This window comes from Vibrio sp. 10N.247.311.12 (assembly GCF_041467515.1).
Classification (GTDB): Bacteria; Pseudomonadota; Gammaproteobacteria; order Enterobacterales; family Vibrionaceae; genus Vibrio; species Vibrio crassostreae_C.
Window position 1 is genome coordinate 57,672 of sequence record NZ_JBFSUV010000003.1, and the last position, 57,151, is coordinate 114,822.

Consider the following 57,151-nt stretch of genomic DNA (forward strand, 5'->3'; position numbering starts at 1 on the left):
GAGATAGACCAAGGCGCGATTGAAGTTGAAAACCTTGGCCAGCAGATTGTGATTCGAATTCGTGAGAAGGGTGCATTCCCATCGGGTTCTGCTTTCCTACAGCCTAAGTTCCGACCTTTGGTGAGACAGGTTGCTGAGTTGGTGAAAGATGTTCCGGGTATCGTTCGAATCTCAGGGCACACCGATAATCAACGTCTTGATTCCGAGCTTTATCGATCTAATTGGGACTTGTCATCACAGCGAGCAGTGTCTGTTGCTCAAGAGATGGAAAAGGTGCGTGGTTTCTCTCATCAACGCTTGAGAGTACGCGGCATGGCGGATACCGAGCCAGTCGAGTCGAACGATACTGAATGGCAACGTAGCCTCAACCGCCGCGTTGAAATCAGCATCATGCAGGGCGAGCCGCTTTACAGTGACGAAGTGCCTGTTATTAATGAATAGCCGATACGTGTACACACGGTAGCATGCAGATAGCATCGAAAGCCCAACCTTATAATGAGGTTGGGCTTTTTGTTTGCTGGTCTTCAATGGTTCTCTCTGCGGCATTTATGTCGTTTCGAAACCTGCTACTGTTAATAACAAGCGGTTTAATGATGGTGTTACAGCAAGCACTCTTTTCCTTGCTTCACTTTCTCATGTATAATTCGCGCCCTTAGATTTAGATATGATCTATTCTTGCTTCAAGTGCTGTGTAAATTCTCTAATTTACTTGGCGATGAGCGTTTTCAAAATTTTGAACATTAATGTTGTGAAAGTACTATGAAATTTATTGTTAAGCCCCATCCGGAAATTTTTGTAAAAAGTGAATCGGTGCGTAAGCGCTTCACAAGGATTCTAGAGTGCAACATTCGTAACGTTATTCAACGTCGCTGTGAAAGTGTTGCGGTATTCAACCGTCGCGATCATATCGAAGTGACGTCTGAGAGTGACCAGTACTACGCAGAAGTGTTAGAGGCTCTGACTCACACTCCAGGTATTCACCACTCTCTTGAAGTTCAACAGTCTGAGTTTAAAGACTTGCACGATATTTACGAGCAAGTACTAGAACGCAGCCGTGCTGACATTGAAGGCAAGACTTTCTCTGTTCGAGCTAAGCGTCGTGGTAAGCATGACTTTACCTCTATTGAACTTGAACGCTACGTAGGCGGCGGCCTAAACCAAGCAGTTGAGTCAGCTAAAGTTCGACTTAAGAACCCTGAGGTAACCGTTAAAGTTGAAGTGGCTAACGATAAGTTAAACCAAGTTCTAGCTCGTCACAAAGGCCTAGGTGGTTTCCCTCTTGGTACCCAAGAAGATCTACTAAGCTTGATCTCTGGCGGCTTTGATTCTGGTGTTTCAAGCTACCTGCACATCAAACGTGGCTCTAAGGTTCACTACTGTTTCTTTAACCTTGGTGGCCCAGCGCACGAGATTGGCGTTAAGCAAGTGGCTCACTACCTATGGAATAAATACGGCTCATCTGCAAAGGTGAAGTTCATTTCTGTAGACTTTGAACCAGTGGTTGCTGAAATTCTTGAGAACGTAGAAGACGGCCAAATGGGCGTTGTTCTTAAGCGTATGTTCATGCGTGCTGGTGGTATGGTTGCAGAGCGCTTCGGTATTGAAGCTCTAGTAACGGGTGAAGCACTTGGTCAGGTTTCTAGCCAAACGCTAACTAACCTTCGCCACATCGACAACGTGACAGATACTTTGATTCTTCGTCCGCTTATCAACTGGGATAAAGAAGACATCATTGACCTTTCTCGTATCATCGGTACTGAAGACTTCGCTAAAGTAATGCCTGAGTACTGTGGTGTTATCTCTAAGAAGCCAACAGTGAAAGCGAAGAAAGGCAAACTGGAAGCAGAAGAAGCTAAGTTTAACTTTGAAGTGCTGGATCAAGTGATCGAGAACGCTCGTGTTATGGATATCCGTGACATCGAGAAAGAGAGCCAAGAGCAAGCGCCTGAAGTTGAACAAGTTCAAGCTGTTGCTGAGCACGCTATCGTTCTTGATATCCGTAGCCCAGAAGAAGAAGACGAAAGCCCATTAGAGATCGAGGGTGTTGAAATTAAACACATCCCATTCTTCAAGCTTTCGACTCAGTTTGGCGACCTAGACCAAGCGAAAGAGTACTTGCTGTACTGTGACCGTGGTGTAATGAGCCGTCTACAGGCACTTTACCTACAAGAGCAAGGCTTCCATAACGTTAAGGTTTACCGCCCATAGTGGTGTGTTGACCAAGCGTTAATCATTTTGCAAAGCCGTTTACTGAAAAGTAAGCGGCTTTTTTATTTTCTATTGTGAATGATTTACAGTAGTCAGACAGAGGCGTGAGTTTGGGCGTGCTATCGTCATGCTCAGCTTTGAAATTTTTGATTGATAGAAAGAGTGTGTTCTAAACGGGTTTATAAGTACCGAAGAAGTGTGAGTATCTTGAAGTATTCTGTTACTTTTTAGTGCAACTCAATGGTGCTATTTGTATGTGTTCAGTTGATTATTTGAGTGGGTGTCTGATTCTGTGATTGGCGATGAAAAATAATAAAGATTAATTAGCACAGCTATTGATAAACTTGTTGTTACATTTCTTTGCACATAAAAAAACACCGCCCATAAGGCGGTGTAAACAAATTTGACAGACAGGTCAAAATAAATACAGGAAGTACATGCCTCGTTTCAGTATAAACTGCAACAAAACATTTGGTAGAACTCTACCCAACTCGAAAAGAACGAGTTTGCAAACACAACATCGCAGGAGCTAAGCCAATTGATTCTAGAGAGAATCAAGCCGTTCAGGCTAGCTGCTGCGGGATGAAATATAGAATTTCTCTGGCTGCTAGGCAATGGACAAATTATAATGTTTCAGATAAAAAAAACTAATGCTTATTTAGAGAGTAACTATGTCTCGTCGATTACCCCCATTAAACTCGCTAAGAGTGTTTGAAGCTGCAGCTCGACACTTGAGTTTTACGCGTGCTGCAGAAGAGTTGTTTGTTACTCAAGCGGCAGTCAGTCATCAGATCAAAGCGCTTGAAGAATTCTTATCTTTGAAGCTGTTTCGCCGAAGAAACCGCTCTTTGCTGCTAACTGAAGAAGGTCAAAGCTACTTCTTAGATATCAAAGATATTTTCACATCACTAGCAGAAGCGACAGACAAAGTGCTGGAGCGAAGTGAGAAGGGCGCATTGACCATCAGTTTACCGCCGAGTTTTGCTATTCAATGGTTGGTACCAAGGCTCGCTGACTTTAATCAGCAAGAGCCTGATATTGATGTAAGAATCAAAGCCGTTGATATGGATGAAGGCTCGCTAACCGATGATGTAGACGTCGCTATCTATTATGGCCGAGGTAATTGGTCGGGGCTTAGAGCCGATAAGCTTTACCAAGAATACTTGATCCCTCTTTGCTCACCTTCCGTGCTGCTAGGAGTAAAACCATTAGAATCTCTCAGTGATTTAGCATGTCATACGCTATTGCATGATACTTCTCGAAAGGATTGGAAACAGTTCGCTAAGCAAAATGGCATCGATGGGGTAAACGTTAATCACGGCCCTATCTTCAGTCACTCAACCATGGTGCTGCAGGCAGCGGCTCACGGCCAGGGCATTGCTCTGGGTAACAACGTGTTGGCGCAGCCTGAAATCGAAGCGGGTCGTTTGATTGCGCCTTTTGATGAAGTGTTGGTGAGTAAGAACGCCTTCTATGTGGTTTGTCATGAGAAACAAGCCGACATGGGTCGTATTGCTACCTTCCGCGACTGGATGCTAGCGAAAGCGCAAAGTGAACAAGAGGACTTACTCGATGAATAACGTCATCATTGATGGTGAAGACAATCCCATCACCTTTATCTTTGCCCATGGTGCTGGCGCAGGCATGGAGCATGAGTTCATGCAGTCGGTAGCCAAAGGGTTAGCCTTTAAAGGGATACGAGTGATTCGTTTCAACTTCCCTTACATGATTAAACGTGCTGAAGATGGTAAGCGTCGTCCACCTGACAGAGCGCCTAAGCTACTTGAAGCCTATCAAGAGATTATTGAGCAGGTTGATGCCGATAAGCTTGTGATTGGTGGTAAGTCGATGGGAGGGCGTATGGCGAGCCATTTGTCTGAACTTGATAAGGTGGCTGCAATGGCCTGTTTAGGCTTTCCTTTCCACCCACCAGGTAAACCCGAGAAATACAAAGGTGAGCATCTGGCTGAGTTAGCAAAGCCATGCCTCATTTTACAAGGTGAGCGCGATACCTTTGGTAAGCGTGAAGAGTTTGCTGATTTTGATCTGTCTGATTCTATTCGTGTTGAATTTATTCCCGATGGCGACCACAGCTTTAAGCCTCGTAAGAGCTCTGGCTACACCGAACAGCAGAACATAGCGTTAACCGTTGAGAAACTATCGGCGTTTATCAAAGAGGTGCTTAATGAGAAGTAAGTATTTACTCACTTTTGCAGGTATCTCTGGCGCAATAGCCGTAATGCTAGGTGCCTTCGCCGCTCACGGGTTAAAAGCTGTCTTGCCAGAGTATCTGCTAGGCGTGTTTGAGACAGGTGTTCAGTACCAGTTTATCCATACACTAGCAATATTGGCGTGTGGTGCTCTGCTACAGATGAAACTTGGTGCTAAATCACAAAAATATTTTTTCATTGCGGCAATTTGCTTTATCATCGGCATCCTTTGTTTTAGTGGCAGCCTTTATGGCTTAGCACTGACAGGAATAAAATGGTTTGGCCCTATAACACCGTTTGGTGGTCTACTATTTATCATTGGTTGGGGAGTCTTCTCCTTCGCTGCTTTGAATATAAAAGAGGTAACTCAGTGAAACACGTACTACTTTATTGTCGCTCTGGTTTTGAAAAAGAATGTGCTGGCGAAATTCAAGACAAGGCAACACAACTGGAAGTGTTTGGTTTTCCTCGCTTAAAGAACAATACAGGCTTTGTATTGTTTGAATGTTATCAAGCAGGCGAAGCCGATAAACTGGTAAAAGAGATCGACTTCCAATCGTTGATCTTTGCTCGTCAAATGATCGCGGTAGCGGTTGAAATCAAAGATCTGCCGACTGATGATCGTATTTCTCCAATTCTTGAGGCGCTTTCTGAGAAAGAAGGTTTCCCTCGTTGTGGTGATATCCGTATTGAAACGCCAGATACTAACGAAGCAAAAGAGCTTTTGAAGTTCTGCCGTAAATTTACCGTGCCGATGCGTCAAGCGATGCGTGGTAAAGGCCTGATGACAGCGAAAGATAACGCTAAGAAGCCTGTGCTTCATTTATGCTTCATCGCTCCGGGCCACTGTTTTGTTGGTTACTCTTACCCAACGAACAACTCCCAGTTCTTTATGGGTATCCCTCGTCTGAAGTTCCCATCAGATGCGCCAAGCCGTTCTACATTGAAGCTAGAAGAAGCATTCCACGTATTCATCCCTCGTGATGAGTGGGACGAGCGTTTGGCTCCAGGTATGTGGGGTGTTGACTTAGGTGCGTGTCCAGGTGGTTGGACTTACCAATTGGTTAAGCGTTCGATGTTCGTTCACTGTGTTGATAACGGCATGATGGCAGACAGCCTAATGGAAACGGGTCAAATTAAGCACCACATGGTAGATGGCTTTAAGTTTGAACCAGATCGTAAGAACGTAACTTGGATTATCTGTGACATGGTTGAGAAACCAGCTCGTGTTGCACACCTTATGGGTGAGTGGATCATCAAAGGTTGGGCGAAAGAAGCATTATTCAACCTTAAACTGCCAATGAAAGGCCGTTACGATGAAGTACTGCAAGATATCGAGAACCTAAAAGTGTTCCTTATTGAGAACAAAGTGAAGTTCAAGATGCAGGCTAAGCACCTTTACCACGATCGCGAAGAGATCACGGTCCACATTCAGGCGCTTTCAAACATCTCACCGCACTAATATTTACGTTAGTGTGTCAGTGATAAAAAATGCTCCTTTAAGGGGCATTTTTTGTATCAATATTATCGAGTCACAGCGACTTAAGCGTTTGCTTCGTAACGAATATCTTGCAGGTTGAACCCTAAATCAATATCGGTTTTGAGTGCCGATACTTGCTTACATACACGAGCGGATTCGATGTGTTCGTCGAACTTCTTACGATATTTTTTCGGCAGATCTTCTGCTTGATAGGCCGCTTCGATATCTGGGTAAGTGGTCAATATCTCTTTGGCTGCTTTTGGCCCGATACCTGGGATGCCCGGTACTTGGCTTGAGCTTACGCCCGTTAATCCCCAGTAATCTGCCAGTTGTTCAGGTTTAACGCCAAACTCAGCTTCGATAAAGGGTTTATCTAACCAGCGGTGCTGGAAGTAATCGCGGATCTGTAGTGTAGGTGATAACAGTTGGCAGTAACCTTTATCGGTAGAGATTATCGTAACTTTTTCACCATGGTCAGCCACTTTTTTTGCGAGTGTTGCTACTAAGTCATCAGCTTCATCGCCATCAGATAACAGCGAATCAATACCTAATTCCCACCAAGCTTGTTGGATAGCATCGAGGCCTTTCAGTAATGGCTCAGGCATTGGCTTTCGGTTTTGTTTATAGGCAGGAAGGACTTCTGCACGCCAGCCCCGATCTTGTAAGTGGTGATCGAATACCGCGATGATGTGAGTTGGTTTAGACTCCGCAAGAATCTTATTAAGAGTACGAGTCGTGGTAGTGATGGTTCTTGCTATATCGGTTGGATCCGGCTGAACTGAGTGAACGCGTCGGATTAGGTTCAAGGCATCGATAATAACAAGATGGATAGACATAAGTTTCCACTAAATAGGCAATAAATAAGGGGCTGCTAGCCCCTTATAGTAACGTATCACTTGGTGAGTTGAAACGCTGGTGACGTAAACGTCATGACTTGTTTAGCTTTATGCTTACGGCTTTGTTATCAGTCAGATATTATCATCAGCTGCTTGGCGCAATTTTATAACAAGGAACGTAGTCGGTACCACCCGGCAGTTTCATTCGATCTTGTTCAACAAAATCATTTAGCAGTTGATCCATCTTAGTCATCAACTCTTTGTCGCCATCAATGAGGAATGGCCCATGCTTCTCAATCTCCAGAATACCCTCTGCTTTGACGTTACCTGCCACAATACCTGAGAACGCTTTACGTAAATTCGCAGCAAGGCTCTCTGTTTTCTGATCCATGTGCAGATCGAGTGCCGCCATAGATTCGTGAGTAGGGTCGAAGGGGAGTTGGAACTCAGGCTCAATATGCAGTGACCAGTTGTAGCTGTAAGCATCGCCTGTTTCTTTACGGTGAGAGCGTACATCTGGCATTGCTTGCTTCATAATTTTCGCAGCACGTGCTGGATCATCAATGACAATTTCATAGTGCTTTTGCGCTTCTTCACCCAATGTTTCACCAATGAACTTATCAATTGAACGGAAGTAAGCCTCGCTCTCTTTAGAGCCAGTTAGAACGATAGGCATCGGTTGGTCTGCGTTGTTTGGGTGCATCATGATACCTAGGATGTACAGCAGTTCTTCGGCGGTTCCTGGGCCTCCAGGGAAGATTATGATGCCATGTGCCATACGAACAAACGCTTCAAGACGTTTCTCGATATCGGGCATGATCACCAGTTCGTTCACTATCGGGTTTGGCGGCTCAGCCGCAATGATTGAAGGCTCGGTAAGCCCAAGATAACGATGATCAGTATAACGTTGCTTAGCGTGACCAATAGCCGCGCCTTTCATTGGCCCTTCCATCGCACCCGGTCCACAACCGGTACAGATGTTCAGCTCACGTAGGCCCAGTTCATTACCCACTTCGCGAGTGTACTGGTATTCAGTGGCATTAATTGAGTGACCACCCCAACACACGATCAGGTTAGGCTCGATGCCCGGCGTAAGTGCGCCTGCATTCCTCAGAATACCAAATACGAGGTTGGTAATGTGAGTGGCATTAGTCAGGTTGAGCCTTTGGTTATCTGCGAGGTGCATGTTGACGTAAACAATGTCACGCAGCACTGAAAATAGGTGTTCTTGGATACCCTTGATGATCTCACCATCGACAAAGGCATGCTCTGGTGGGTTGCTCAGCTCGAGTTTGATACCACGCTCACGTCGCACTACCTCAACATCAAACGATTGATACTTGTCGAGTAGCTCTTTGGAGTTGTCGGTGTGGCTACCTGAGTTGAGTACCGCTAACGTACAGTTACGATACAGTTGGTATAGATCACTAGACGCGGTTTTCTTAAGACGCTCAACCTCAAGTTGAGAGAGTAAATCCATGCTACCGGCAGGGCTGATATGAGTGATCATAGTGCCTCCTTGTTGAAAAGAGCAGAGGACGTTGAAGTGACCCTCTGGCTCGAGAGTGAGAAGCAAACGTTGAAAGTGTTTGGTTAAAGGTGGGGGAGAGTTAACCAGACGAAACGGATACGACAGCGTTGCTTGCCAAGAATGCTTGTTAAGCGAATGTTAATCATTAGCTTAGCAAACATTGAGGGAAATGGTATGTGATAAGTATTTGAAAAAATGAAATAAATTAAATCTAGGGCTGGCCTAGTGCCAAACAAGTTGGTTATTACCGCGTTGTTTTGCTTTATTTAGTGTTGTATTGAGTCGCTCTAACACTTCTTCAGGTGTATCTGACTCTTTAAACTGAGTACTTGCCGCGCATAAAGTAATCGTGATTTGTTGGTCACGGAACTTAAAGGGTAAGCGGCTTACTTGAGTTTGAATGTTTTGAATCACTTGGTGACAATATTCATCGGTTTGCTCTGGCAATAGTAAGACAAATTCTTCACCTGAAAAACGCGCCACAGTATCGGTCGTGCCTGCTTCTTTGGTGATGGTTCTTGCGATGATCTTAAGCGCTTTATCGCCGGCGGTATAACCAAAGCTATCGTTAATGGCTTTGAAGTTGTCGATGTCGAGCAGTACTACGCGTAGCGAGTGTTGCGCGCGGATCCAGCGGCGATACTCAAGCTCTAAGCGATCAGTAAAGGCAGTGCGATTGTAAACCTTGGTTAGAGGATCAAGCAGCATACGCTGAGCCTGATCTTCCAAGCGCTTACGGTAATCTTGCGTCACTTCATAGAGTGAATCTAACTGAGTCTTTCCGTAACTCATTCTCTCTATCAGAGCTTGTTCTTTTTGCTCTGCGTGGTTCAGCCTTTCCGAAAGAGAGGCGATTTCACTGAGTAGCGGATTAATCGACAGCTTTAAACTATCAATATCTTTCGCTTTATCTACCGAGCTTTGGCTTCTAGTGACTAGTTCATTTAACTCAGAGTTTAGACCTTGTCGGTGCTCAAAGTAGCTCTGGCTCTGGTCGGCATTTTGGTCTGCCGTTTTGATGCTGGACGCTAAAGAAGAATTAAGCTGATCGATGAATTGTTCAGACTTCTTACGTTCTAGGTTGGTGCCTTCAATAACCAGTTTGAGGATCTGAAGTGTTAGCTCAAGTAGGTTTTGTGTGGAAACACCAAGCAGCAGCTTCGCTCGAATATCGGTAAGCAGATCACCCGATTCACCCTCGAAGTCGAGTTCAGTGATCAGATGTTGTAGTTCGTTTGATAGGTCGGAAAGGAGCTCTTGTTCCGGAGAGTGCGCAGCATCGGCAAAATGAGTGCGTGAGTTGTTCGCCATAATCTTAATGGCACGCTCATAAATACCGAGTAGTTTCATGGCATGGTCAACTTTCTGACTGCCATTGCATTCGGAGAAGCTAAGTAAGTTTCGTAGGTCGCGTTTTAGCTGTGCTGGAAGGCCAGTTATGCGTTGCAGCGTTTCCCCACTGTGCTTAATGCTATCGTCCAGATATCCGTTCTGTTTATCCATAGCCAACGTTTTCTGCTTAAGCATCCTTTCTAATACTGCCAGCTTTGGGATCATCGAGCTAATGTCTTTTTGCTTTTCTAGCTCTTCCCTAAGGGCAATGAGGTTTTCATCTAAATGGCTGTTACTACCAACACATGCATCACTTAAAGACGTGACGATACGCTTTAGAACTTTCTGTTCTCTAATAAACTTGAACGAGGTGTCTCTTTGCGTCAAACGGACCTGCTCCAACTGAGATTTCAGCTGGTGGAGTTGCGCCTGAATGTCTTTTTCAAGAATGCCCATAGATGTATTTATTAGCGCCGCGTAGACCGATCTCGATCATTTTGATGAAATTCCGTTACATCGATAATAACAAAACTAAAAATAAGGTCACGACTTGCTGCTCTTAACCGCTCGCAAATCAGTCATCTTTTAGCATTTTTTTGATGTTGTCCTCATTCTGGTACGAGGATTGTATTTTTATTAACCCTTGATTAATCGCATGTTTACACGCTTCTCTTATGTTACCAGTTGCAAGGCTCGCTGCTGGTGCATTATCGATAGCTTTTAGATAGACCCATTGGCTACTGCGCTCTTTGAGACTGATCTCACGGGCGAGATTGGTCGACATCAACAATACGTCGAGCAGCTCTTGATCGTTAATTGCGGTGTAAGCGCGTGGCAAGAATGGGTAGTCAGCGATGCCCATACGGACCGTTCGGTTGATGTTTCGCTCTGTTTCGAAGTCATTCACCCAAGACTGAATCTTTCTGAACATGTCCTCAGGCGACAAATCACGGTCCGCGTTTGGCTCGATATAAAGCAGGTTCGCATCCGAGAAGTGGTAGACACGAGCTGGGCCTTCAAGCTTAGATTTTAGGAATTCACCGAAAGCGTCTTCCAGTTCTAGACCGGCTTTGTAACCGTTCTGCGTGTACATATTGCGTAAGAACGGTAAATCAATCATCACGAAGCGTAAGCGGTCGTTGAGTGGCTCATGAATCAATTCGCCAAGTTGCCACTGTTCGAAGGTCTGGCTGGTTTGTTCTAGCGAATTGGACAGCTTGGCATTGAGCATTCTGAGGTTCGGGAGCTTAGATCGTGAGTGCGTAAACAGGTCTGTTCGTAGTGAGTCGACTTCTTTGGCTAAGGTTTGAATGAGGTAGCCACGGCGAAGCACAAAGAAGAACAAGATAATACTGAACAAGAATAGGGCGAACGATATTTTCTGGAACTTGCGATGCTCTAGTTTGTACTTTTCTAGCTCTTGCGCTTGGCCTGCGTAGTGCAGGGTTTGTTCGGCAAATTCTTTCTGTTGACGGAACGCGTCTTCGCCAACACGGTTGAGTTTTTGCTGCTCTAGAGAGACAAGGCTGTTGTATTGCTTGAGGTTTGCCAATGCTTGCTGTGGACGACCTGCCTGTTCATAACCCAAAGAAAGTAAGTAGTACGAGCGTTGTGAAAGGCGCATGTTCTCTATCTGGCGTGAGATCTCAAGTGCACGTGTCGCATGCTTTATCACGTCTTCGCTTTCTTGTAGGTGATACGCTAACCCTGCAGATAACAGTGCAGCACGGCCTTCCAGCTTTGGAATGTCGGTATATTCCAGCAGCTCAAGGGCACGGGTTAGGTACTGTTCTGCTAGAGGGTAGTTATAAAGGCGTAAGTAGGTCGCCGATAGACTTAGTCGGATATCAATGACTTGGTGGATATCTCGGTCAGTGCTTTCGTGATCAAGAACGTTGAAGAAGTGTACCAAGGCAAGGTTATATTTCCCTTGATAGAAGTACACATCCCCCATTTTCTTAAGCACTTGTGCTAAGACAGGCGAGTTTTCAAAGTTGTCATAGAAATCAGCGGCTTGAGATAGGTGTTCTAACGCTTTATCCAACACTTGGCGCTCAAAGAAAAGCTGCGCAAGTAGGCGGTTGACCTTGGCCAAACGTGAACTTAGATTGCCCTCTACTGATTTCCAGTAGCCATACAACAACTCGGATAACGCGTGGTTGTACTCTTTGTGAGTCAGATAAAACTCGCCGACGGAGATATGGTAGTCGATGGTGACTTTTTCAGAGTAACGTTGATCGAGATAGGTTTTGGCTTCTTGATAGAACTTTTCGGCTTCATCGATCTTGTTGTCGTAAGAGGCGATGTCGGCTTTCAACATGATCAAGCGATAGGTAATGCCTTCCGTTAAGCGTAAGGTTTTATTCACCGACTCTAGATTTGTTTCAATGTTAGTGAGCTCTGATTTTGCTTTGGCTGATTTTCTATCACTCAGCCAAAGTAAGCGAACTTTTAGGATCTGAAGATCTATTTTTAGGTAATCAAGCTTATAGGTTTGCGCTAGCTCGGAGGCTTTGTCGATGTGCTGAATCGCAATACGCATATTGCCAAGGTTGTATTCCGCTTTGGCTAAGATCTTATACGCATCGATACTGCTGTTTGGTGTTCGAATCGAGGAGTCTGTCTCTTCGCGAGAAATAGCTGAAGGGCTTTTCTCGCGTTGATCAGAAAGGACACGCAGCGTTAGGTAGCTGTTGGCCATTTGTTTTGCTTGGCTCGGATCTATCTCAACCAAATTATTGGCTTCATTGAGTAGCGCCGACGAATAAACCGACGCATTGACCGATGTGCTTAAGCTTAAAATAAATAGACTAACAACGTATAACCAACGCATTTCAATGTCCCTTTAAAGATTTGGTAGGTTCAAATAAGTGTGGGTGGTTCTCGCCTGATTATTGGCGAGCCATACGCTTATTGTGGCTTGGTCTATCTTGCTCTGTTGAACGGTATGGGTTGATATCCAGACCACCACGACGTGTGTAACGTGCGAACACAGTTAGCTTCGAAGGTGCACAGTATTTCATGATGTCAGTGAAGATACGCTCAACACATTGTTCGTGGAATTCATTGTGCTCACGGAAAGAAACTAAATAGCGTAGCAGAGCTTCACGGTCAATTTGCTTACCAGAATATGCGATCTCAACGCTGCCCCAATCCGGTTGATTGGTGATCAAACAGTTCGACTTCAATAGGTGGCTGTGCAGTGTTTCTTCAACGTCTTGTTCGCCAGCAGCGCCTTCAAGCAGCGACGCTTCAAAGTCGTAGCTAGTGATTTGGATGTCTTGGTTGTCGATACAGTCACCTTCCATCGTCACGATAGGTTGGTTAGTGTAGTCGGTTACTGAGTTTACATTCACAATCACCGTTTCGCCTGCACATGCCGACAAATCTTGGGTCAGGCGCTCGGTTACTTGATCCCAGTTTTCAAATTGAGTCTGGTTGTAGCTGTTCAGGTACAGCTTGAAAGATTTTGATTCAATTAAATTTGGGCTGGTTGCTGGGATGAAAACTTCACCGACAGCCACTTGTGGTAGACCATTGGTGTTTAGCCACGAAAGCTCGTACATCGTCCAAATATCATGACCAACAAAAGGCAGCTCGCCGTTTAGCGCAAGATCATCGCGATTAAGGCTACGAGGCACTGGTTGCAATAAACTTGCATCGTATTGGTTAGAGTACTCAGTTTTTTGGCCAAGGGTTAAACCCGCTAGCTCTTTTGCGTCAGAATATTTGCTCATACTTTCGTTTCAAATTCGATTAGAATGGGGTCGATTTTACTGAATCCCCCTTACCCTGTCATTAAGTCATCGCTTAATCGGCGCGGAAAGGGCTCGGATTCTATTTATTATTTTGTGTTTAGGAGATTTTCATGACTCAACGTGCTCAAGACGCACTACTTTCTTTTAGTCAGCGATACGTTGACGCGTGGCAGCAGAAACACCAAAGCTTACCTCGTAATGAGGAGTTGGTGGACATCGTATCGCCATGCGTAGAAGAAAAGAGTGGCGATGCCGTGTTGTGGAAGCACTATCCACGTGAGCAATTCGCGGATTTCACCAACGTTGAAACCGGTATTGAGTTGACTCTGCATGAAGACATCAAAACTTTCTACGGCGCACAATTCAGCGCAGATATGAACGCAACTTTCGATGGTAACGAATTGACTCTGTTACAGATTTGGAGTGATGAAGACTTCGAATGCCTACAAGAAAACATTTTGGGTCACCTAGTAACTCAGCGTCGCTTGAAGCTAAAACCAACGGTTTTCATTGCCGCGACCGATGCTGAGCTGGATGTTATCTCTATCTGTAACCTAACGGGTAACGTGATTTTGGAGCGCTTAGGTACCAAAAATCGTGATGTGCTCGCCGAGACATTGGCAGAATTTTTAGAAAAGCTACAACCAGCGGTATAAATAGATGTACGTACTAGAACTTCAATTTGAGTGTTTTGATAACACAACGGTAAGCGCTGTCGACAAGGCGGTTAATGGCTTAATGGATGCACTTCGTTATAACGGACAAGTGTTAGGTCGTGAGTTCCCAATCGTGATGGGCGATGGGGAATTCTATGTTCGCGTTGTGTGCCCGGAGCAAGATAGCTTGCACCCGCGGAATCACTCAGACTTTGTGAAAGTGTGTTTTGATCGCTTGTCTAACGCGAGCCTACTAGCGCCTAAAATGCGTTTGCTCGGTCGAGATCTGAACTCAGAAGAAGTGGCAGAAGATGAAACACCAAGCTGGCAGGTGTTATACACGACATTCGTGCACACCTGTTCACCGCTGCGTAGTGGCGATAGCTTGCTACCAATCCCTTTGTATCGCAATCCACCTACCTTCAATGGCGACCATAAAGCCGTGTTGAAATGGCAGACCGAATGGCAAGCCTGTGATGAAGTACAAATGGGTGGTGGTTGTCGCGCGGAACATGCAACGCTAACCGAGATCAGTGACACGAAGAGTGTGCTGTTTAAACGCGGTTGGGGTCTAAGAGGGCGCATTGAGTATCTGACTAAGGTTCCAACCTACTACTACTTATACCGTGTCGGTGGGATCAGCCTGAAAGATGAAAAAGAGCGCAAATGCCCGCAATGTGGTGGTGAATGGCTGCTAGATGCGCCTATCCACGATATTTTCTATTTCAAGTGTGATGACTGCCGATTGGTGTCAAACATCTCTTGGGATCACCTGAAGTAATCGACTTTGTTTCGCTTAAATCTGAGATGCTTTACTTTCTAGCAAATCTTTATCATTAAAAAAGGGGCTGACGTTATGTCAGCCCCTTCGGGTATCTATACAGTGCTGTTATTTAGTTGATTACCAACCTTTAACGACGCCACCTTGGAAGATGTCAGAAGCTGCGTTGTACACTTCTTCAGTTTGGTAAGCTTTAACGAAGTTTTGTACGTTTTCAGCGTTTAGGTTGTCTTCACGAGAAACGATTAGGTTTACGTAAGGAGAATCTTTGTCTTCAACGAATACGCCATCTTTTTGTGGAGTCAGGTTGATAGAGCTCGCGTAAGTTGTGTTGATGATAGATAGAGCAACATCATCAAGAGAACGTGGCAGTTGAGCTGCGTCTAGTTCAACAATCGTTAGGTTCTTAGGGTTACCCACGATGTCGCGAACTGTAGCTAGAAGACCTGCGCCTTCACGAAGTTCAAGAAGACCTTGTTGCTCAAGAAGAAGTAGAGAGCGACCTAGGTTTGTAGGGTCGTTTGGTACAGCAATACGAGCACCGTCTTGGATTTCGTCTACCGATTTCACTTCTTTAGAGTAACCCGCAATTGGGTAAACAAACGTGTTACCAGCGATAGTTAGCTTGTAGCCACGGTCAGCCACTTGCTGATCTAGGTACGGTGCGTGTTGGAATGCGTTGATGTCGATAGAACCATCATCTAGAGCTGCGTTTGGTGTTACGTAATCCGTGAAAGTAACCAGTTCAACGTCTAGGCCGTATTTCTCTTTCGCTACTTTAGCTGCCACTTCAGCAACTTGCGCTTCTGCACCTGCCATTACGCCAACTTTTACTTTAGAAGTATCCACTTCTTTATCACCACAACCTGCTAGAACTAGCGCTGAAGCTGCTGCTGCGATAGTTAGTAAACCTTTAAGGTTAAATTTCATAATAATCTCCTTTTAATAAATCTATTTAATTAGGTTCAGACGACTCTAATCTTTATGTGTGAGTCTTTATCTGTGGTCAACGCGGCGAACTAATGAATCACCGATTGATTGAATAATTTGTACCAGCACAATCAACATCACTACTGTCACAGCCATGATGGTCACATCGTAGCGGTGGAATCCGTAACGAATCGCGACATCACCTAGGCCACCACCGCCTACAGTACCGGCCATTGCTGAGTAGCTCACCAGAGTCACTAGCGTAATCGTTACTGAGTTGATGATAGTCGGTAGTGCTTCTGGAAGCAGAACCTTATTGATGATTTGTGTTGGTGTTGCGCCCATTGATTGGGCCGCTTCCACTAGACCTGTTGGTACTTCAAGTAGTGCACTTTCGATAAGTCGAGCCACGAATGGGATAGCGCCAATCGTCAGTGGAACAATCGCTGCTGTTGTACCGATGAAGGTACCAATCAGCATCTTAGTCAGTGGAATAATCGCAACCATCAAAACTAAGAAAGGTACTGAACGACCCACGTTCACAATCGCACCTAGAATCTTGTTTACTTTGGTGTTCTCTAACAGGCCACCTTTTTTAGTCGTATGCAGAATCACGCCTAGTGGAATACCGACCGCGAAGCCAACAATGCCTGCAACAGCAACCATGTAAAGCGTTTCGCCTGTTGCGCCTAATAGAAGATTACCGTTAAGGCTGATCCAGTCAGCAATCTCGTTGAAACTAAAGGACATAACCAAGCACCTCTACTTTTACATTGTTGTCGCGTAGGAATTGGATAGCAGCATTATCATCTGCTTCATTACCGAACAGTTCAGCAACCATCATGCCGAACTTCACGCCGCCGGCGTAATCAAGGTCAGAGCTTAGGATGCTGACATCGATATTGAATTTGCGTGCAATCTGAGTCATCAGCGGAGCATCAACCGTTGCGCCCGTAAACTCAAGACGTACCAACGGGTAGCTGCTGTTTACGCGAGTCTCTTGCAGGCGTGCTTGGTAATCTTCAGGGATCGTCAGATCCAACGTTGAACGAATGAATTGATGCGCTAGTTCAGTTTTAGGGTGAGCAAAGATGTCACCAACTGTGCCTTTCTCTACCAATTCACCACCGCCAATGATCGCCACTTCGTGACAAATGCTTTTCACTACATCCATCTCGTGCGTAATAAGCAGGATAGTGATGTTCAGCTTGCGGTTGATTTCACGCAGTAGCTCAAGAATCGATTGAGTGGTCGCAGGGTCCAATGCGCTGGTCGCTTCGTCACACAGCAGTACTTTCGGATCAGAGGCCAGTGCACGAGCAATCGCAACACGCTGCTTTTGACCGCCACTTAGGTTTGCCGGGTAGGTGTCTCGCTTATCCGCTAAGCCAACGAGTTCAAGTAACTCACTCACTTTTGCTTCAATAATCGCTTTATCTTTACCAGCAAGTTCTAAAGGCAGTGCTACATTGTTAAATACAGTACGAGAAGACAGCAGGTTGAAGTGCTGGAATATCATGCCGATGTTACGGCGCGCTTCGCTAAGCTCTGATTTGCTGAGTTTTGTTAGGTCGATACCATCAACAATCACTTCACCCGAAGTCGGGGCTTCCAACATATTTACACAGCGGATTAGGGTACTTTTGCCTGCACCTGAAGAGCCGATGACTCCAAAGATTTGACCTTGAGGAATGTGGAGGTTGATATCAATTAAGGCATTGATTTCTTTAGTGCCTTGATAAAAAACCTTATTGACTTGATTCACTTTAATCATAGAGAAACCCGTGCAGGTAGAACAGAATAATATGTCGATAGCTCGCTCGATTTACAGACGATGCTATGGTGTTCTATGATCTAAGTCAATAGATATTTTTACGTCTAGACGGCTAAACGTCGATTGTATGGTTAAGCTAGAAACAAATCGTTAACGAACGCAAAACTAAATAGATAGTGATGAAGCAAATAAAGCGTGTAATAATTAATGATTAATAGAGAGTTGATAGAGAACAAAATTTTGTCTAAACCTGCTGTTTTTTTAGATCGTGATGGAGTGATTAACGTTGATCACGGCTACGTACATGATGAGCATGACTTTGAATACATCGATGGTGTGTTTGAAGCGGCGAAAGCGTTTAAAGATATGGGTTATTTATTGGTGCTAGTGACCAACCAATCTGGTATTGCTCGCGGCATGTTTAGTGAAGACCGTTTTCTTTCTTTAACGCAGTGGATGGATTGGAACTTTGTTGATAATGGTGTCGAGCTCGATGGCATTTATTACTGTCCTCACCACGCTGAGCACGGTATTGGTGACTACAAGCAAGATTGTGAATGTCGTAAGCCAAAGCCAGGCATGTTCATTTCTGCTCGTGACTTTCTGAAGATTGATATGGCTAACTCGGTCATGATCGGCGATAAAGCGGAAGACATGATGGCTGCAGAAGCAGCAGGTGTTGGTACTAAAGTCTTGGTAAGAACGGGTAAACCCATCACTGAAAAAGGTGAAGCGTTGGCTAGCGTGGTACTTGATAGCATTAAAGACGTACCCGCTTTCTTAAAAGGCTAAACGTTTTATTTATCACTAAGGTATGGACCTATCATTAGGCACTTACATTAGGTTTGTTCGAACCTGTGAATAGGCTAAGTGTCGTTGACTATATAAAGATGAGGAACGAAGTATGAAAGCTATGTTGGTAGCATCTCTATGTACAGTAGCATTGGTTGGGTGCTCTAAATCAGCAGCCCCTGAGACTGATAGCGCAACATCGAATGATCAATTCGCGACTTATCAATGTGAGTCTGACGTCTCGTTTGATGTGTCTTACCTTGATAATGAAAAAGCGGTACTACGCTTGCCTGATAATGAATACCGCCTGACTCAAGTTCCAGCGGGCTCAGGAACCAAATACATCTTAGATGATGGCACTTCAGAGATGATTAACAGCATCACTTTGCGCACGAAAGGTGACAATGCGCGTCTAGAACTTGGTCGCGTAGTCTATCGAAATTGCCAAAAGTAAGTCATAGTAAGAACTGCTAGTATTTACAAACAGTTAAGTGAGGGAATCTACCCTCACTTTTTCTTCTCTTCCCTTTAACGTTAGACTTTTTATGAGCAAAAAACTCACTATTCTTGATATTGCAAAGCTGTCCGGTGTTGGTAAGTCAACCGTATCACGCGTTCTGACCAATGATCCAAAAGTGAAACCTGAAACCCGTGAAAGGGTGGAAAGAGTAATTCAAGAATCTGGGTACACGCCTTCAAAATCTGCGCAATCGATGCGCGGTGGCAGTCAAAAAGTCATCGGCGTAATCATTTCTCGTCTGGACTCTCCTTCTGAAAACAAAGCGGTAAGTACGATGCTGGCCGAGTTGTATCGAGCGGATTACGATGTCGTGATCATGGAAAGCCAACTTGATAGAGATAAAGCCAATGAGCACCTGCAAGTTCTAAAGCGTCGTAACGTTGATGGCATTATTGTATTTGGTTTTACTGACTGCGATATTCCGGCAATCGAAGCTTGGGAACACAAAGCGGTGGTGATTGCTCTGGATACCGAGAACGTGACGTCGATTAACTATGATAACCAACAGGTGATCAATAGTGCGTTGGTGCATTTATCGGATCAAGGGATCTCTGACGTTGGCTTTATCGGGGTTGATCCTAGTGATAAATCAACCGGTGAGCTGCGTCTTAAGGCTTATCTCGATTGGTGTGAAAACACAGGTTCAGTGGCAAACTATCGTACTGGTCAACTTCATCACGAAAGTGCTTATCAGCTGGTGGATGAGGTGTTAACTCCCGCGACTCAAGCGATCGTTTGTGCCAGTGATACGCTGGCTCTTGGTGTAATCAAGCGTCTGCAAGAACTACAACGTGAAGATGTGGTCGTCACTGGCGTTGGTGGTAATGATCTTCTCTCTTTCTTATTCCCACGAGTATTTAGCATTGATCCTGGTTACCAATCTGCAGGTAAGTTGGCTGCTAATCTATTGATCTCTCAGCTTTTAGGCAATTCAGAGATCTCTCATCATACGCAATCTCCTATTCTATAATCCACTCAATTAAGCGAAATTGAACGGCTTAGATTAAAATTAGAGTGTGATCTCTTTCAATTAATGGGATTGTTCCCATTTTAATTTATCATTCATACGGGCATTATAATAACCGTAATTGGGAATGTTCCCATAAATCTAAGTCTGAGTGATTATAGCTTGCATGGTTTAGATGAGTAATTGAATGAAACCAGGGTGGGGTAGTATGAGTAAGATAGCGAAGCAAGACGTTGCGCGTCTTATCGAGTTAGTCGGTGGTAAAGAAAACATTGCGAGTGTCAGCCACTGTCTGACTCGACTGCGTTTTGTATTGAACGATACAGAGCAGGCCAACAAAGCTGAACTCGAAAAACTGAAGCTAGTAAAAGGCTGTTTTACTAATGCAGGCCAATTCCAAGTTGTGATTGGCACTGAAGTTGATGAAGTGTACGCACTTCTGATTGAACAGACAGGTAAAGAGGCATCATCAAAAGATGAGGCGAAGCTGGCTGCTCGTCAAAACATGAACTTCCTTGAGCGTGGTATCTCCCATTTAGCCGAAATTTTCGTACCACTGCTGCCTGCCATCATTACAGGTGGTTTGATTCTTGGTTTCCGTAATGTGATTGGCGACATTCGCATGTTCGACGGCAAAACCTTAGTTGAAATCAGTCAATTCTGGGCAACCGTTCACTCTTTCTTATGGTTGATCGGCGAAGCTATTTTCTTCTTCCTACCGGTTGGTGTGTGTTGGGCTACGGTTAAGAAGCTTGGCGGAACCCCAATTTTGGGTATCACGCTCGGTGTGACCTTAGTTTCACCACAACTCATGAACGCATACATGATAGGTAAATCGGTACCTGAGGTATGGGATTTTGGACTGTTTGTGATTGAGAAGGTCGGTTATCAGGCTCAGGTGATCCCAGCAATGTTAGCGGGTGTGGCTTTGGCGTTCATTGAAACCAATCTTAAGCGCATCGTCCCTGCTTACTTGTACCTAGTTGTGGTGCCATTTGTATCGATTATTTTGTCTGTGATTCTAGCGCACGCTTTCATTGGCCCATTCGGTCGTATGTTAGGCGATGGTGTGGCATTCGCAGCTAAAGCGGCAATGACAGGTGATTTTGCGATTCTTGGTTCAGTGGTTTTTGGTTTCCTATACGCACCTTTGGTTATCACGGGTATTCACCACACCACCAACGCGGTGGATCTGCAACTGATGCAAGACTTAGGCGGGACACCAATTTGGCCTTTGATTGCACTATCAAACATTGCACAAGCATCGGCAGTAGTCGGCATCATTATCTTGAGTAAGCGTGAAGGTGAACGAGATATCTCGGTTCCTGCGGCAATCTCAGCCTACTTAGGTGTAACAGAGCCTGCGATGTACGGTATTAACCTTAAATACAAATTCCCAATGCTGAGCGCAATGATTGGTAGTGCTGTTGCAGCCGCAATCTGTGGTAGCGCGGGTGTGATGGCGAATGGTATCGGTGTCGGCGGCTTGCCGGGCATCCTATCGATTCAACCTCAATATTGGTCGATTTACCTAGTCGCGATGCTGGTGGCGATAGTACTGCCTATCACGCTAACCCTGTTTTTCTACAAGCGAGCCCAATCCAAGGGTGAGTTAGAAACCGCGAACGCGTAATGCATTGAATAAGCGATGACTCCAAAATGAGTTATCGCTTTTTCTCTTAGTTATAGCTTTTTCTTTTAGTTATAACGGCTATTCGACCATGATTCACATGGTGATTTTTATTTTATATTTTCTGGTAAGTGAGTGTTAGAGATGGCGATGACTGAACATGATGAAAGCTGGTGGAAAACCGCAACCATCTATCAAATCTACCCAAAGAGCTTTTGTGACAGTGGCAGTAAAGGTACTGGCGACATCAAAGGGATCATTTCGAAACTGGATTACCTCAAACATTTGAGTGTCGATGCGATTTGGCTAACCCCGGTTTACGCATCTCCTATGATCGATAATGGTTACGATATCTCAGACTACTACGCGATTAATCCTCAATTCGGCACCATGGAAGATTTCGACCTATTGCTGGCTGAAGCGCACCAACGTGGTATTCGTATCGTGATGGATATCGTGGTAAACCACACCTCAACAGAACATGCGTGGTTTCAGTCAGCATTGGGTGATAAAAACAGCCCATACCGCGACTACTACATATGGAAAGATCCCGTAGATGGTCAAGCACCAACTAACTGGCAGTCTAAGTTCGGTGGTAATGCGTGGGAACTAGATGAGGCGACTGGGCAATACTTCCTACACTTATTCGCCAAAGAACAGGCTGACCTCAACTGGGAGAACCCGGTTGTACGTGAAGAAGTGAAAGACGTTATCAGCTTTTGGGCAGAAAAGGGCGTTGATGGTTTCCGCTTGGATGTGATCAACCTGATTTCGAAGCAGCAAGACTTTCCTAATGATGATATCGGTGATGGCCGTCGTTTCTATACCGATGGTCCACGTGTACACGAATACCTGAAAGAGATCAGCGAAGCGGTATTCCAGAAGTACGGCAGCGTGACCGTAGGCGAGATGTCTTCAACCACGTTGGAACACTGCCAGCAATACTCAAACGTTGATAACAGTGAGCTATCGATGGTGTTTAACTTCCACCACCTTAAGGTCGATTACACCAATGGTGAGAAGTGGACCAATGCGCCGTTTGATTTCTTACAGCTCAAATCGATCTTTAACCACTGGCAAACGGGATTGAATGGCAAAGGGTGGGGCGCACTATTCTGGTGTAACCACGACCAACCAAGAGTGGTGAGCCGCTTAGGTAACGATCAGCAATATCGCGTTGAATCAGCCAAGATGCTTGCCGCTTCTGTTCACATGATGCAAGGCACGCCGTATATCTATCAAGGTGAAGAGATTGGTATGACCAACCCAGGTTACACCGAGATCAGCCAGTATCGTGATGTAGAGAGTACCAATATGTACGACATCATGGTGAATCGTGATGGTGTGGCTCATGAAGATATGATGGCGATTTTGGCGCAGAAGTCTCGTGATAACTCTCGTACACCAATGCAATGGAACAGTGAGCCTTACGCAGGGTTCTCACAAGCTCAGCCATGGCTTGATGTAGCGAATAATTACCCTGGGATTAACGCTGAGCAAGCACTGGAAGACAAAGACTCTGTTTTCTATTTCTATAAGAGTTTGATTGAGTTACGTAAACAAGTGCCAGTGATTACAGATGGCAGCTATCAAGATCTATTGCCTGATCACTCATCCATTTTTGCATATGCACGTGAGAACGAAGGGCAAACCTTGCTGTGTATTAACAACTATTATGGTGAAGAGGCGGAGTGCGTTTTACCGGAACGTTTTGATATGACTAAGGCGAAGAGTCTGTTGTCTAACTATCAACAAGCGAACACTTCAGTTGCATTACATCATCAAGTGTTACGTCCTTACGAGACTCGTATTCTCTTGATTGAAGGGTAACTTTGTTTCATTTCAATGAGCCTAATTTTGATTCCCCTTAAAAGATTAGGCTTCTACAAAGGCTTTGGAGTGCTTCCCAAAGCCTTTTTTGTTTTAGTGATGGCTGGAATATCGTGCCTCGAGTCTACTTGCTAGAAGTTTGAGCATCGAGTGCCAGCAACGACAGAGCAGGTAATGAACTTTAAGACGCGTAATTCACCGAGTAGCGAGTTGGTTTGTGGTTCATTGCCAATACGATGTTCAATACTGCGGTGCCTAATACAGATACGGCAATCACCCAAGGTGACACGAAGAAGAACGATGCAAACAGAATACACGCATCAATACCCATTTGTGTTTTGCCTACCGAGATACCGTAGCGGTCTTGGATAAACAAGCACAGTACGTTGAAGCCACCCAGACTTGAGCGGTGACGGAATAGGATTAGCATACCTAAGCCCATTAGTAAGCCGCCGGCAACAGCACAATAGATCTCGTTATGAACTTCTAGCGAGATAACTAAGTATAAATGATCGGCAAACACAGATACTAAAGCCCCTGAGATGGCACTGCTTATTGCGAAGTGACGGCCAAATCGTTTCCATGCTAATAAGTAGAATGGGCAATTAGCAATAAAGTACAAAATACCAAAGGTTACCGGCATAAATTGACTCAAAAGCAGAGCCAAGCCAGTAGTGCCACCAGTAAGCAGGTTCGCTGACTGTAAAAAGAAGACGCCTAACGCCACTAAAAACGTGCCAGTGAGGATTGCTACCCAATCTTCTTTACGTGAGTGTTTTTCCATCGTTTTTATAATTACCTAACCAATAAAGGCGTGCATAGTAGAGAAAAACCTTAGCTTTCGGTAGCTAGAGGGGCAAAATTAAGGTAAACCTATGTAATCTGCGTTTTACAGGGTGTAAATCGTAAAATTGACAGTAAGCGTCATCTTTGGTTGGATAAGCTTAATAACCATGATGAATCTTATTTGTGATTATGAAAAAACTGCATGATAAAATTGCAATTAGCTCTTTATGACCTAGATCAAATTATGTAGAATGCGTCACATCAAAACGGTGACGGAAACGTTTGCTTTCGGTCGTTGTGTGGTTTTTTTGAAACTTTCAGTACAATCTGAGTCAGGAGATACAGATGCTTAAGCGTGACATGAACATTGCTGATTACGATGCGGATCTATTCGCAGCTATCCAAGAAGAAACTCTTCGTCAGGAAGAGCATATCGAACTTATCGCTTCAGAAAACTACACAAGCCCACGTGTAATGGAAGCTCAAGGTTCTCAGCTAACAAACAAATACGCTGAAGGCTACCCAGGCAAGCGTTACTACGGTGGTTGTGAGTACGTAGACAAAGTTGAAACTCTAGCAATTGAACGTGCATGTGAACTATTTGGTGCAGAGTACGCAAACGTACAGCCTCACTCAGGTTCTCAAGCAAATAACGCTGTATACATGGCACTACTAAATGCAGGCGATACGGTTCTAGGTATGAGCCTAGCACACGGTGGTCACCTAACTCACGGTTCTCCAGTAAACTTCTCTGGTAAGCTTTACAACATCATCCCTTACGGTATCGATGAAGCGGGTCAAATCGATTACGAAGAGATGGAAAAGCTGGCTATCGAGAACAAGCCTAAGATGATCATCGGTGGTTTCTCTGCTTACTCTCAAATCTGTGATTGGAAGCGCATGCGTGAAATCGCTGACAAAGTAGGTGCTTACCTGTTCGTAGATATGGCTCACGTAGCAGGTCTAATCGCTGCAGGCGTTTACCCGAACCCAGTGCCACACGCTCACGTAGTAACTACAACGACGCACAAAACGCTTGCGGGTCCTCGTGGTGGTCTAATCCTTTCTAACGAAGGCGAAGATCTTTACAAGAAGCTGAACTCAGCAGTATTCCCAGGCGGCCAAGGTGGTCCTCTAATGCACGTTATCGCTGGTAAAGCAGTAGCGTTCAAAGAAGCTCTAGAGCCAGAGTTCAAAGAATACCAAGCACGCGTTGTTGCTAACGCAAAAGCAATGGTTGCTGAATTCCTAGCTCGTGGTTACAACATCGTTTCAGGTTCTACAGAGAACCACCTGTTCCTAGTTGACCTAATCAACAAAGACATCACAGGTAAAGAAGCAGATGCAGCACTAGGTGCAGCAAACATCACTGTAAACAAGAACTCAGTACCAAACGACCCACGTAGCCCATTCGTTACTTCAGGTATCCGTATCGGTTCTCCTTCTATCACTCGTCGCGGTTTCTCAGAAGCAGACGCGAAAGAGCTAGCAGGTTGGATCTGTGACATCCTAGATAACATGGGTGATGAGTCTGTTATCGAAGCGACTAAAGCAAAAGTACTAGAGATCTGTAAGCGTCTACCTGTTTACGCTTAATTTTTCTGGCTCAAATAGCTTAATTTCTGTGTCAAAGGTGCTCATTTACATTCGTAAACTCCGCGCCTTTTCCTTGAACTAAAGCTATTTGATTGAAAAATACGATTTGAAAGGCTCCTGTTGGGAGCTTTTTTTGTTTTTTTGGGTATTACGTTGTCGAGCATGCTCACTTACATTCGTAAGCTCCGCGTGCTCTCCTAGAATTTCAAACAACTACTTTGAAAAATATTGATACTAGAGGCTCCTTAATAGGGGCCTTTTTTGTACTTGGAAGTTTTAAAATTGTTGTCGAGCATGCTCACTTACACCCGTAATCTCTGCGTGCTCTCTTATAATTTCAAACAACTACTTTGAAAAGCAATGATACTAGAGGCTTCTTTAAAGGAGCTATTTTTTGTATCTGGTGGCTGGTGGATTTGGGATTAAGAGTAAAGAAAAGCGGGTATTAAAAAGGGTTAATGCTTTCACATTAACCCTTTGGTATTTGGTAGTGTCGATTCTACTTTTTGATGCTAAGCAGGGTGCCAGATTTACACTTGAATGAGTAGTAGTGGCGGCTTTCACTGAACTTACCTAGGCCTTCGCCATCACAGTAGTCGATGTTGATATCACGCATCACTTCTAATGTGTCTTCGCTGTTCAAAGCGAATTTAGAGCCATCAGAACAGACGATACGAACTCGTTCATCATGGCTTACAGAGTAAATATCGACTTCAGTATTACACAGCTCAAAAGAGGCTTCGCGAAAGTTGTCTTGCTGAGTATTTGAAGCGCAACCTGCGGTGAGTGCGGCTGCGATAACGGCTAAAAGTCCGAGTCTTTTCATTGTTAATCCTTCACTATCATCAAGTTGAGTGATGAGTTTTATATGCTAGTTTAGGTAGCCTATACAACAATACGCTTTGGTTCAAGGCGAGTTCGTTGACTCTAAGATATAAAAGTATAGGTGCATACAGATAATTTATAATGGGTTTGCTGCGTGTTTCCTTATTACGTATCACCAACAAAAAAAGACCAACACAGAGGTTGGTCTTTAAATAGGAAGATTTTTTAAACGACTATCGAAACTGTTTAGCTTCTGGAAGATACTCAAAACCAGCAGACGCGAGCTTAGCGATTAAGGCTGCTTTGTCGATTTCGTAGAAGTTGACCACTCGATCTAAATCACCGCCGAAGTCGTCACGAAGCTTCATGTTGACGATGCTCATCAACATCACTGGATCCATTTTTTCAAAGTTAGCGAGGTTCATATTAGTCCTCGAAATCTGAAATCAGTAAGTTAGCAGCGGCAAAGGCTGCACGTTCACGAGCTTCTTTAGGAAGAGACTCATCGGCAGCAAGGTCATTCAATGTTTTTACTGCGCAGGTGATCGCTTTAGGGATATAGCCTTGGTCGCCACTGCCAATTTGAGAATACAGTTCACGAACCAAATCACAACAATCGTATACTTTCATTTTTATACCTAACCAAATGATAACTGATCTCAATATACACATAGAGATAAGCAAAAACAAAGTGGATCTGATTAAGTTCAGAGTTAGTTTGTCCTTGCTCAATATCTCACTTGGTTAGCTCGCTGCTTAGGCCGTTCTTTACGGCTTCGTTTGGTACTTGCCGATTAGCCAGAGACTTGTTGTTCAAGTTGATAGGTGACTTCATCAGCAAGATTGAGCTGTTTCGCGAGCTCTTTCAGGTACGCCTTTTCCATGAAATTCTGTTCGTCGGCCACAATCAAAGAGGCTAAGTAGATCTCACTCGCCTGTTGAGGTGACGTTGCCAGTTGAGCGATTTCGCTTGGGTCGAGTGGCTTATGCAGTTCTTCAGAGACCAATTTAGTCAGTTGATAATCAGCGCCCATATTCTCGACGGCTTCCTCTATCTTAGCCATCTCTTCTTCATCAACATGGCCATCAGCTTTAGACGCGGCAATCATCGATCGTAGAATCAGCACGCTGTGGTTTGCATCATTTTCATCAAACTGAGCCTGTTCGACGTTAGGTGTCTGGCCTTGTTTGGACTGGTAGTCGTTGTAGACTTTATAAGCCAAAGCGCCCAGTGCTGCTGCGCCGCCAATCCCAGCCGCTTTCTTACCCATTTTCTTAGTCTTCTTAGAGCCCATTAACGCACCTAACAGTCCTCCGCCAACTGCGCCTGCACCGAAGGCTCCGAGTGTACTTTTACTGCTACTCTTGCTATTGCTGCCTTGAGAAAGGCCACTTAAACTTGAAGACCCTTGTGAAAGTTTCTGAGTACCTTGTTTTACGAGATCTGATTTAAGTGCTTGGTTCAGTAAGCTTTTGATATCCATCGATACCTCCAATGGTGAGCATGTCCAAAAAGTTGATGACACCAATATACGGATTTAAAGATGAACAGGGGATTAACTTACGTTATTTACTCTACTGATAAATAGAAGGGAGTTTGAAGCGAAATGACAGGCACAAAAAAGGCCACCTAACGGCAGCCTTTCAATGTTTATCTAGTCAGTAATCGGATTACTAAGCTAGTTGAGCCTTAAGGTGCTCGATAACCGTGTCCATTGCGATAGCTTCTTTATCACCAGTACGACGGTTTTTGTATTCGAAGTTACCTTCGTCCATGCTGCGATCGCCGATAACGATAGTGTGAGGGATACCCACAAGCTCGATATCTTTAAACATAACACCAGGGCGCTCTTTACGGTCATCGAATAAAACTTCGATACCCATAGCTGTTAATTCAGCGTATAGCTTCTCAGCTGCTTCTTTAACGCGCTCAGATTTGTGCATGTTCATTGGTACGATAGCAACTTGGAACGGCGCTAGTGCGTCTGGCCAAGTGATACCGAATTTATCGTGGTTTTGCTCGATAGCAGATGCAACAACACGTGAAACACCGATACCGTAACAACCCATCTCTAGGATTACGCTCTTACCATCAGGACCAAGCACGTTACAGTTCATTGCTTTAGAGTAAGTATTACCCAGTTGGAAGATGTGACCCACTTCGATACCACGCTTAAGCTGGATAGTACCTTTACCACATGGGCTAAGGTCACCTTCAACTACGTTACGTAGGTCTTCAACTTGAGCAAGCTCAACGTCACGACCCCAGTTGATGCCGAAGTAGTGCTTACCATCTACGTTTGCACCAGCGCCAAAGTCGCTCATTACAGCAACAGAGCGGTCAACGATGAATGGTAGCTCTAGGCCAACAGGTCCAAGTGAACCAGGACCTGCACCAACAAGTGCGCGGATTTCTTCTTCAGAAGCCATCTCTAGCGGAGAAGCAACCTGTGGAAGGTTCTCTGCTTTCACTTCGTTCAGTTCGTGGTCACCACGGATGATTAGCGCGATGATATCAGCGTCTACTTCATCAGAAGCTTTAACGAATAGAGTCTTAACAGTCTTCTCGATTGCTAGACCGTGTTGCTCTACCAATTCTGCGATAGTTTTCGCATTTGGTGTATCAACCAGTTCCATCTCTTGAGTTGGTGCTGCTGCATCTTCAGTAGGAGCAAGTGCTTCTGCTTTTTCGATGTTTGCTGCGTAATCTGACTCAGTTGAGAATGCGATTAGGTCTTCGCCGCTTTCAGCAAGAACGTGGAACTCTTGAGAGCCGCTGCCGCCGATTGCGCCAGAGTCTGCCAATACTGGACGGTATTCAAGGCCCATACGGTCGAATGCTTTACAGTAAGCATCGTGCATCGCTTGGTAAGACTTTTCTAAGCCTTCTTTGTCGATATCAAAGCTGTACGCATCCATCATAGAGAATTCACGTGCACGCATTACGCCAAAACGAGGGCGGCGCTCATCACGGAATTTAGTCTGGATTTGGTACAGATTTAGAGGTAGCTGTTTGTAAGAGCTGATCTCGTTACGTACTAGACTCGTTACCACTTCTTCAGCTGTTGGGCTAAGAACAAATGGACGAGAGTGACGGTCTGTGAAACGAAGTAGCTCAGGCCCCATCTTTTCAGAACGGCCAGTCTCTTCCCAAAGCTCAAACGGTTGAACTACGGGCATCAAGATTTCAACGGCACCTGCATTATCGATCTCTTGGCGAACGATATTTTCGACTTTACGCAGTACACGTAGACCAGTAGGTAGCCAAGTATATAAACCTGAAGCTAGCTTACGGATCATACCTGCACGTAGCATCAGCTGGTGGCTGATAACTTCTGCGTCGTTTGGAGTCTCTTTCAGAGTAGAAAGAAGGTAGTTACTGGTACGCATTCTATGGTATCCGTTTCATCATTGATAAAAGAAAACTTGCTGTCGTTCGTAACCACAGCAAATCTGATATAGCCGCATATAATATCAGCCTATTTGGTATCTCAAAAGCGTTCAATGTCAGTTACATTGATGAAAAGCGTTTCAACCACGAATTTCACGTTAAGATTGAACAAATTTACCGCATATTCCTTGTTGTCAGGCTTGCCTTTTTTATAGGCAGGTCGCGGATCTTGGCCTAATACTTCTTTGATCACCTGAATGATATGGCGCGCTTGTGGATGGCTTGCGAGCTTACTTTGAGCTTGCTGCAAAAAGTTAACGTCGAGCACTTCTGGTTCATCGGCGGCAAACCCTCCCAATGCATCCGGAATCGAATCTGAATAGGGGATATAAGGCTTGATGTCGATGATCGGTGTACCGTCTACTAAGTCGACGCTGCCGAGATCCAACCAAGTCTGTCCTTTCTCTTGAGACACACCTTTTAGTTTAACCGCAGACATGCCAATTCCATTTGGTCTGAATGTGGCACGTGACGCGAATACACCAATACGTTCATTCCCGCCAAGGCGAGGTGGCCTCACAGTTGGTTTCCAGCCTGCTTCAAGGTTCTTGTCGAACAGAAATAGTAACCAAACATGGCTAAATTGCTCTATATCACGAACAGACTCAAGGCAGTTTGCTGCATCAACCAATCTGACTCTTGAGGTGGATGTGGGTACCAACCTGGGCTGCCTTGGCACAGCGAACTTCTCTTTATAAGGAGACTCAATAAAGCCAACAGGTTCAATTGTGTACATAGTTGGGTGTTCTCTGATTACGATTAAGACGGAAAAATATCATAAAATCGCTTGTTTTTCTTTTGATAACAATTGTCACTTGTAGTGTTATAACATATCAAGTTGGTTATTTAAGGGGAATACAATGAAACCGAATATCCATCCAGATTACCGTCCCGTGGTTTTTCATGACACCAGTGTCGATGAGTACTTCTTAATCGGCTCAACGCTAAAAACAGACCGTACTATCGAATGGGAAGTCGGCAATACTTGCCCTTACTTCACGATTGAGGTGTCGCCAAAGTCGCATCCTTTCTATACGGGCAAACAACGAGTGCTACATAAAGAGGGACGCGTTGCGAACTTCACTCGTCGTTTTGGTCAATTAGGTAAGGGAGCTAAATAATGAAAGTTGTTAAATCACTTAAAAGTGCGAAAAGCCGTCACCCTGATTGCCAGATAGTTAAGCGTAGAGGGCGTCACTATGTGATCTGTAAATCCAATCCAAGATTTAAAGCGGTTCAAAAATAACCGTCAATATGATGTGACATGTGTGTAAAAACGAGGGGAAAGTCAAACTTCATTCATTTGTCTGTTTTTCTTTTCCTTCGAGAGGAACTTAACCGGATATCGAGTGTGTATTTAACGTACGATGTGTTTTATTTTCAAGTGAATCAATGGGTTATATTGTGAGTTATATTTCTAGTGAATGCGTTGTTGTAAATTATAAATCTAGTTTTTGTGTTTAATATAGATTTATTTGCTAATTAATTGTTCAAATAGAGTTAAAAGTCGTCGTTTGTTACACACTTTGTAACATTTTGAATTTCTAATTGATATTTTTGTCGCGTACCCTTCGCTGGCAATTTGAACATCTTTGTCACAATTGCACAGGAATAACTACACAAGGAGGGAACAGATGAGTTCATCTGCTTCAATAAAAAACAACGCACCAAAAAAACCTATTTTCACACGCTTTTTAGACAGCGTTGAATATTTGGGGAACCTTTTACCCCACCCAATCACTCTTTTTGCTATCTTCTGTGTCGCAATCCTAGTTTCTTCAGGTATTGCTGGTTACTTTGAAGTGTCTGTCATGGACCCTCGCCCTGAAGGTGCTAGTGGTCGTGCTGCTGATGGTATGATCCACGTTGTAAGCTTACTTAATGCTGAAGGCTTACAACTCATCGTAACGAATCTAGTTTCGAACTTTGTTGGCTTTGCGCCACTTGGTACTGTACTTGTTGCAATGCTAGGTGTTGCGATTGCTGAGCACTCAGGTCTATTATCTGCGGCAATGCGCGGCATGGTAATGGGCGCATCTCAGCGCATGGTTACTGTAACCGTGGTATTTGCCGGTATTATCTCTAACACGGCTTCAGAGCTGGGTTACGTAGTACTTATCCCTCTTGCAGCAATGCTTTTCCACTCATTGGGTCGTCACCCATTAGCAGGTCTAGCGGCAGCATTTGCTGGTGTATCTGGTGGTTATTCTGCAAATCTACTTATCGGTACGGTTGATCCACTGCTTTCTGGTATCACAGAAACAGCAGCACAAATGCTTGATCCATCTTACTCTGTTGGCCCTGAATCAAACTGGTACTTCATGTTTATTTCGACCTTCTTTATCTCGATTGCCGGCGCATTGGTAACAGAGAAGATTGTTGAACCTAAACTGGGTAAATACAATGTCGAAGACGCGTCTGAAGATCTTTCAAATGACTCAATGGGTAAGCTTACTGCTATTGAGAAGAAAGGCCTTAGATTGGCGGGTGTCGCTGTATTAATCGTGAGTGCGCTTTTAGCTTGGACTGTTGTTCCTGCTGACGGTGTTCTACGTTCAGAGGCGGGCACGATTTCAGGCTCTCCATTCCTGAAAAGTATCGTCGCGTTTATCTTTGTATTCTTTGCTATTCCTGGTTTTGTTTACGGCAAAATTACCGGTTCAATGAAGAATGACCGTGATGTGATTAATGCAATGGCAACGTCGATGTCTTCAATGGGCATGTACATCGTTCTTGTATTCTTTGCTGCACAGTTTGTTGCTTTCTTTAAGTGGACGAACTTTGGTCAAGTGGTTGCTGTAGGCGGCGCAACATTCCTTCAGGATATCGGCCTAACGGGTCCAATGTTGTTCTTCGCATTCATCCTAATGTGTGGTTTCATTAACCTGATGATCGGTTCAGCTTCTGCACAGTGGGCAGTAACAGCGCCAATCTTCGTTCCAATGCTAATGCTAGTAGGCTACGCACCTGAAACGATTCAAGCGGCTTACCGTATCGGTGATTCAACAACCAACATCATTACACCAATGATGAGCTACTTCGGTCTTATCCTTGCCGTAGCAACTCGCTACATGAAGAACCTAGGTATCGGTACACTGATCGCGACAATGTTGCCTTACTCAATGGTATTCATGTTTGGTTGGAGCATCTTGTTCTACCTATGGGTATTCGTATTCGGTCTACCAGTAGGTCCAGGCGCTGCAACGTACTACACGCCTTAGTTGTAGAGTAGGGGAAACCTTCTTCTAATTGATATTAAAAAAACCTGCATTGTTTGCAGGTTTTTTGATTTTTTATGGAGAGATAGAACTAGGTTAAGCTCGGATGAGCCAGCTAGCGTTTGGCTAGAATTCTATCTAAGTGGTTGGCAAACTCACGACGGTCGGTTTGAGAAAGGGCACTTGGTCCACCCGTTTGGATGCCACTTGAGCGCATGGTATCCATAAAGTCACGAATGTTCAGACGCGCTTTAATGGTCTCTTTGGTGTAAAGCTCACCACGAGAGCTGAGTGCTTGCCCACCTTTAGTGATCACTTCGTCAGCCAGAGGGATATCGGATGTAATCACAAGATCGCCGGGTTCAGTGCGCTTTACGATTTCATCATCAGCAATATCAAACCCGCTTGGCACTTGAATTGAGTGAATGTTATTGCGTTTAGGAACGGGAACCAGATGGTTTGCCACAAAGGTACATTCAACCCCTGTGCGCTCAGCTGCGCGTACGATTGTTTCTCGGATAACCTTTGGACAAGCGTCCGCATCAACCCATATCTTCATAGTGTTCTATTTCTCTGTTAGCTTATTTATCGGTCAACTTATTGCTCAGTTGCCTTATTGGCCAGTTAACTTATTGTTCAGTTAACTTATTGTTCAGTTAACTTATTACTCAGTTAATTTGGCTTCAAGCGTGGCAACGCGAGCGGTAAGTTCAAGGATTTGCTTTTCCAGTTGGCTAACACGATCAAGTGCCGGCTCTTCTTGTGTCGCGACTTCCACTTTAGGGACGCGATTGGCGCTTTTCCAGCTTTTGATAGTCATGATTAAAGCTGGCATCGGAACGGATGTGCTCATACGAGCTTTAACTAAAGCAACTGTCGGCTCTTTCCCTTGTGCTTGCAGTCCTTCAAGCACTGATTTCAACTCTTCAGACACATCTTTTGTCAGCATGTTGACCTCCATTTTTAGTCTTTGGTCATTTTACTCGCTCCGGTGAATGATAGCGAATCATAAAACCGTCCATAGCTTGTGAGAGATCTCTTACAAAGGCTGTGAGATAACACGAATACATCACTAGAGAGATTTAAGTGCACATGGTTAAGTTGTTGAATTTTAATTGTTTTATATAATTAACAACTTTATTGAATTGAAAGTGTGATGCAAATCTATTGTCCAAAATCCTAAATCGCGTAAATTAAACCTTGTCGGAAGGATTCTGACACGGAACAGGAAAGCACCAAGGATTTGGTTATCTTCAGGATGAAGATTTGGTTACTTAGGATTGAGTAGTCAAGCATGGAGCGTAAGGACATTGTAGGGATACAGCCAGTTAACAGGAAGTTAGCTGCAACGGAATGACAATGGACACCTTTAGGATTTAAAGGGTTGGATTAGCATCAGGACGATGTAAAGGACACCGCTCACGGAACAAGTGATGTGCGCTAACTAGGATTGTTAGCTTTCAGGATGATTGGACACCGCTAGGACGGCGAAGTAAAGGAAAGAGCTGAAGGATTACAGCCACTATTATGGATGATGCATGGAGCATTTATTAGTAGCCGGACTGCTGCGAGTAAGACCCTAGCCCTGACACTTCGGTGTCGGGGCTTTTCTTTATCTGAGGCTTTTCTCTACCTAGGGGCTCTCTTTAATTCAGGAGCTTTTATCTAAGAGCGCGACATCTGCTTTTCTGCTAATAGTCAACACAAGGAGTGTTTTATGACGATAGCAACCTCAAGAACGCTGTTGGTACCTTATACCGAACAGCTACAACACGACTTTATCAAGTTGAATTGCTGCCCCATTAATCGTGCTGAAATGAATGGGCCGCACTCTATTGCCTCTGCGAAGCTCTTATTTCAAGAGATACTGCAAGACAACGCCGGCTTCTGCCGCGCGATTATCCATAACCAAACCCGTGAATATCTTGGACATGTCTTTGTTTCATCAGAAGAGGGTCAGCATGAGCTTGGCTTTATTTTGGATAAAGAATTTTGGAATCAAGGTCTTGCTAGCGAAGTGCTAAAACCTTTCTTCAGTTTGGTGTGTTTTGAAGAGCACCTAACGAATGTGGTTGCGACCGTTAATGTCGGTCATAACCCATCGATTAAGTTACTCGAAAAGTTAGGCTTTGCATTTAAAGAGACCAAACAAGATCAGTTTGGCCCTTATCATGAATATCGTTATACCGAGTTTTGCGACGTTACATTCTATGAGGCTGTAGCTCAAACCGCATAGAGCGGAAGCCGACCATAGTCAGTTTTCCTTGGTACAGATCATCACCCAATGCTGAAAACTCAAATTGGTACACAGTGTGCCAGCGCCAAATGGTGGTTAGCTCATGGCGCATCTTAAATTTATGACCACTGAAGGCAACGCTTAGTAGCTGCAAGTCGAGCTCTTTACATTTTCTCGCAATGGCAGTTTTCGCAAGCTCTGATTGCCTGCGCTGCTGCCAAAAGAAAAAGCAAAAGAAGCACAGCATCAAAATAGCCAATAAGTTATCTATCATTTAATCCATACTTCCTTTTATCTCTCTATTCCGTTCGTGATTTGAGCTTTTTGTTATGAGCTACTGAGCTGTTCTGTCTGGTATCTATTGCGACTTAGCCGCTTGTTGTAATTCTACAAGTGCATTGGCGAGTTCTGGTGATGGGTTCGAGTTCAATAATGGTAAAAATACCATTCTCAGTGTCGGAATCATCACTAAATCTGCAAATAACTGATTGAACAAGTTTTGGTTGCCCGTTTGTGCGAGACGCAGCAAGAACTGCTCAGCAATCGCAGGATCTTGCAGTGCGTGCCAGCTGCGACCAGCCAAACCAATCAATACTTCTTGGTGGCTTAAGCGCGGGCTAGCCAGAACTTGGTTAATTACGGCGTTGGTTGTGCTTTGCTCTGCGCCAGAAAGGGCACGTACCAGTGCTGACAGTAAGAACAGATCTGGCTCTTGACTGTTAATCTCATTCTCTGCCATTTCTTGTAAGCGTTGAGCGAGCTTGTCATTGATTTGCGTATGCTCAAGCGCCCCGAGAGTCGCGTATAGAGGTTCTGAAGGCAGCTTATTCAATGCTTTGCGAATCGCGACACCATTTTGTTGGCTGCCTAAACGAGCACACATATCAGTGATGCCTTGTAGGCCAACGGTTTTCCAGTTGTCCCAGCCTAGATCGCCTGTGAAGTAGTGTTGAGCGTGTTCGTAGTATTGGCTCGTTGCAAGGTCTAAACCTGCTCTTACTTGGCTATGGAACACGGCCATTTTGTCTTCTGAAGGCTTGAAGGTATATGGGTTGTTTGACAGCTTTTGTTGTTGCTCTTCGCTGATCTCACCGTTCAAACGTGTGCCCATCGCTTCGATAACAAACTTAAGGAAATTGCCGACATCACCTTGATGTAATAGGCCTCTTTCGTCCAGTTTGAATTTTAGGAACCAGATCCAAGGTTGCTTGTGTTCGTTCCAGTAACTAATCGCTAAGTGAGCTTGTTTCTGAAGTGGAAATGGGTACGGCTGTTTCCCTTGCTCAACATCAGAGAATAAGGTGTTGTCGATCTTCTGAATACGGCGACCTAGGTCGTAGATATCGTACTGGCAACCGCTATTCTTTAGTAACTGAGTGAGCGTGTGAATCGTTTCCATAGTAATAAAGCTCCTAACTTTCTTTCCTAAATAGATGGTACTCTATGCCCCAATTTCAAGGTCACTAGATAAATAACTTGGTGAAAAATGACAGCAGCCACAAAGTTACCTCTTTTACTTCAACAATTAGAAGAACAAATGCGCCAATGTTCGCTATGGAGCACGCTTCCGCCTTCGGATGAAGCTCTGGCGAGCGTTGAACCTTTCGGGATTGATTCGTTACAACCGGAAGAGTGGTTGCAGTGGATCTTTATCGTTAAGATCAACGCAATGATGGATGCCCAAATGAGCCTACCGAAAGGCTTTGCTATCCATCCTTATTTTGGTGAAGTGTGGAAAAATGAGGCAGACAAAGTCGAACTGCTAGTGACAATTCAGAGCATTGATGAGGTATGTGCGTAATGTTAGAGATCATTTATCAAGATGAGTACTTTGTCGCGGTGAATAAGCCCGCTGGCATGCTAGTGCATCGTTCATGGTTGGATAAACACGAAACGCAATTTGTTATGCAGACATTGCGCGATCAAATTGGTCAGCATGTATTTCCATTACACCGCTTAGACAGACCGACATCGGGTGTGTTGGTGTTTGCGTTGTCGAGTGAGGTTGCTTCACAGGTGATGCCAATGTTCGCTAATCATGAGATGCAAAAAACCTATCATGCGATTGTCCGTGGTTGGATAGAAGAGGGCGATACGCTCGATTATGCACTTAAGGTTGAGCTGGATAAGATCGCAGATAAGTTCGCGAAAGAAGACAAAGAAGCGCAAGAGGCAGTGACAGTCTATGAACCGCTAGCAAAAGTAGAAGTGCCATATTCAACAGGACGCTTTCCTACGAGCCGCTACTGCTTGGTTGAGATGATGCCAAAGACAGGTCGCAAACATCAGCTGCGTCGTCACATGGCTCATCTAAGACATCCGATTGTCGGTGATACTTCACATGGTGATGGTAAGCACAATCGACTGTTCCGTGATGATTTAGATTCGCATCGTTTGTTGTTGCACGCTTCTGAGCTTCGCTTTATCCATCCTTTCACAAAAGAAGAGTTGGTGATGAAGGCCAACCTTGATGAAACTTGGCTAAGGTTGTTTGAAACCTTTGAGTGGGATACTAACTTAATCGATGCTCAAACTTGCTTGTCTAAGTAAGTCTCGCGTGTTTAGGCAATCTCCAGTCTAAGTGAATAGAGAAAATAGAATAAAAAACAAAGGGCTGATAGTGATATCAGCCCTTTTTGTATCTGTATAACCTTAACGGCATAACTAATGTTGGTTAGTTAACAGTAATAGTTAGTCGCGGGATCATTTTAGCTTTTCTAGATCAGCTTCGATCTCAGCGATCTTGCTTGATACCACTTTCTCTAGATGGCGTAAGTCGGTAAGGATCTTCTGCTTCACATCCACCTCAGCCGTTGGCGTCGGTTTGGTGATTTTGTTGAGTTCATCAATCACAAGAGTGAGGTTGCGGTTAATCTCTGTCACTTCTTTGTATTGATTATTGCCACCGCTAACAAGCACACTTTTTACTTGTCGTGGGTACTTAAATTTAACGCTTTTCGCGAACAGTTCCCCTTTCTGCTTACGAAAGTAAATCTTCAGGATATCTTTGTGCGCTTCTTGGCGAAGGGAGTAACGTTCAATCTGTTTAGGTTCGTGGATACCTAAGCCAGTGAGGTTTGGATACATAAGCGACCTCTAGGTTATGAATGTAATACTTTTATGTAATTGACTTGATCAATGTAGCAGCCTAACGACGAGCTAGATAGTTGATATCTGTGAATTGATTGTAAGTTGTGGGCAAGATCGCTCTCTATCTTTGCCCACACTTATTTGGTTATTAAACCTGTTTTTAGACTGAATTCGCTTTCTAAGGTGCGAGTTCTGAAACATGCTCAGTTAACCTTTCTCTTAGCGCTTGTTCCTGTTCTTCAGACAGTCTGCCTCCCGCATCACTGGTCAGAATAAACAAATCTTCAGCTCTCTCACCTATCGTGGTGATTTTCGCACCGTGCAAGTTGATGTCTAGCTCCGCAAAGGTTGCACCGACTTGAGCCAATAACCCCGGCGTATCAAGAGCTCTTAACTCCATCAAGGTACGTTTCTTGCTCTTGGTTGGTAGGAACTCAACTAAGGTTTTGACCTTAAAGTGTTGCAAGTTACGTGGCGTGCGACGCGTCTTAATCTTAGTCGGGCGGCCATCAGTCAATACATGAGTCAGATGTTTAGCAACGGCTTTGTGTCTTGCTTCATCAATCGCTTCGCCGTGCTGGTCTAGTACGATAAAGGTATCCAAAACATGACCATCTTTGCTAACCATGACCTGCGCGTCATGAACGTTAAAGTTACGTCTGTCGAGTTCGGCAACCACGGTCGCAAACAGTGCTGCTTGGTCTTTACAATAAACGAACACTTCTGTGCCACCGCGCGTCGCTTTCTTACTGATCAGCACTAACGGTTGGCTTGGGTCTTCTAGGCGAAGTAAGTGCTCACAGTGCCAAGCGATTTGTTTATGTGTGTGACGCAAGAAATAATCGGCCTTAAAGCGTTGCCACAACACTTCAATCTCACGAGCGGTGAAGCCTTCTTTACGCAGCAGTGCTGATGCCATTTGTTGGTTGTGACGAATACGGTCTCTGACATCGACAGGGTTTTCCAAGCCGCGGCGCAGTGCTCGCTGCGTTGAGTGGAACAGCTCAGCTAACAGGGTTCGTTTCCAACTGTTCCATAGCTCAGGGTTAGTCGCACAGATATCGGCAACGGTTAAACAAACCAGTAGCTCGAGTGATTCTTCATCACGCACTTTTTTGGCGAATTCGGTGATCACATCTGGGTCGTAGATATCACGACGTTGAGCCGTTACTGACATCAATAGGTGATTTTGTACCAACCACGCGACTTGTTTGGCTTCAGGCTTCGATAGCCCGTGTTCAATACAGAAAGAGTAAGCCTCAACCGCACCTATCTCAGAGTGGTCTCCGCCGCGGCCTTTGCCGATGTCATGGAAGATAGCGGCAAGGATAAGCAACTCTTTCTTCTGTACTCGAGGATAGACTTCACAGCAGATAGGGTGCTTATCGTGGTTTTCGACTTGACCAAAGCGGTTGATGTGCTTGAGCAGGCGGATACTGTGCTCATCCACGGTGTAAACATGGAATAGGTCAAACTGCATCTGACCAACGATCTGGCTCCACTGCGGTAAGTACGCAGAGAGCACGCCCAATTTGTGCATTAAGCTAAAGGCTTTGTGCAGGGCATTAGGGTGGCGAACTAGATCCATGAACTTGTCACGAGCTTCAGGAATGGTATGCAGGAATCGGTTCAATCGACGGCGTGCCGTACGCAGTTGTCGCAATGTTGGTGGACTTACCCCTTCGATAGTCGAGTCATTGGCGATATGGATGAACATATCGAGAATGGTTTCTGGTCTTGCTTGGAATAGGGCAGGCTTGCGCGCTTCGATCAACGAACCTCGACGTTGGAAATCACTATCGAGAATTTCAGCATCTTGGGTTTGACCGCCATTGATGATCGCTTGATCGAACAGCTTAAGCAGCATCTTATTCAGTTCAGCAACACGACGAAGAGTTCGGTAGAACTCTTTCATCATCATCTCAACACCACGGTTTCCTTCACCCGTATAACCCAGATGTTCAGCGACTTGAGCTTGATGCGCGAACGTTAAACGGTTGTCGTAACGGCGCAGTTCAATATGCAATGCAAAGCGAACACGCCATAAAAAATCTTGGCACTCAACGAGCTCACGATATTCAGCATCGGTCAGAAAGCCGTATTTGCTCATCTCTAACAAAGAGGTCGCGCCGAAGTGGCGACGCGCAACCCAGCTCAGGGTATGGATGTCTCTGAGCCCTCCCGGAGTCGATTTGATGTCCGGTTCTAAATTATAGGTGGTGTCGTGGTAGCGAGCATGACGCTCTCTCTGTTCTTGAATCTTGGCTTTGTAAAACGTCTCACTTGGCCAAAATGAATCGGAATGAATCTTCAGTTTTAGTTCTTGGAAAGTGTCTTCACTACCACATAACAATCGCGACTCTTGTAGGTTGGTCGCGACGGTTAAATCATCGGTGCCGATATCGAGACACTCAGTAATAGTTCGCACAGCATGGCCAACTTCGAGCTTTAAATCCCAAAGTAGAGTAATGAATTGACTGACCTTTTCACCAAGAGCTGGTGGTAGTGTTTTTTGCGAGACAATGAGAATATCAATGTCAGACAAAGGATGCAGTTCGCCACGACCATAACCACCCACTGCGACAAGTGAAATATGAGGCAGTTTGTTGAATCCGAAATTTTCCCACAAACGATTGAGAAGTAAATCCATGTATTCGGAGCGGAGTAGAACCAAATCGGTGACGGGATGGTGGTTCAGAAATTCATTTTTTTGATACTGCGTGAAGATCTCGAGCTGATTTTTTAATTCGCAGATTTCAATTTGTTCGTCATTGAACGTAAGAGGGCATTGATAAGGCATAGTCTGCTATCCGTGCAAGCAAATGAGAATAGTAAACAATTTAACAGAAGCTGATGGAAAATCGAAATTGAGTGGATAAAAAATATCCTCGACAATGCGAGGATATTTTTAAAAGGCTGATGCGCTCAGTTCGGTGAACTAAGCGTTCTTCATGATACGTGGGATTGTATCATCGCTGCGCAGTGTTAGTACTTCACAACCAGTATCAGTTACAACCAGAGTGTGCTCCCATTGAGCCGAGTTCTTGCTGTCTGCTGTGTATACTGTCCAGCTATCTTCGTCATCAAGACGACAGCCAAACTTACCCGCGTTGATCATTGGCTCGATAGTGAAGCACATGCCTGCTTTTAGCACGGTGCGATCGCTGTTCTTGTAGTGAACTACTTGTGGATCTTCGTGGAATTCAGAACCAATGCCGTGACCACAGTAATCTTTAACAATAGAGAACTTAGCGCGTGGGTTGTTCTTGTTGTTTGTTTTGATGTACTTCTCGATAGCAGTACCGATTTGACCAAGTTGAACACCTGGCTTAACTTGGCGCATGCCTTCGTAAAGTGCTTCTTGAGCAACCATGCACAGACGCTTGTTTGCAGGTGAAACCTCACCCACTAGGAACATCTTAGAGGTGTCACCGTGGTAGCCTTGAGGGCGAGTACTAAGATCGGCATTTGCGTCATCAGGGATGATAACTGTGATATCAACGTTCAGAATGTCGCCATCTTTGAGTACCGCAGGTTTGAATTGACCTGTGCTACCCGTCTCGTCTTGTGACGCGGGAATGCCGTGACACACAATATGATTGATAGACGTACAGATAGACTTAGGGAAACCGTGGTAATCGAGTGGCGCAGAGTATGCACCTCTTTCTAGAGCGTACTCATGACAAAGCGTATTGAGCTCTTCCGTCGTGGTACCCACTTGGATGTGAGGTTCGATCATCTCAATAATGTCAGCGGCCAGCTTGCCGGCGACGCGCATTTTTTCAATTTCTTCAGCAGTTTTAATTTTTACAGCCATTGCATATCTCTTAATTTGGTAGCACCTAAGTGTGCATATTGGGGCTATTCTATCAGTGCAGCAATTTAGCGCAACATTACCATGTCCGTACAATACTGGAGGATACTGTTAACGTGATTAAATAATGTTCGGTTAACAGATGCAGAACCTGCTTGATATAGACACTATTTTATAGAGAAAATTTACCTTTAGAGATCAGTATAGCAGTCGCCATTTTTAGAATTTTTTCTAGCCATAGATAGACAAAATATGGTATAAAGCGCGCCGGACATCAGGACTGTTTTCTCCAATTGGCGAAACAAGCTTTATGTCCACTAACTTATTTCTTTAAATCACACACATTCCGACACATGTTCCGGGGTGCCTCAACAACACAGATAACGGCTGAAAAGTGGTTAGTTGTTAGGGGTCGGATTCATGGGGGATGTGGAGGCCTAACCCCATAGAGGATTTTAAAATGGCAACTGTATCAATGCGCGATATGCTTAAAGCTGGTGTTCACTTCGGTCACCAAACTCGTTACTGGAACCCAAAAATGAAGCCATTCATCTTTGGTGCTCGTAACAAAGTACATATCATCAACCTAGAAAAAACTGTACCAATGTTCAACGAAGCTCTAGCAGAAATCGCTAAAGTTGGTGAGAAGAAAGGTAAAGTTCTTTTCGTTGGTACTAAGCGCGCTGCATCTGAAGCTGTTAAAGAAGCTGCTGTAAACAGCAACCAGTTCTACGTTAACAACCGCTGGTTAGGCGGTATGCTAACGAACTACAAAACTGTTCGTCAGTCTATCAAGCGTCTGAAAGAACTTGAAGCGCAAGCTCAAGACGGTACTTTCGACAAGCTAACTAAGAAAGAAGCTCTAATGCGTACTCGTGAAATGGAGAAGCTAGAGAAGTCTCTTGGTGGTATCAAGAACATGGGCGGCCTACCAGACGCTCTATTCGTAATCGATGCTGATCACGAACACATCGCAGTTAAAGAAGCAAACAACCTAGGTATCCCAGTTTACGCTGTAGTTGATACTAACTCTAACCCAGACGGCGTTGACTTCGTTATCCCAGGTAACGACGATGCAATCCGTGCAGTACAGCTTTACCTAAACGCTGCTGCAGACGCGGTTAAAGAAGGTCGTAACAAAGACGTTGCTGCTGTAGCTGCTGAAAAAGATGGTTTTGTAGAAGCTGAATAATAGCGGCTCTGAATCACGCTTGGCTTAGCTAATATAGATTTTGAAATCTTTATTAAATGTAAGCTAAGTTATAGTTAGATCGGGGGCCTCGTTTTGGCCCCTGATTTTTACCTTATTTTCGAATCAACCGAGGAATAGAGAATGGCAACTGTAACTGCTGCTCTAGTTAAAGAACTTCGCGAGCGCACTGGCGCTGGCATGATGGAATGTAAGAAAGCGCTTGTAGAAGCAAACGCTGACATCGAACTAGCAATTGAAAACATGCGTAAATCTGGCGCAGCGAAAGCAGCTAAGAAAGCTGGTAACGTTGCTGCTGAAGGCGCAATCATCATCAAAGAAGAGAACGGTGTAGCTGTTCTTCTTGAAGTTAACTGCCAAACTGACTTCGTAGCAAAAGATGCTAGCTTCACTGCGTTTGCAGAAGAAGTTGCAGCTGCAGCAGTAGCTTCTAAAGCTTCTGTAGAAGAGCTACAAGCACAGTTCGAAGAAACTCGCGTTGCTCTAGTTGCTAAAATCGGCGAAAACATCAACATCCGTCGCGTAGCTTACGTTGAAGGTGCTGCACTAGCTTCTTACCGTCACGGTGAGAAAATCGGTGTTGTTGTAGCTGGTGAAGGCGAAGCTGAAACTCTTAAGCACGTTGCTATGCACGTTGCTGCTTCTCGTCCTGAGTTTGTTAACCCAGAAGACGTACCAGCAGACGTAGTTGCTAAAGAGAAAGAAGTTCAAGTTGAAATCGCTATGAACGAAGGCAAGCCTCAAGAGATCGCTGAGAAAATGGTTATCGGCCGTATGAAGAAATTCACGGGCGAAATCTCTCTAACTGGTCAAGCTTTCATCATGGAACCTAAGAAAACTGTTGGCGAAATCCTTAAAGAAAAAGGCGCTGCAGTATCTAACTTCGTACGTCTAGAAGTTGGTGAAGGTATCGAGAAAGCTGCTGAAATGAGCTTCGCTGACGAAGTTGCAGCGGTACAAAAAGGTTAATCCTTAGCGTATTGTTTGAAAAAAGACCGTGGCAAATGCTGCGGTCTTTTTATGAATAGTGAACTATTTTTGAAGGCAACGTTAGTGGTTATGAATGCAAACTGACTTACTCAGTTTTTATCCATGACTGTTAATCATCAACTCTTTGGAAGGTAAACTCCATGACTACGAACCCTAAACCAGTGTATCAACGTATTCTGTTAAAACTTAGCGGTGAAGCGCTACAAGGCGAAGAAGGTTTTGGTATTGACCCAACGATCCTTGATCGTATGGCTCAAGAAGTAAAAGAATTGGTTGAACTAGGCGTTCAAGTTGGTGTTGTTATCGGTGGCGGTAACTTGTTCCGTGGTGCTGGTCTTGCTGAAGCTGGCATGAACCGCGTTGTTGGTGACCACATGGGTATGCTTGCAACGGTAATGAACGGCCTTGCAATGCGTGACGCTCTTCACCGTGCTTACGTAAACGCACGTGTAATGTCTGCAATCCCTCTTAAAGGTGTGTGTGACGACTACAACTGGGCAGATGCAATCAGCCAACTACGTCAAGGTCGCGTTGTGATCTTCTCTGCTGGTACGGGTAACCCATTCTTCACTACGGATTCTGCTGCATGTCTACGTGGTATCGAAATCGAAGCTGACGTAGTTCTAAAAGCGACAAAAGTAGATGGTGTATTTACTTCTGACCCTGTAGCAAACCCAGACGCAGAGTTGTATGATACGTTGTCTTACAACACGGTTCTTGATAAAGAACTTAAAGTAATGGACTTGGCTGCATTTACGCTAGCACGTGATCACAAAATGCCAATCCGTGTATTTAACATGAATAAACCAGGCGCACTACGTCGCGTGGTTATGGGTGAAACTGAAGGTACATTAATCAGCGACGCTGACTAATTTTTCGGGCTTACTGAGGTGTTGTACCTTGGTAAGCTTATCCTTATCACTCCAAATAAAAAGCTTTCTTGAAGAAAGAACATAATCAAGGTGAAATTGTGATTAACGAAATCAAAAAAGACGCTCAAGAGCGCATGGTAAAAAGTGTTGATGCACTAAAAAACAGCCTGCAAAAGATTCGTACAGGCCGTGCGCACCCGAGCCTACTTTCTGGTCTTACTGTTGAGTACTACGGTGCTCCAACGCCTTTGACTCAAGTAGCTAACGTTATCGCTGAAGATGCACGTACACTAGCTATTACAGTGTTTGATAAAACACTGACTCCTCTAGTTGAAAAAGCAATCCTGACATCTGACCTAGGCCTAAACCCTATGTCTGCTGGTACGGTTATCCGTGTTCCACTTCCACCGCTAACGGAAGAGCGTCGTAAAGACCTAGTTAAAATCGTTCGTGGCGAAGCTGAAGGTGGCCGTGTTGCTATCCGTAACATCCGTCGTGACGCGAATGGCGATCTAAAAGCACTTCTTAAAGATAAAGAAATCTCTGAAGATGAAGATCGTAAAGCACAAGACGAAATTCAAAAGCTAACTGACGCTGCGGTTAAGAACGTAGACGAAGTTCTAGCTGTTAAAGAAAAAGAGTTGATGGAAGTTTAATTTTCCATATTCTTTTCTTTCCGGAAAAACGCTGTACTCACGGTGCAGCGTTTTTTTATGCTACTCTGTTCGACTATTAGAATTTGATTCACTCTTTTATGCATAATTCTCAAGCGTTCACAGACTCTCTTCCTAAACACATTGCTATCATTATGGATGGTAATGGTCGCTGGGCAAAAGCTCAGGGCAAGCCTCGCGTCTTTGGCCATAAAAACGGTGTTCAAGCCGTTCGTAAAACTATCTCTTCTGCAGCCAGACTTGGCATTAAAGCCGTTACTCTTTTTGCATTTAGTAGCGAAAACTGGCGTCGTCCTGAAGAAGAAGTCGGTATCTTGATGGAACTGTTTATTTCAGTGCTGTCGAGTGAAGTTAAAAAGCTTCATAAAAATAATCTACAACTTCGTGTTATTGGTGATAAAAGTCGTTTCAATGATCGACTACAAAAGAAGATAGAAGAAGCGGAAGCTTTGACTAGCACCAATACGGGTATGGTTATTAATATTGCAGCTAACTACGGCGGTAAGTGGGATATTCAGCAAGCAATGACCTCTATTGCTCAACAGGTAAAGTCTGGTGATATTAATGTAGATGACATTGATGAAGCTATGATTACACAGCACCTGACAATGGCAGATATTCCTGAAGTCGATCTACTTATCCGTACCAGTGGCGAATGCCGCATTAGTAATTTTATGCTTTGGCAGTTGGCTTACGCCGAAATGTATTTCACTGAACAATTCTGGCCAGACTTTAATGAAGACAGCTTAGTAGAAGCTGTGACTTGGTTTGTTAACCGTGAGCGTCGTTTTGGATGCACCGGTGAGCAAATTAAAGCTCTGATGGACAGTTAATAAGGATTTTTTGGTTTGAAACAACGAATTATTACGGCGTTGATTTTAGCTCCCCTAGTTATTCTAGGTATTTTCGAGTTATCACTTCCTACATTTATTCTTTCACTAGCGGTAATCTCGCTATTGGGTTTTTGGGAGTGGACTCAGTTTGTTGAAAGCAAATCACGTTATGTAGCGTTGATTCCAACGGTTGTGGTAAGTGCTGCAAGTTTTGCTTTTATCCCTTTTGATGCATTTAGCCTTAATAACTCGTCTACTGCTCACTACGCCATTCTAACGATTGGCTCGATTTGGTGGGTAATCGCGAGTGGCATGGCGGTGACTTATCCTAAGTCTATGCCTGCATGGAAAGACTCTTCTCTTCTTCGTCACGCCTTTGGTGTGCTGACTCTGCTGCCATTCTTCTGGAGTGTGGTTATCCTGCGTGCTAACGGTATCGATGCTGATCCTTACCACGGTGCTAAACTGGTGATGTTTGTTTGCTTGCTTGTTTGGGCTGCAGATAGCGGCGCATACTTTTCAGGAAAGAGTTTTGGTAAGCGTAAAATGGCACCAGCGGTAAGCCCTAATAAGACGATTGAAGGTCTTATCGGTGGCATTATTACTGCGGTGATCGTGGCTTGGATCTTTGCTGACTTGTTTGACATCCAATTCACAAGCCCACTTCACATGATTGTTATTACCCTTGTGACCGTTGTTATTTCTGTTCTAGGTGACCTTGTTGAAAGCATGTTTAAGCGTGTTTCTGGGGTGAAAGACAGCAGTAATCTGATTCCTGGTCATGGTGGTATACTAGATAGAATAGATAGCTTAACGGCTGCATTCCCTGTCTTTGCTCTGCTTTATTTAGCATTCTAATAAAAAAGGGCAGTGATTCTGCCCTTTATTACATTTCTACGGTCATATGTGATGCGAAATCTAACTATCCTTGGCGCTACCGGCTCAATTGGTGCAAGTACACTAAAAGTCGTTGAGCAAAACCCAGATCTCTATTCAGTGGTTGCACTGGCTGCAGGCTCGAATGTTGAAAAGATGCTGGCGTTAGTTGAAAAGTGGCAACCAAGCTATGTTGCTATGGCTTGCTCTGATGCAGCGTCTCAACTGACTGAAGTGTTGTCCGTGAGTTACCCTAACGTAAAAGTACTTTCAGGCACTGAAGGCATGTGTCAGGTTGCTTCTCTAGAGGAAGTGGACACGGTAATGGCCGCGATTGTTGGTGCCGCTGGTTTACTTCCTACTATGTCTGCGGTTAAAGCGGGCAAGCGTATCTTGCTTGCAAACAAAGAAGCTTTGGTGATGTCTGGGCAGTTGTTTATCGACGCCGTGGAAAAATACGGTGCAGAGCTGCTTCCTGTCGATAGCGAGCATAATGCTATTTTCCAATGCCTTCCGCAGAACGTACAAACTAACCTAGGCCGCTGTAACCTTGAAGAAAACGGCATTAACCATATTCTTCTGACTGGTTCTGGTGGTCCTTTCCGTTATACCGATGTGGCTGAACTCGAATCAGTGACTCCTGAACGCGCAATTGCACACCCTAACTGGTCTATGGGGCCTAAGATCTCTGTCGATTCTGCGACTATGATGAATAAAGGGCTAGAGTACATTGAAGCGAAATGGCTATTTAATGCTTCTCAGGAGCAGTTAAAGGTCATCATTCACCCGCAGTCTGTGATTCACTCGATGGTTCAGTACAAGGATGGCTCTGTGCTTGCTCAAATGGGCGAACCAGATATGGCAACGCCAATCGCTTTGACGATGTCTTACCCTAATCGTACCGAGGCGGGTGTTAAGCCTTTAGACTTTACTAAAGTGGGTGAGCTTACCTTCTTAGAACCAGATTTCAGTCGTTACCCGTGTTTGAGGTTAGCGATTGAAGCGTGCTACTTAGGTCAGCATGCGACAACAGCCATTAATGCAGCAAACGAGATCGCGGTCGATGCTTTCTTGAACAATCAGGTGAAGTTTACCGATATTGCTGTCATTAACGAACACGTTATGAGCAAAGTATGTGAACAACATAACTCTGAGGGTTTAGATAGCTTGGAAAGCCTTCTCGAGCTCGATAATATGTCTCGTCAAATAGCCATTCAATTTATTAAAGAGCAGCTAGCATGAGTGGAATTCTGTGGAACTTCGCATCTTTTATCGTAGCGCTTGGCATTCTGGTTGCTGTTCATGAGTTTGGACACTTCTGGGTCGCTCGTCGTTGTGGTGTGAAAGTTGAAAAATTCTCGATTGGTTTTGGTAAATCAATCTGGAGTAAAGTGGGCCGTGATGGTACTGAATACAGCTTGTCAGTGATTCCACTGGGCGGCTACGTTAAGATGCTCGATGGTCGTGTTGACGATCTTTCTGAAGATCAACAGCAATACGCTTTCGACAAGAAGCCGCTTTGGAAACGAACGGCGATTGTGGGTGCAGGCCCTGCATTCAACTTTATCTTTGCGGTGTTCGCGTATTGGTTAGTATTTTTGATTGGCGTACCCGCGGTTAAGCCCGTGATTGGTGAAGTCACTCCACAATCTATTGCTGCACAAGCCGGAATTGAAACTGGAATGGAACTTAAATCTATTTCAGGAATCAAAACCGCAGATTGGGAATCAGTCAATATGGGGTTGATATCGCACATTGGTGATCAATCCATGACAGTGACGGTTGCTTCTCAAGACGACATCGGCTTTGAGCAACAAATGACATTGGATATTTCAGACTGGTCGTTCAACCCAGAAACTGAATCTGCAATGACAACGCTGGGCTTTAGACCGTATTCTCCAGAGATATCGACCGTACTGGCTCAAATCATTGATGATGGCGCTGCATACGATGCAGGTCTTGAAGCTGGCGATAAAATTGTTGAGATTAACGGGCAACCTATTGAACAGTGGCAGTCGGTTGTTGAGTTAATTCGTGCTAATCCAATGACATCATTGGACTTGGTCGTATTGCGAAATGGTGCCGAGCAGTCATTGGTTATGACACCAAAAAGTCGAGAGCTTTCTGATGGTTCGACAATCGGCTATGCAGGTATTGCTCCGGAAGTCGCAGAATGGCCAGAAGATTATCGCTTTGAGTTACAATTTGGTGTAATTGAGTCTGTAGGAAAAGCATTTGATAAAACAGGTCAAATCATTGGATTGACACTGACAATGCTTAAGAAGCTCATCGTTGGTGATGTTGGCTTAAACAACTTGAGTGGCCCTATTTCAATCGCTAAAGGTGCAGGTACAACCGCCGATTATGGTCTGGTTTACTTCTTGGGCTTTTTGGCTCTGATTAGTGTTAACTTAGGGATTATTAATTTGGTTCCGCTGCCTATGCTTGATGGCGGACATTTGCTGTTTTTCGCTATTGAGGCCGTTACTCGTAAACCGGTACCTGAGAAAGTTCAGGAAATGGGATACAGAGTGGGAGGGGCAATCCTCTTCTCATTGATGGCTCTGGCAATATTTAACGATTTTACTCGTCTGTGAATGGTTTCTCACAGGCATTGGTAGTAGCAAGGAATAATTAGAATAAGTATGGCGATTAAGCAAATTCTGTTCGCAAGTCTATTGGCCACTAGTGTGGCTGCGAACGGAGCACAAAACTTTGTAGTTCAAGATATCAAGATCGAAGGTTTACAGCGTGTTGCACTTGGTGCAGCTCTACTGAAAATGCCAGTACGTATTGGCGATGAAGTGGATGAAAGCGATGTGTCTGAGATCATTCGTGCATTGTATGCTTCAGGTAACTTCGAGGACGTTAAAGTTCTTCGCGATGAAGGTGTTTTAGTTGTTCAAGTAAAAGAACGACCGACCATCGCGAGCATTTCATTCTCGGGTAACAAAGCGATCAAAGAAGAGCAACTTCAGCAGAACCTAGATGCGTCTGGTGTTCGTGAAGGTGAGGCTCTTGACCGTACTACGCTGAGTAACATTGAAAAAGGCCTTGAAGATTTTTACTACAGTGTTGGTAAGTACAACGCGACAGTAAAAGCGGTTGTGACACCTCTGCCACGTAACCGTTCTGACCTTAAGTTTGTGTTTACTGAGGGCGTATCCGCTAAGATTCAGCAAATCAACTTTATCGGTAATGAAGTCTTCTCTGACTCTGAACTGCTTAGTCGTTTCAATCTGAATGTTGATGTTGCATGGTGGAATTTCCTTGCGGATGAAAAATACCAAAAGCAAGTATTAGCCGGTGATATCGAAGCGCTGAAATCTTACTACCTTGACCGTGGTTACCTTAAGTTTAAGGTTGACTCTACGCAGGTGGCGATCTCTCCAGACAAAAAAGGTGTTTACATCACGCTTGGCCTCGATGAAGGCGAAGCCTACACCGTTAAAGATGTCTCTTTCCGTGGTGAATTAATCGGTCGTGAGGCTGACTTCGAAGCGTTAGTGCCATTCGAAGACGGCGATACGTACAACGGTTCTTCGGTAACGTCTTTGGAAGAGAACGTAAAACGAATTCTTGGTGAATCTGGCTACGCGTACCCACAAGTTCGCACGATTCCTGAATTTGACGATGAGACCAAAGAAGTGTCGTTGGTTATCAATGTAGAAGCGGGCAGCCGTATCTATGTTCGTGATATTCGATTCACGGGTAACAACTCAACGAAAGACGAAGTACTGCGTCGTGAAATGCGTCAAATGGAAGGCAGCTGGCTTAACTCTAAGTCCATTGATACCGGTAAGAGCCGTCTTAACCGTTTAGGTTTCTTTGAAACGGTTGATGTACAAACAGTGCGTGTTCCTGGCAGTGAAGACCAAGTTGATTTGGTTTACAACGTTAAGGAAGCGAACTCAGGCAGTATCAACTTTGGTGTCGGCTACGGTACTGAATCTGGTGTGAGTTTCCAAGTTGGCCTGCAACAAGACAACTTTGCGGGCTCTGGTAACCGTGTTGGCGTAAGTGCCATGATGAACGATTACCAAAAAAACGTGAGCTTAGACTACCGTGACCCATACTGGAACCTGGATGGTGTGAGCTTAGGCGGTAAGATCTTCTACAACGAATTTGAAGCCTCTGAAGCGGGCATCGTCGACTATACCAACCAAAGTTATGGTACGAGCTTAACCTGGGGTTTCCCTATGGATGAGCTGAACCGCATTGAGTTCGGTGTTGGCTATACGCACAACAAGATCGGTAACGTACCGACTTATATCCAGGTTGAACAGTTTGCGAGAAGTATCGACCAATACGGTGATGAGCACATCTTAACTGATGACTTCGATATCAATATCTCTTGGACGCGTAACAACTTGAACCGTGGTTTCTTCCCAACAGAGGGTAACCACCAACGTGCTTTCGCTAAAATGACGGTACCAGGCTCTGATGCTCAGTACTTCAAAATGCAGTACGATGTAAAACATTACATCCCGCTGACCAAAAAGCATGAGTTCACACTATTGATGCGCGGCCGATTAGGCTATGGTAATGGTTATGGTCAAACAGATGGTAACGATAACTTGTTCCCATTCTACGAGAACTACTACGCAGGTGGTTTTACAACCCTACGTGGTTTTGGCTCTAACTCAGCTGGCCCGAAAGCCGTTTACGGCAGCAGCACAGGTAATAACCCAACCTATGATACCGCTACTGATGATTCAGTGGGTGGTAACGCGGTTGCCTTAGCAAGCTTAGAGTTAATTGTACCAACGCCGTTTGCTTCTGATGAAGCGCGCAGCCAAATTCGTACCAGTGTCTTCTTCGATATGGCAAGTGTATGGGATACCGAGTTCGTAGACCGTGGCGCACCTAACAGTGGCGGCCAGTACTACTACGATTACTCTGATCCAACAAATTACCGTTCATCTTATGGTGCAGCCCTTCAATGGATGTCACCGATGGGCCCACTGGTTTTCTCTCTAGCGAAACCAATTAAAGTTTACGAAGGTGATGATGAGGAATTCTTCACATTCACCATTGGTAGAACTTTCTAATATTTAAAGGACAATATTTTGAAAAATATGATTAAAGCAGCAGGTTTAGGCCTTGTAGTTCTTAGCTCTTCTTTCTTTGCAACAGCTGCTGAAGCTGCGCAAAAAGTGGGTTATGTAAACACTGCACAAGTATTCCAGGCTCTACCTCAGCGTGAAGTTGTTCTTCAAAAAATGCAGGAAGAGTTCAAAGACAAAGCAGCTGAGCTACAGAGCATTCAAGCTGAAGCTAAAACGAAGATTGAAAAGCTTAAGCGTGATGGCGAGCTACTAGGTCCTGACGAAGTTGAGAAGCTACGTATCGAAGTAGGCCAACTAGACAGCAAGTACAAAATCAAAGCTCAAGCACTAGAAAAAGCAAGCCAACGTCGTGAAGCACAAGAGAAGCAGAAGCTATTCAAAGTGATTCAAGATGCTGTAACGAAAGTTGCAGAGAAAGAAGGCTACGACATGATCGTTGATATTCAAGCTCTGCAATACGGCAAGCCAGAATACAACATCTCTGAGAAAGTAATTAAAGTACTGAAATAAGTTTTATGAAGAATCTGACTTTAGCCGAATTGGCAACGATTACCGGGGGAGAGCTACACGGAGATGGTACAATTACCGTTTCAGCAGTCGCTCCGATGGATAAAGCGCAAGAAGGTAACATTACGTTCCTTTCTAACGTGAAGTACAGCAAGCACCTAGGTGACTGTAAAGCGTCCGCTATTATGGTTAAAGAGAGTGAGCGTCAACTGTGCAAGACTAACGTGATTGTGGTTAATGACCCTTATGTTGCTTTTGCTAAAGTTGCTCAAGCGCTTGATACTACTCCTGCTCCCGCAGCGGCTATTGCTGATTCTGCTTCAATCTCTAGCGAAGCAACCATTGGACAAAATGTGTCTATTGGCGCGAACGCTGTGATTGAGTCTGGTGTAGTACTTAGTGATGATGTGATCATCGGTGCTGGTTGCTTTATTGGTAAAAATGCAAAAATTGGCGCAGGCACTAAGCTGTGGGCTAACGTAAGTGTTTACCATGAAGTTGTGATAGGTGAAGCATGTCTGATCCAATCAAGTACTGTTATTGGCTCTGATGGCTTTGGCTATGCAAACGAGAAAGGTGAGTGGGTTAAGATCCCGCAAGTGGGTTCTGTTCGCATTGGTAACCGCGTAGAAATCGGCGCGTGTACTACCATTGACCGTGGTGCATTAGATGACACAATCATTGAAGATAACGTTATCTTAGATAACCAACTTCAAATTGCTCACAATGTTCACATCGGATATGGTTCTGCTCTTGCGGGTGGTACTATAATCGCAGGCAGCACGACGATAGGTAAGTACTGTATTATTGGTGGCGGCAGTGTGATTAATGGTCACATTGAAATCGTTGATGGCGTTACAATCACCGGTATGGGGATGGTAATGCGCAGCATCACTGAGAAAGGCATGTACTCTTCAGGTATTCCTTTACAGCCAAATAAAGATTGGCGTAAAACAGCAACGCGTGTTCATCGAATTGATGAAATGAACAAGCGTTTGAAAACTGTTGAAAAACTTATCGAGAAGAGCGCGGAATCATAATTCCAGCATTTCTAATAAAAGGCTCGCGTACAGCGAGTCTTTTTCGTTTATAATCCTTCTAATTAAATAAAGAATATATATAGGAATACGACTTTGACTACTGAACAGACAACGATGAACATTACTGAAATTCAGGAACTATTACCTCATCGCTACCCATTCTTAATGGTTGATCGTGTGACTAGCTTTGAAAAAGAAAAAACACTGACTGCGATTAAGAATGTCTCTGTTAACGAACCTCAGTTCACAGGCCACTTCCCACAACTTCCTGTATTCCCAGGCGTGTTGATCTTAGAAGCAATGGCACAAGCAACAGGCCTTCTAGCATTTAAATCTTTTGGTGCGCCTTCTGGCAACGAGCTTTACTACTTTGCAAGTGTTGATAAAGCAAAATTCCGTAAGCCAGTAGTACCTGGTGACCAACTGGTTATCGAAGTTGAATTCTTAAAAGAACGTCGTGGCATCGCATCGTTTAATGGTGTTGCTAAGGTTGACGGCGTAGTTGTATGTTCAGCTGAACTTAAATGTGCTCGTAGAGAGTTTTAATATGATTCATGAAACAGCGAAAATTCACCCGGCAGCAGTAATCGAAGGTGATGTAACTATCGGTGCTAACGTGACGGTTGGGCCTTTCACTTACATTGCTGGTAACGTGACAATTGGTGACGACACTGAAGTGATGTCGCACGTTGTGATCAAAGGTCACACAACCATTGGTAAAGAAAACCGTATCTTCCCACACGCTGTTATCGGTGAAGAAAACCAAGATAAGAAATACGGCGGCGAAGACACAACAGTTGTGATCGGTGATCGCAACGTAATTCGTGAAGCGGTTCAAATCCATCGTGGTACGGTTCAAGACAAAGCAACCACAGTGATTGGTGATGACAACTTACTTTGTGTTAATGCTCACGTAGCGCACGATGTTATTGTTGGTAACCACACTCACATTGGTAACAACGCTATTCTTGGCGGTCATGTAACGGTTGGCGACTACGCTGGTGTTATGGCACTTTCTGCGATTCACCCATTCTGCTCAATTGGTGCTTACGCATACATCGGTGGCTGTTCTGCAGTTGTTCAAGATGTACTGCCGTACGTGCTTGCACAGGGTAACCACGCGGCTCCATTCGGCCTTAACCTAGTAGGCTTGAAGCGTAACGGATTTGAGAAACCTGAAATTCGTGCACTACAGAAAGCGTACAAAGAGCTATACCGTTCAGGTAAAACACTTGAAGAAGCGAAAGCGGCTTTAGTGGAAATGGCAAAAGAGTTTACTTCGGTAGTTCCTATGCTTGAAATGCTAGAGAACTCTGAGCGCGGTATTATTCGTTAATACTCGATGTGGTTATGTACCAATCCGCGTAAGTATGACAATAATTACTTAATCAGATTGGTATAACAAAAAGATCGCTAATCATTAGGCGATCTTTTTTGTTTTAGGCAAGAAGGGAATTGGAAAACTATGGCACAGCAAGAAACAGCAACCAACAGCACGGACTTTGTTTCGATTGAACCACTGCGCGTAGGTATCGTTGTCGGAGAACTCTCTGGTGACACGCTTGGCGAAGGTTTTATCAAAGCAATCAAATCGCAGTACCCGAACGCTGAATTCGTGGGTATTGGCGGACCAAAAATGAAGGCGCTTGGTTGTGAGTCTCTTTTCGAGATGGAAGAGCTGGCTGTCATGGGCTTAGTTGAAGTACTTGGCCGTTTACCTCGCTTATTAAAAGTGAAAGCAGAGCTGGTAAAGTATTTCACTCAAAACCCGCCAGATGTGTTTGTGGGTATCGATGCGCCCGATTTCAACCTAAGGCTTGAGTTAGACCTTAAGAACGCTGGCATCAAAACGGTGCATTACGTGAGCCCTTCAGTGTGGGCTTGGCGTCCCAAACGTATCTTTAAAATCGACAAAGCAACTGACTTGGTATTGGCTTTCTTGCCGTTCGAAAAAGCGTTCTACGATAAATATAACGTTGCCTGTGAGTTTGTTGGTCACACGTTGGCAGACGCGATTCCTTTAGAGCCAAGTAAACAAGATGCTCGAGAGCTATTAGGTCTTGATCAAGACAAGCAGTGGTTAGCCGTACTGCCGGGCAGTCGTGGCGGTGAGATGGGTTTGATTGCTCAGCCATTTATCGAAACTTGCCAGCGTATTAAGCAGAAGTATCCGGATATCAACTTTGTTGTTGCGCTCGTTAACGAGCAACGTAAAAAGCAGTTTACTGAAATCTGGCAATCGACCGCACCTGAGCTTGAATTCACGTTAGTCGAAGATACGGCAACCAACGTGATTACCGCCGCTGATTCTGTGCTTTTGGCTTCAGGTACCGTGGCTCTCGAATGTATGTTGCTTAAACGCCCTATGGTGGTTGGTTACAAAGTAAATAAGCTGACGGGTTACATTGTTAAGAAATTGGCGATCACTGAGTTTGTGTCACTGCCGAATATTTTGGCTGGTGAAGAGATCGTGAAAGAGCATATTCTTGAAGAGTGCCACCCAGACTTTTTGTTCCCGTCTGTCGATAAAATGCTATCAGCCGATAACAGTGCCTTGATCGAACGCTTTACCGAGATGCATCACTGGATCCGTAAAGACGCAGACAAACAAGCCGCTAACGCAGTATTGAAATTGATTGACCGACCTTTTGTTGAAGCATAAAGCGCTTACTTACAGAATATTAAGAGATTAGTTATGGCAGTAAAAGAGAAAAAAGAGCTTCCTCCATTTGAATACCCGCAAGGCTACCAGCTGTTTGCTGGCGTGGATGAAGTAGGACGTGGCCCTTTGGTTGGCGACGTGGTGACTGCTGCGGTTATCCTCGATCC

57 protein-coding genes (2 of these 57 only partly in view) are annotated in these 57,151 nt (G+C 44.5%); 35 read left to right on the forward strand and 22 right to left on the reverse strand.

Features of this window, described 5'->3' with window-relative positions:
- The 6 genes from AB6E30_RS02620 to rlmM form a co-directional block, all read left to right on the forward strand.
- Positions 1-441: the 3' end of a flagellar motor protein MotB gene (locus AB6E30_RS02620; RefSeq protein WP_059020020.1), read on the forward strand. It extends 507 nt beyond the left edge of the window; the window shows 441 of its 948 coding nt (coding positions 508-948); its start codon lies off the left edge, out of view; the stop codon is at positions 439-441.
- A 318-nt stretch (positions 442-759) separates the two neighbouring features.
- Complete coding sequence (gene thiI, locus AB6E30_RS02625) at positions 760-2,208, forward strand: tRNA uracil 4-sulfurtransferase ThiI (RefSeq protein ID WP_102393212.1); 1,449 nt, start codon at positions 760-762, stop codon at positions 2,206-2,208.
- Positions 2,209-2,879: 671 nt separating this feature from the next.
- Positions 2,880-3,788 carry a transcriptional regulator GcvA gene (locus tag AB6E30_RS02630; protein ID WP_012604639.1) on the forward strand — a complete coding sequence of 303 codons (909 nt, stop codon included), beginning with the start codon at positions 2,880-2,882 and terminating at the stop codon, positions 3,786-3,788.
- Positions 3,781-4,404: an alpha/beta fold hydrolase gene (locus tag AB6E30_RS02635; RefSeq protein WP_102319949.1), complete on the forward strand. Its 624-nt coding sequence runs from the start codon at positions 3,781-3,783 to the stop codon at positions 4,402-4,404. Before AB6E30_RS02630 ends, AB6E30_RS02635 begins: the two co-directional genes overlap by 8 nt.
- Positions 4,394-4,792, forward strand: coding sequence for a DUF423 domain-containing protein (locus AB6E30_RS02640; RefSeq protein ID WP_017069500.1), 399 nt, complete (start codon positions 4,394-4,396; stop codon positions 4,790-4,792). Before AB6E30_RS02635 ends, AB6E30_RS02640 begins: the two co-directional genes overlap by 11 nt.
- Positions 4,789-5,880: a 23S rRNA (cytidine(2498)-2'-O)-methyltransferase RlmM gene (rlmM, locus tag AB6E30_RS02645; protein ID WP_017060773.1), complete on the forward strand. Its 1,092-nt coding sequence runs from the start codon at positions 4,789-4,791 to the stop codon at positions 5,878-5,880. The genes AB6E30_RS02640 and rlmM overlap by 4 nt, the downstream gene beginning before the upstream one ends.
- Positions 5,881-5,960: 80 nt before the next feature.
- On the opposite strand, the gene xni is transcribed toward rlmM, so the two are convergent.
- From xni to queF, 5 genes are all read right to left on the reverse strand, one after another.
- Entirely contained in the window at positions 5,961-6,734 is a 774-nt protein-coding gene (gene xni, locus AB6E30_RS02650; RefSeq protein ID WP_372102550.1) for a flap endonuclease Xni, read from the reverse strand.
- 145 nt (positions 6,735-6,879) lie between these two features.
- Positions 6,880-8,244, reverse strand: a complete 1,365-nt coding sequence (gene ppnN, locus AB6E30_RS02655; RefSeq protein WP_372102552.1) for a nucleotide 5'-monophosphate nucleosidase PpnN — start codon at positions 8,242-8,244, stop codon at positions 6,880-6,882.
- Between the two features lie 243 nt (positions 8,245-8,487).
- A complete protein-coding gene (locus AB6E30_RS02660) occupies positions 8,488-10,053 on the reverse strand; it encodes a GGDEF domain-containing protein (protein ID WP_081229491.1) in 1,566 nt (521 codons plus the stop codon).
- Between the two features lie 118 nt (positions 10,054-10,171).
- The gene (locus tag AB6E30_RS02665) at positions 10,172-12,430 is read right to left on the reverse strand and encodes a tetratricopeptide repeat protein (RefSeq protein ID WP_065584007.1); all 2,259 of its coding nucleotides are present in this window, start codon (positions 12,428-12,430) and stop codon (positions 10,172-10,174) included.
- A gap of 58 nt (positions 12,431-12,488) precedes the next feature.
- Positions 12,489-13,334 carry an NADPH-dependent 7-cyano-7-deazaguanine reductase QueF gene (gene queF, locus AB6E30_RS02670; RefSeq protein WP_017060768.1) on the reverse strand — a complete coding sequence of 282 codons (846 nt, stop codon included), beginning with the start codon at positions 13,332-13,334 and terminating at the stop codon, positions 12,489-12,491.
- 131 nt (positions 13,335-13,465) lie between these two features.
- Between queF and syd the strand changes: the two genes are divergently transcribed.
- The gene (gene syd, locus AB6E30_RS02675; RefSeq protein ID WP_050633962.1) at positions 13,466-14,011 is read left to right on the forward strand and encodes a SecY-interacting protein; all 546 of its coding nucleotides are present in this window, start codon (positions 13,466-13,468) and stop codon (positions 14,009-14,011) included.
- A 4-nt stretch (positions 14,012-14,015) separates the two neighbouring features.
- Positions 14,016-14,792, forward strand: a complete 777-nt coding sequence (locus AB6E30_RS02680; protein WP_017060766.1) for a Zn-ribbon-containing protein — start codon at positions 14,016-14,018, stop codon at positions 14,790-14,792.
- Between the two features lie 120 nt (positions 14,793-14,912).
- Here the strand turns inward: AB6E30_RS02680 and AB6E30_RS02685 are convergent, their stop codons facing one another.
- The 3 genes from AB6E30_RS02685 to metN all read right to left on the reverse strand — a co-directional run bounded on the left by AB6E30_RS02685 (position 14,913) and on the right by metN (position 17,496).
- Complete coding sequence (locus AB6E30_RS02685) at positions 14,913-15,722, reverse strand: MetQ/NlpA family lipoprotein (RefSeq protein WP_017060765.1); 810 nt, start codon at positions 15,720-15,722, stop codon at positions 14,913-14,915.
- A 66-nt stretch (positions 15,723-15,788) separates the two neighbouring features.
- Entirely contained in the window at positions 15,789-16,472 is a 684-nt protein-coding gene (locus AB6E30_RS02690; protein WP_017060764.1) for a methionine ABC transporter permease, read from the reverse strand.
- Positions 16,462-17,496 (reverse strand): methionine ABC transporter ATP-binding protein MetN, encoded by a 1,035-nt coding sequence (metN, locus tag AB6E30_RS02695; RefSeq protein WP_017060763.1) that lies wholly within the window; start codon positions 17,494-17,496, stop codon positions 16,462-16,464. The genes AB6E30_RS02690 and metN overlap by 11 nt, the downstream gene beginning before the upstream one ends.
- Positions 17,497-17,703: 207 nt before the next feature.
- On the opposite strand from metN, the gene gmhB reads away from it, so the two are divergent.
- The 5 genes from gmhB (at position 17,704) to treC (ending at position 23,235) form a co-directional block, all read left to right on the forward strand.
- Positions 17,704-18,288, forward strand: a complete 585-nt coding sequence (gene gmhB, locus AB6E30_RS02700) for a D-glycero-beta-D-manno-heptose 1,7-bisphosphate 7-phosphatase (RefSeq protein WP_017060762.1) — start codon at positions 17,704-17,706, stop codon at positions 18,286-18,288.
- 112 nt (positions 18,289-18,400) lie between these two features.
- The gene (locus AB6E30_RS02705) at positions 18,401-18,742 is read left to right on the forward strand and encodes an MliC family protein (RefSeq protein ID WP_017060761.1); all 342 of its coding nucleotides are present in this window, start codon (positions 18,401-18,403) and stop codon (positions 18,740-18,742) included.
- Positions 18,743-18,833: 91 nt separating this feature from the next.
- Positions 18,834-19,778 (forward strand): trehalose operon repressor TreR, encoded by a 945-nt coding sequence (gene treR, locus AB6E30_RS02710; protein WP_017060760.1) that lies wholly within the window; start codon positions 18,834-18,836, stop codon positions 19,776-19,778.
- A 205-nt stretch (positions 19,779-19,983) separates the two neighbouring features.
- Positions 19,984-21,408 (forward strand): PTS trehalose transporter subunit IIBC, encoded by a 1,425-nt coding sequence (treB, locus tag AB6E30_RS02715; protein WP_017063347.1) that lies wholly within the window; start codon positions 19,984-19,986, stop codon positions 21,406-21,408.
- Positions 21,409-21,549: 141 nt separating this feature from the next.
- Positions 21,550-23,235 (forward strand): alpha,alpha-phosphotrehalase, encoded by a 1,686-nt coding sequence (gene treC / locus AB6E30_RS02720; protein WP_372102554.1) that lies wholly within the window; start codon positions 21,550-21,552, stop codon positions 23,233-23,235.
- Between the two features lie 181 nt (positions 23,236-23,416).
- On the opposite strand, the gene AB6E30_RS02725 is transcribed toward treC, so the two are convergent.
- Positions 23,417-24,019: a YitT family protein gene (locus tag AB6E30_RS02725; protein WP_017069490.1), complete on the reverse strand. Its 603-nt coding sequence runs from the start codon at positions 24,017-24,019 to the stop codon at positions 23,417-23,419.
- A 347-nt stretch (positions 24,020-24,366) separates the two neighbouring features.
- Between AB6E30_RS02725 and glyA the strand changes: the two genes are divergently transcribed.
- Positions 24,367-25,617, forward strand: a complete 1,251-nt coding sequence (gene glyA, locus AB6E30_RS02730; RefSeq protein ID WP_017066387.1) for a serine hydroxymethyltransferase — start codon at positions 24,367-24,369, stop codon at positions 25,615-25,617.
- Positions 25,618-26,116: 499 nt separating this feature from the next.
- On the opposite strand, the gene AB6E30_RS02735 is transcribed toward glyA, so the two are convergent.
- The 6 genes from AB6E30_RS02735 to tsaA all read right to left on the reverse strand — a co-directional run bounded on the left by AB6E30_RS02735 (position 26,117) and on the right by tsaA (position 30,629).
- Entirely contained in the window at positions 26,117-26,443 is a 327-nt protein-coding gene (locus AB6E30_RS02735) for a hypothetical protein (protein WP_017072003.1), read from the reverse strand.
- A gap of 232 nt (positions 26,444-26,675) precedes the next feature.
- Positions 26,676-26,867 (reverse strand): DUF4250 domain-containing protein, encoded by a 192-nt coding sequence (locus AB6E30_RS02740; protein ID WP_004738555.1) that lies wholly within the window; start codon positions 26,865-26,867, stop codon positions 26,676-26,678.
- 1 nt (position 26,868) lies between these two features.
- Positions 26,869-27,072, reverse strand: a complete 204-nt coding sequence (locus tag AB6E30_RS02745; RefSeq protein WP_008222923.1) for a YaeP family protein — start codon at positions 27,070-27,072, stop codon at positions 26,869-26,871.
- Positions 27,073-27,236: 164 nt separating this feature from the next.
- A complete protein-coding gene (locus AB6E30_RS02750; protein ID WP_372102556.1) occupies positions 27,237-27,926 on the reverse strand; it encodes a tellurite resistance TerB family protein in 690 nt (229 codons plus the stop codon).
- A 190-nt stretch (positions 27,927-28,116) separates the two neighbouring features.
- Positions 28,117-29,832: a proline--tRNA ligase gene (locus tag AB6E30_RS02755; RefSeq protein WP_102428248.1), complete on the reverse strand. Its 1,716-nt coding sequence runs from the start codon at positions 29,830-29,832 to the stop codon at positions 28,117-28,119.
- A 101-nt stretch (positions 29,833-29,933) separates the two neighbouring features.
- Positions 29,934-30,629, reverse strand: a complete 696-nt coding sequence (gene tsaA / locus AB6E30_RS02760; RefSeq protein WP_372102558.1) for a tRNA (N6-threonylcarbamoyladenosine(37)-N6)-methyltransferase TrmO — start codon at positions 30,627-30,629, stop codon at positions 29,934-29,936.
- Positions 30,630-30,753: 124 nt separating this feature from the next.
- Between tsaA and AB6E30_RS02765 the strand changes: the two genes are divergently transcribed.
- The 3 genes from AB6E30_RS02765 to AB6E30_RS02775 all read left to right on the forward strand — a co-directional run bounded on the left by AB6E30_RS02765 (position 30,754) and on the right by AB6E30_RS02775 (position 33,114).
- A complete protein-coding gene (locus tag AB6E30_RS02765; RefSeq protein WP_136982694.1) occupies positions 30,754-31,014 on the forward strand; it encodes a type B 50S ribosomal protein L31 in 261 nt (86 codons plus the stop codon).
- Positions 31,014-31,139 carry a type B 50S ribosomal protein L36 gene (gene ykgO / locus AB6E30_RS02770; RefSeq protein WP_010436457.1) on the forward strand — a complete coding sequence of 42 codons (126 nt, stop codon included), beginning with the start codon at positions 31,014-31,016 and terminating at the stop codon, positions 31,137-31,139. The genes AB6E30_RS02765 and ykgO overlap by 1 nt, the downstream gene beginning before the upstream one ends.
- 388 nt (positions 31,140-31,527) lie before the next feature.
- Positions 31,528-33,114, forward strand: coding sequence for an AbgT family transporter (locus tag AB6E30_RS02775; protein ID WP_010436458.1), 1,587 nt, complete (start codon positions 31,528-31,530; stop codon positions 33,112-33,114).
- A 112-nt stretch (positions 33,115-33,226) separates the two neighbouring features.
- Here AB6E30_RS02775 and AB6E30_RS02780 read toward each other — a convergent pair whose 3' ends face one another.
- Positions 33,227-33,670 (reverse strand): YaiI/YqxD family protein, encoded by a 444-nt coding sequence (locus AB6E30_RS02780; RefSeq protein WP_017063355.1) that lies wholly within the window; start codon positions 33,668-33,670, stop codon positions 33,227-33,229.
- A 105-nt stretch (positions 33,671-33,775) separates the two neighbouring features.
- A complete protein-coding gene (locus tag AB6E30_RS02785) occupies positions 33,776-34,060 on the reverse strand; it encodes a hypothetical protein (RefSeq protein ID WP_004734360.1) in 285 nt (94 codons plus the stop codon).
- Between the two features lie 768 nt (positions 34,061-34,828).
- On the opposite strand from AB6E30_RS02785, the gene AB6E30_RS02790 reads away from it, so the two are divergent.
- A complete protein-coding gene (locus AB6E30_RS02790) occupies positions 34,829-35,347 on the forward strand; it encodes a GNAT family N-acetyltransferase (protein WP_054547594.1) in 519 nt (172 codons plus the stop codon).
- On the opposite strand, the gene AB6E30_RS02795 is transcribed toward AB6E30_RS02790, so the two are convergent.
- Together AB6E30_RS02795 and AB6E30_RS02800 are read right to left on the reverse strand one after the other, a co-directional pair.
- Entirely contained in the window at positions 35,313-35,621 is a 309-nt protein-coding gene (locus AB6E30_RS02795) for a DUF3301 domain-containing protein (protein ID WP_004734358.1), read from the reverse strand. The genes AB6E30_RS02790 and AB6E30_RS02795 overlap by 35 nt on opposite strands.
- Before the next feature lie 84 nt (positions 35,622-35,705).
- Positions 35,706-36,746 carry a DUF3549 family protein gene (locus AB6E30_RS02800; RefSeq protein WP_017060747.1) on the reverse strand — a complete coding sequence of 347 codons (1,041 nt, stop codon included), beginning with the start codon at positions 36,744-36,746 and terminating at the stop codon, positions 35,706-35,708.
- Between the two features lie 87 nt (positions 36,747-36,833).
- Between AB6E30_RS02800 and AB6E30_RS02805 the strand changes: the two genes are divergently transcribed.
- Positions 36,834-37,148 carry a YqcC family protein gene (locus AB6E30_RS02805; protein WP_017063358.1) on the forward strand — a complete coding sequence of 105 codons (315 nt, stop codon included), beginning with the start codon at positions 36,834-36,836 and terminating at the stop codon, positions 37,146-37,148.
- Positions 37,148-37,897, forward strand: a complete 750-nt coding sequence (truC, locus tag AB6E30_RS02810) for a tRNA pseudouridine(65) synthase TruC (protein ID WP_017060745.1) — start codon at positions 37,148-37,150, stop codon at positions 37,895-37,897. Before AB6E30_RS02805 ends, truC begins: the two co-directional genes overlap by 1 nt.
- 153 nt (positions 37,898-38,050) lie before the next feature.
- Here truC and AB6E30_RS02815 read toward each other — a convergent pair whose 3' ends face one another.
- The 3 genes from AB6E30_RS02815 to map all read right to left on the reverse strand — a co-directional run bounded on the left by AB6E30_RS02815 (position 38,051) and on the right by map (position 42,254).
- On the reverse strand, positions 38,051-38,434 hold the full coding sequence (locus AB6E30_RS02815) for a DUF3461 family protein (RefSeq protein ID WP_004734354.1): 384 nt from the start codon (positions 38,432-38,434) through the stop codon (positions 38,051-38,053).
- A gap of 181 nt (positions 38,435-38,615) precedes the next feature.
- Positions 38,616-41,237, reverse strand: a complete 2,622-nt coding sequence (gene glnD / locus AB6E30_RS02820) for a bifunctional uridylyltransferase/uridylyl-removing protein GlnD (RefSeq protein ID WP_372102560.1) — start codon at positions 41,235-41,237, stop codon at positions 38,616-38,618.
- Positions 41,238-41,375: 138 nt separating this feature from the next.
- Positions 41,376-42,254 (reverse strand): type I methionyl aminopeptidase, encoded by an 879-nt coding sequence (gene map, locus AB6E30_RS02825; protein ID WP_017060743.1) that lies wholly within the window; start codon positions 42,252-42,254, stop codon positions 41,376-41,378.
- Positions 42,255-42,711: 457 nt separating this feature from the next.
- On the opposite strand from map, the gene rpsB reads away from it, so the two are divergent.
- The 15 genes from rpsB to rnhB all read left to right on the forward strand — a co-directional run.
- Positions 42,712-43,443, forward strand: coding sequence for a 30S ribosomal protein S2 (rpsB, locus tag AB6E30_RS02830; RefSeq protein ID WP_032546326.1), 732 nt, complete (start codon positions 42,712-42,714; stop codon positions 43,441-43,443).
- Positions 43,444-43,584: 141 nt separating this feature from the next.
- Entirely contained in the window at positions 43,585-44,430 is an 846-nt protein-coding gene (gene tsf, locus AB6E30_RS02835) for a translation elongation factor Ts (protein ID WP_017063361.1), read from the forward strand.
- A gap of 161 nt (positions 44,431-44,591) precedes the next feature.
- The gene (gene pyrH / locus AB6E30_RS02840) at positions 44,592-45,323 is read left to right on the forward strand and encodes a UMP kinase (RefSeq protein ID WP_017060742.1); all 732 of its coding nucleotides are present in this window, start codon (positions 44,592-44,594) and stop codon (positions 45,321-45,323) included.
- Between the two features lie 98 nt (positions 45,324-45,421).
- On the forward strand, positions 45,422-45,979 hold the full coding sequence (gene frr / locus AB6E30_RS02845) for a ribosome recycling factor (RefSeq protein WP_017060741.1): 558 nt from the start codon (positions 45,422-45,424) through the stop codon (positions 45,977-45,979).
- Positions 45,980-46,077: 98 nt separating this feature from the next.
- Positions 46,078-46,830 carry an isoprenyl transferase gene (locus tag AB6E30_RS02850; protein WP_017063364.1) on the forward strand — a complete coding sequence of 251 codons (753 nt, stop codon included), beginning with the start codon at positions 46,078-46,080 and terminating at the stop codon, positions 46,828-46,830.
- Between the two features lie 15 nt (positions 46,831-46,845).
- Entirely contained in the window at positions 46,846-47,688 is an 843-nt protein-coding gene (locus AB6E30_RS02855; protein WP_372102562.1) for a phosphatidate cytidylyltransferase, read from the forward strand.
- A gap of 51 nt (positions 47,689-47,739) precedes the next feature.
- Entirely contained in the window at positions 47,740-48,948 is a 1,209-nt protein-coding gene (ispC, locus tag AB6E30_RS02860) for a 1-deoxy-D-xylulose-5-phosphate reductoisomerase (RefSeq protein ID WP_017060737.1), read from the forward strand.
- Positions 48,945-50,303: a sigma E protease regulator RseP gene (gene rseP / locus AB6E30_RS02865; RefSeq protein ID WP_017060736.1), complete on the forward strand. Its 1,359-nt coding sequence runs from the start codon at positions 48,945-48,947 to the stop codon at positions 50,301-50,303. Before ispC ends, rseP begins: the two co-directional genes overlap by 4 nt.
- A 48-nt stretch (positions 50,304-50,351) precedes the next feature.
- Positions 50,352-52,757 carry an outer membrane protein assembly factor BamA gene (bamA, locus tag AB6E30_RS02870; RefSeq protein ID WP_102394424.1) on the forward strand — a complete coding sequence of 802 codons (2,406 nt, stop codon included), beginning with the start codon at positions 50,352-50,354 and terminating at the stop codon, positions 52,755-52,757.
- A gap of 27 nt (positions 52,758-52,784) precedes the next feature.
- Complete coding sequence (locus tag AB6E30_RS02875) at positions 52,785-53,285, forward strand: OmpH family outer membrane protein (protein ID WP_102394425.1); 501 nt, start codon at positions 52,785-52,787, stop codon at positions 53,283-53,285.
- Between the two features lie 5 nt (positions 53,286-53,290).
- Positions 53,291-54,322, forward strand: coding sequence for a UDP-3-O-(3-hydroxymyristoyl)glucosamine N-acyltransferase (lpxD, locus tag AB6E30_RS02880; RefSeq protein ID WP_102394426.1), 1,032 nt, complete (start codon positions 53,291-53,293; stop codon positions 54,320-54,322).
- A gap of 93 nt (positions 54,323-54,415) precedes the next feature.
- A complete protein-coding gene (gene fabZ, locus AB6E30_RS02885; RefSeq protein ID WP_009847408.1) occupies positions 54,416-54,868 on the forward strand; it encodes a 3-hydroxyacyl-ACP dehydratase FabZ in 453 nt (150 codons plus the stop codon).
- A 1-nt stretch (position 54,869) separates the two neighbouring features.
- Positions 54,870-55,658, forward strand: coding sequence for an acyl-ACP--UDP-N-acetylglucosamine O-acyltransferase (gene lpxA / locus AB6E30_RS02890; RefSeq protein WP_017069381.1), 789 nt, complete (start codon positions 54,870-54,872; stop codon positions 55,656-55,658).
- A gap of 129 nt (positions 55,659-55,787) precedes the next feature.
- The gene (gene lpxB / locus AB6E30_RS02895; protein ID WP_102320145.1) at positions 55,788-56,984 is read left to right on the forward strand and encodes a lipid-A-disaccharide synthase; all 1,197 of its coding nucleotides are present in this window, start codon (positions 55,788-55,790) and stop codon (positions 56,982-56,984) included.
- A 33-nt stretch (positions 56,985-57,017) separates the two neighbouring features.
- Positions 57,018-57,151 carry the start of a ribonuclease HII gene (rnhB, locus tag AB6E30_RS02900; RefSeq protein WP_017069379.1) on the forward strand. 487 nt of this gene lie beyond the right edge of the window, so the window shows 134 of its 621 coding nt (coding positions 1-134); the start codon lies at positions 57,018-57,020; its stop codon lies beyond the right edge, outside the window.

What these genes read in the sequence shown, in the direction of transcription:
- bamA (WP_102394424.1), top strand. Translation starts at nt 50,352, where the DNA reads ATGGCGATTAAGCAAATTCTGTTCGCAAGTCTATTGGCCACTAGTGTG.
- AB6E30_RS02875 (WP_102394425.1), top strand. Translation starts at nt 52,785, where the DNA reads ATGATTAAAGCAGCAGGTTTAGGCCTTGTAGTTCTTAGCTCTTCTTTC.
- AB6E30_RS02750 (WP_372102556.1), bottom strand. Translation starts at nt 27,926, where the DNA reads ATGGATATCAAAAGCTTACTGAACCAAGCACTTAAATCAGATCTCGTA.
- AB6E30_RS02775 (WP_010436458.1), top strand. Translation starts at nt 31,528, where the DNA reads ATGAGTTCATCTGCTTCAATAAAAAACAACGCACCAAAAAAACCTATT.
- AB6E30_RS02850 (WP_017063364.1), top strand. Translation starts at nt 46,078, where the DNA reads ATGCATAATTCTCAAGCGTTCACAGACTCTCTTCCTAAACACATTGCT.
- AB6E30_RS02790 (WP_054547594.1), top strand. Translation starts at nt 34,829, where the DNA reads ATGACGATAGCAACCTCAAGAACGCTGTTGGTACCTTATACCGAACAG.
- xni (WP_372102550.1), bottom strand. Translation starts at nt 6,734, where the DNA reads ATGTCTATCCATCTTGTTATTATCGATGCCTTGAACCTAATCCGACGC.
- ispC (WP_017060737.1), top strand. Translation starts at nt 47,740, where the DNA reads ATGCGAAATCTAACTATCCTTGGCGCTACCGGCTCAATTGGTGCAAGT.
- rseP (WP_017060736.1), top strand. Translation starts at nt 48,945, where the DNA reads ATGAGTGGAATTCTGTGGAACTTCGCATCTTTTATCGTAGCGCTTGGC.
- AB6E30_RS02755 (WP_102428248.1), bottom strand. Translation starts at nt 29,832, where the DNA reads ATGCGTACCAGTAACTACCTTCTTTCTACTCTGAAAGAGACTCCAAAC.
- treR (WP_017060760.1), top strand. Translation starts at nt 18,834, where the DNA reads ATGAGCAAAAAACTCACTATTCTTGATATTGCAAAGCTGTCCGGTGTT.
- AB6E30_RS02805 (WP_017063358.1), top strand. Translation starts at nt 36,834, where the DNA reads ATGACAGCAGCCACAAAGTTACCTCTTTTACTTCAACAATTAGAAGAA.
- AB6E30_RS02735 (WP_017072003.1), bottom strand. Translation starts at nt 26,443, where the DNA reads ATGAAAAGACTCGGACTTTTAGCCGTTATCGCAGCCGCACTCACCGCA.
- lpxD (WP_102394426.1), top strand. Translation starts at nt 53,291, where the DNA reads ATGAAGAATCTGACTTTAGCCGAATTGGCAACGATTACCGGGGGAGAG.
- AB6E30_RS02745 (WP_008222923.1), bottom strand. Translation starts at nt 27,072, where the DNA reads ATGAAAGTATACGATTGTTGTGATTTGGTTCGTGAACTGTATTCTCAA.
- AB6E30_RS02780 (WP_017063355.1), bottom strand. Translation starts at nt 33,670, where the DNA reads ATGAAGATATGGGTTGATGCGGACGCTTGTCCAAAGGTTATCCGAGAA.
- AB6E30_RS02725 (WP_017069490.1), bottom strand. Translation starts at nt 24,019, where the DNA reads ATGGAAAAACACTCACGTAAAGAAGATTGGGTAGCAATCCTCACTGGC.
- AB6E30_RS02785 (WP_004734360.1), bottom strand. Translation starts at nt 34,060, where the DNA reads ATGCTGACAAAAGATGTGTCTGAAGAGTTGAAATCAGTGCTTGAAGGA.
- AB6E30_RS02685 (WP_017060765.1), bottom strand. Translation starts at nt 15,722, where the DNA reads ATGAAATTTAACCTTAAAGGTTTACTAACTATCGCAGCAGCAGCTTCA.
- AB6E30_RS02765 (WP_136982694.1), top strand. Translation starts at nt 30,754, where the DNA reads ATGAAACCGAATATCCATCCAGATTACCGTCCCGTGGTTTTTCATGAC.
- metN (WP_017060763.1), bottom strand. Translation starts at nt 17,496, where the DNA reads ATGATTAAAGTGAATCAAGTCAATAAGGTTTTTTATCAAGGCACTAAA.
- tsaA (WP_372102558.1), bottom strand. Translation starts at nt 30,629, where the DNA reads ATGTACACAATTGAACCTGTTGGCTTTATTGAGTCTCCTTATAAAGAG.
- AB6E30_RS02665 (WP_065584007.1), bottom strand. Translation starts at nt 12,430, where the DNA reads ATGCGTTGGTTATACGTTGTTAGTCTATTTATTTTAAGCTTAAGCACA.
- pyrH (WP_017060742.1), top strand. Translation starts at nt 44,592, where the DNA reads ATGACTACGAACCCTAAACCAGTGTATCAACGTATTCTGTTAAAACTT.
- AB6E30_RS02815 (WP_004734354.1), bottom strand. Translation starts at nt 38,434, where the DNA reads ATGTATCCAAACCTCACTGGCTTAGGTATCCACGAACCTAAACAGATT.
- thiI (WP_102393212.1), top strand. Translation starts at nt 760, where the DNA reads ATGAAATTTATTGTTAAGCCCCATCCGGAAATTTTTGTAAAAAGTGAA.
- gmhB (WP_017060762.1), top strand. Translation starts at nt 17,704, where the DNA reads ATGATTAATAGAGAGTTGATAGAGAACAAAATTTTGTCTAAACCTGCT.
- AB6E30_RS02660 (WP_081229491.1), bottom strand. Translation starts at nt 10,053, where the DNA reads ATGGGCATTCTTGAAAAAGACATTCAGGCGCAACTCCACCAGCTGAAA.
- map (WP_017060743.1), bottom strand. Translation starts at nt 42,254, where the DNA reads ATGGCTGTAAAAATTAAAACTGCTGAAGAAATTGAAAAAATGCGCGTC.
- AB6E30_RS02630 (WP_012604639.1), top strand. Translation starts at nt 2,880, where the DNA reads ATGTCTCGTCGATTACCCCCATTAAACTCGCTAAGAGTGTTTGAAGCT.
- queF (WP_017060768.1), bottom strand. Translation starts at nt 13,334, where the DNA reads ATGAGCAAATATTCTGACGCAAAAGAGCTAGCGGGTTTAACCCTTGGC.
- lpxA (WP_017069381.1), top strand. Translation starts at nt 54,870, where the DNA reads ATGATTCATGAAACAGCGAAAATTCACCCGGCAGCAGTAATCGAAGGT.
- ykgO (WP_010436457.1), top strand. Translation starts at nt 31,014, where the DNA reads ATGAAAGTTGTTAAATCACTTAAAAGTGCGAAAAGCCGTCACCCTGAT.
- AB6E30_RS02740 (WP_004738555.1), bottom strand. Translation starts at nt 26,867, where the DNA reads ATGAACCTCGCTAACTTTGAAAAAATGGATCCAGTGATGTTGATGAGC.
- glnD (WP_372102560.1), bottom strand. Translation starts at nt 41,237, where the DNA reads ATGCCTTATCAATGCCCTCTTACGTTCAATGACGAACAAATTGAAATC.
- AB6E30_RS02795 (WP_004734358.1), bottom strand. Translation starts at nt 35,621, where the DNA reads ATGATAGATAACTTATTGGCTATTTTGATGCTGTGCTTCTTTTGCTTT.
- AB6E30_RS02800 (WP_017060747.1), bottom strand. Translation starts at nt 36,746, where the DNA reads ATGGAAACGATTCACACGCTCACTCAGTTACTAAAGAATAGCGGTTGC.
- AB6E30_RS02690 (WP_017060764.1), bottom strand. Translation starts at nt 16,472, where the DNA reads ATGTCCTTTAGTTTCAACGAGATTGCTGACTGGATCAGCCTTAACGGT.
- AB6E30_RS02705 (WP_017060761.1), top strand. Translation starts at nt 18,401, where the DNA reads ATGAAAGCTATGTTGGTAGCATCTCTATGTACAGTAGCATTGGTTGGG.
- syd (WP_050633962.1), top strand. Translation starts at nt 13,466, where the DNA reads ATGACTCAACGTGCTCAAGACGCACTACTTTCTTTTAGTCAGCGATAC.
- AB6E30_RS02640 (WP_017069500.1), top strand. Translation starts at nt 4,394, where the DNA reads ATGAGAAGTAAGTATTTACTCACTTTTGCAGGTATCTCTGGCGCAATA.
- tsf (WP_017063361.1), top strand. Translation starts at nt 43,585, where the DNA reads ATGGCAACTGTAACTGCTGCTCTAGTTAAAGAACTTCGCGAGCGCACT.
- AB6E30_RS02635 (WP_102319949.1), top strand. Translation starts at nt 3,781, where the DNA reads ATGAATAACGTCATCATTGATGGTGAAGACAATCCCATCACCTTTATC.
- treB (WP_017063347.1), top strand. Translation starts at nt 19,984, where the DNA reads ATGAGTAAGATAGCGAAGCAAGACGTTGCGCGTCTTATCGAGTTAGTC.
- lpxB (WP_102320145.1), top strand. Translation starts at nt 55,788, where the DNA reads ATGGCACAGCAAGAAACAGCAACCAACAGCACGGACTTTGTTTCGATT.
- rpsB (WP_032546326.1), top strand. Translation starts at nt 42,712, where the DNA reads ATGGCAACTGTATCAATGCGCGATATGCTTAAAGCTGGTGTTCACTTC.
- treC (WP_372102554.1), top strand. Translation starts at nt 21,550, where the DNA reads ATGGCGATGACTGAACATGATGAAAGCTGGTGGAAAACCGCAACCATC.
- ppnN (WP_372102552.1), bottom strand. Translation starts at nt 8,244, where the DNA reads ATGATCACTCATATCAGCCCTGCCGGTAGCATGGATTTACTCTCTCAA.
- glyA (WP_017066387.1), top strand. Translation starts at nt 24,367, where the DNA reads ATGCTTAAGCGTGACATGAACATTGCTGATTACGATGCGGATCTATTC.
- truC (WP_017060745.1), top strand. Translation starts at nt 37,148, where the DNA reads ATGTTAGAGATCATTTATCAAGATGAGTACTTTGTCGCGGTGAATAAG.
- AB6E30_RS02680 (WP_017060766.1), top strand. Translation starts at nt 14,016, where the DNA reads ATGTACGTACTAGAACTTCAATTTGAGTGTTTTGATAACACAACGGTA.